The organism is Lentimicrobiaceae bacterium (assembly GCA_028697555.1).
Classification (GTDB): Bacteria; Bacteroidota; Bacteroidia; order Bacteroidales; family UBA4417; genus UBA4417.
Genome location: JAQVEX010000020.1, coordinates 1 through 41,900, shown reverse-complemented (window position 1 = coordinate 41,900; position 41,900 = coordinate 1). Strand labels below are relative to the sequence as shown.

General features: G+C 36.6%; 40 protein-coding genes and 1 pseudogene. 20 read left to right on the top strand and 21 right to left on the bottom strand.

What is annotated here, in order from left to right:
• The 7 genes from PHP31_04580 to PHP31_04550 form a co-directional block, all read right to left on the bottom strand.
• On the bottom strand, window positions 1–304 hold a 304-nt coding region (locus PHP31_04580), incomplete at its 3' end, for a transglycosylase domain-containing protein (GenBank protein MDD3738550.1).
• A 160-nt stretch (window positions 305–464) separates the two neighbouring features.
• The gene (locus tag PHP31_04575; protein MDD3738549.1) at window positions 465–947 is read right to left on the bottom strand and encodes a gliding motility lipoprotein GldH; all 483 of its coding nucleotides are present in this window, start codon (window positions 945–947) and stop codon (window positions 465–467) included.
• A gap of 84 nt (window positions 948–1,031) precedes the next feature.
• The gene (gene ricT / locus PHP31_04570; protein MDD3738548.1) at window positions 1,032–2,213 is read right to left on the bottom strand and encodes a regulatory iron-sulfur-containing complex subunit RicT; all 1,182 of its coding nucleotides are present in this window, start codon (window positions 2,211–2,213) and stop codon (window positions 1,032–1,034) included.
• Window positions 2,214–2,256: 43 nt separating this feature from the next.
• Window positions 2,257–3,429: a DNA polymerase III subunit delta' gene (gene holB, locus PHP31_04565; GenBank protein ID MDD3738547.1), complete on the bottom strand. Its 1,173-nt coding sequence runs from the start codon at window positions 3,427–3,429 to the stop codon at window positions 2,257–2,259.
• A gap of 155 nt (window positions 3,430–3,584) precedes the next feature.
• Entirely contained in the window at window positions 3,585–5,645 is a 2,061-nt protein-coding gene (ppk1, locus tag PHP31_04560) for a polyphosphate kinase 1 (protein MDD3738546.1), read from the bottom strand.
• Window positions 5,646–5,675: 30 nt separating this feature from the next.
• Window positions 5,676–6,164 carry a hypothetical protein gene (locus PHP31_04555; GenBank protein ID MDD3738545.1) on the bottom strand — a complete coding sequence of 163 codons (489 nt, stop codon included), beginning with the start codon at window positions 6,162–6,164 and terminating at the stop codon, window positions 5,676–5,678.
• Window positions 6,165–6,199: 35 nt separating this feature from the next.
• Entirely contained in the window at window positions 6,200–6,889 is a 690-nt protein-coding gene (locus PHP31_04550; GenBank protein ID MDD3738544.1) for a CoA transferase subunit A, read from the bottom strand.
• Window positions 6,890–7,134: 245 nt separating this feature from the next.
• On the opposite strand from PHP31_04550, the gene PHP31_04545 reads away from it, so the two are divergent.
• Together PHP31_04545 and elbB are read left to right on the top strand one after the other, a co-directional pair.
• Window positions 7,135–8,400, top strand: a complete 1,266-nt coding sequence (locus PHP31_04545; GenBank protein MDD3738543.1) for an OmpA family protein — start codon at window positions 7,135–7,137, stop codon at window positions 8,398–8,400.
• Window positions 8,401–8,419: 19 nt separating this feature from the next.
• Window positions 8,420–9,070 carry an isoprenoid biosynthesis glyoxalase ElbB gene (gene elbB / locus PHP31_04540; protein MDD3738542.1) on the top strand — a complete coding sequence of 217 codons (651 nt, stop codon included), beginning with the start codon at window positions 8,420–8,422 and terminating at the stop codon, window positions 9,068–9,070.
• 287 nt (window positions 9,071–9,357) lie between these two features.
• On the opposite strand, the gene PHP31_04535 is transcribed toward elbB, so the two are convergent.
• The 8 genes from PHP31_04535 to PHP31_04500 all read right to left on the bottom strand — a co-directional run bounded on the left by PHP31_04535 (window position 9,358) and on the right by PHP31_04500 (window position 17,373).
• A complete protein-coding gene (locus PHP31_04535) occupies window positions 9,358–10,029 on the bottom strand; it encodes a zinc metallopeptidase (protein MDD3738541.1) in 672 nt (223 codons plus the stop codon).
• An 84-nt stretch (window positions 10,030–10,113) separates the two neighbouring features.
• Window positions 10,114–10,656 carry a gamma carbonic anhydrase family protein gene (locus PHP31_04530; GenBank protein ID MDD3738540.1) on the bottom strand — a complete coding sequence of 181 codons (543 nt, stop codon included), beginning with the start codon at window positions 10,654–10,656 and terminating at the stop codon, window positions 10,114–10,116.
• 8 nt (window positions 10,657–10,664) lie between these two features.
• Window positions 10,665–12,260 carry an L-aspartate oxidase gene (nadB, locus tag PHP31_04525; protein ID MDD3738539.1) on the bottom strand — a complete coding sequence of 532 codons (1,596 nt, stop codon included), beginning with the start codon at window positions 12,258–12,260 and terminating at the stop codon, window positions 10,665–10,667.
• A gap of 224 nt (window positions 12,261–12,484) precedes the next feature.
• Window positions 12,485–13,177 (bottom strand): tRNA/rRNA methyltransferase, encoded by a 693-nt coding sequence (locus tag PHP31_04520; protein ID MDD3738538.1) that lies wholly within the window; start codon window positions 13,175–13,177, stop codon window positions 12,485–12,487.
• A gap of 50 nt (window positions 13,178–13,227) precedes the next feature.
• Window positions 13,228–13,740: a ferritin gene (locus PHP31_04515; GenBank protein ID MDD3738537.1), complete on the bottom strand. Its 513-nt coding sequence runs from the start codon at window positions 13,738–13,740 to the stop codon at window positions 13,228–13,230.
• Window positions 13,741–13,774: 34 nt separating this feature from the next.
• Window positions 13,775–14,929: a galactokinase gene (galK, locus tag PHP31_04510; GenBank protein MDD3738536.1), complete on the bottom strand. Its 1,155-nt coding sequence runs from the start codon at window positions 14,927–14,929 to the stop codon at window positions 13,775–13,777.
• Between the two features lie 40 nt (window positions 14,930–14,969).
• Window positions 14,970–16,265: an MFS transporter gene (locus PHP31_04505; protein MDD3738535.1), complete on the bottom strand. Its 1,296-nt coding sequence runs from the start codon at window positions 16,263–16,265 to the stop codon at window positions 14,970–14,972.
• A 34-nt stretch (window positions 16,266–16,299) separates the two neighbouring features.
• A complete protein-coding gene (locus PHP31_04500; protein MDD3738534.1) occupies window positions 16,300–17,373 on the bottom strand; it encodes a galactose mutarotase in 1,074 nt (357 codons plus the stop codon).
• A gap of 241 nt (window positions 17,374–17,614) precedes the next feature.
• On the opposite strand from PHP31_04500, the gene PHP31_04495 reads away from it, so the two are divergent.
• A complete protein-coding gene (locus PHP31_04495) occupies window positions 17,615–18,187 on the top strand; it encodes an acyltransferase (protein MDD3738533.1) in 573 nt (190 codons plus the stop codon).
• A 157-nt stretch (window positions 18,188–18,344) separates the two neighbouring features.
• On the opposite strand, the gene PHP31_04490 is transcribed toward PHP31_04495, so the two are convergent.
• The 5 genes from PHP31_04490 to PHP31_04470 are packed head-to-tail and all read right to left on the bottom strand — an operon-like array spanning window position 18,345 to window position 25,215.
• The gene (locus tag PHP31_04490) at window positions 18,345–19,640 is read right to left on the bottom strand and encodes a BamA/TamA family outer membrane protein (GenBank protein ID MDD3738532.1); all 1,296 of its coding nucleotides are present in this window, start codon (window positions 19,638–19,640) and stop codon (window positions 18,345–18,347) included.
• Window positions 19,637–20,941 carry a 1-acyl-sn-glycerol-3-phosphate acyltransferase gene (locus tag PHP31_04485; protein MDD3738531.1) on the bottom strand — a complete coding sequence of 435 codons (1,305 nt, stop codon included), beginning with the start codon at window positions 20,939–20,941 and terminating at the stop codon, window positions 19,637–19,639. Before PHP31_04485 ends, PHP31_04490 begins: the two co-directional genes overlap by 4 nt.
• Window positions 20,938–21,894, bottom strand: coding sequence for a bile acid:sodium symporter family protein (locus PHP31_04480; GenBank protein MDD3738530.1), 957 nt, complete (start codon window positions 21,892–21,894; stop codon window positions 20,938–20,940). The genes PHP31_04485 and PHP31_04480 overlap by 4 nt, the downstream gene beginning before the upstream one ends.
• Window positions 21,895–21,940: 46 nt before the next feature.
• Window positions 21,941–24,418 (bottom strand): primosomal protein N', encoded by a 2,478-nt coding sequence (gene priA, locus PHP31_04475; GenBank protein ID MDD3738529.1) that lies wholly within the window; start codon window positions 24,416–24,418, stop codon window positions 21,941–21,943.
• Window positions 24,415–25,215 carry a rhomboid family intramembrane serine protease gene (locus PHP31_04470; GenBank protein MDD3738528.1) on the bottom strand — a complete coding sequence of 267 codons (801 nt, stop codon included), beginning with the start codon at window positions 25,213–25,215 and terminating at the stop codon, window positions 24,415–24,417. Before PHP31_04470 ends, priA begins: the two co-directional genes overlap by 4 nt.
• 262 nt (window positions 25,216–25,477) lie before the next feature.
• Between PHP31_04470 and PHP31_04465 the strand changes: the two genes are divergently transcribed.
• From PHP31_04465 to PHP31_04400, 14 genes are all read left to right on the top strand, one after another.
• Entirely contained in the window at window positions 25,478–26,116 is a 639-nt protein-coding gene (locus tag PHP31_04465) for a hypothetical protein (protein MDD3738527.1), read from the top strand.
• A 545-nt stretch (window positions 26,117–26,661) separates the two neighbouring features.
• Window positions 26,662–27,306, top strand: a complete 645-nt coding sequence (locus PHP31_04460; GenBank protein MDD3738526.1) for a WbqC family protein — start codon at window positions 26,662–26,664, stop codon at window positions 27,304–27,306.
• A 4-nt stretch (window positions 27,307–27,310) separates the two neighbouring features.
• Window positions 27,311–28,084 carry a nucleoside triphosphate pyrophosphohydrolase gene (gene mazG / locus PHP31_04455; GenBank protein ID MDD3738525.1) on the top strand — a complete coding sequence of 258 codons (774 nt, stop codon included), beginning with the start codon at window positions 27,311–27,313 and terminating at the stop codon, window positions 28,082–28,084.
• 123 nt (window positions 28,085–28,207) lie between these two features.
• Window positions 28,208–28,555 (top strand): aspartate 1-decarboxylase, encoded by a 348-nt coding sequence (locus PHP31_04450; GenBank protein ID MDD3738524.1) that lies wholly within the window; start codon window positions 28,208–28,210, stop codon window positions 28,553–28,555.
• Window positions 28,556–29,590 carry a lysylphosphatidylglycerol synthase transmembrane domain-containing protein gene (locus tag PHP31_04445; protein ID MDD3738523.1) on the top strand — a complete coding sequence of 345 codons (1,035 nt, stop codon included), beginning with the start codon at window positions 28,556–28,558 and terminating at the stop codon, window positions 29,588–29,590.
• A complete protein-coding gene (gene rfaE2 / locus PHP31_04440) occupies window positions 29,559–30,062 on the top strand; it encodes a D-glycero-beta-D-manno-heptose 1-phosphate adenylyltransferase (protein MDD3738522.1) in 504 nt (167 codons plus the stop codon). The genes PHP31_04445 and rfaE2 overlap by 32 nt, the downstream gene beginning before the upstream one ends.
• Before the next feature lie 116 nt (window positions 30,063–30,178).
• Entirely contained in the window at window positions 30,179–31,111 is a 933-nt protein-coding gene (locus tag PHP31_04435; protein ID MDD3738521.1) for an SDR family oxidoreductase, read from the top strand.
• A 210-nt stretch (window positions 31,112–31,321) separates the two neighbouring features.
• Complete coding sequence (gene rfbD / locus PHP31_04430; GenBank protein MDD3738520.1) at window positions 31,322–32,179, top strand: dTDP-4-dehydrorhamnose reductase; 858 nt, start codon at window positions 31,322–31,324, stop codon at window positions 32,177–32,179.
• 98 nt (window positions 32,180–32,277) lie between these two features.
• Entirely contained in the window at window positions 32,278–33,327 is a 1,050-nt protein-coding gene (meaB, locus tag PHP31_04425; protein MDD3738519.1) for a methylmalonyl Co-A mutase-associated GTPase MeaB, read from the top strand.
• A 160-nt stretch (window positions 33,328–33,487) separates the two neighbouring features.
• Window positions 33,488–34,669, top strand: a complete 1,182-nt coding sequence (locus PHP31_04420; GenBank protein MDD3738518.1) for a choice-of-anchor J domain-containing protein — start codon at window positions 33,488–33,490, stop codon at window positions 34,667–34,669.
• A 4-nt stretch (window positions 34,670–34,673) separates the two neighbouring features.
• Window positions 34,674–36,575 carry an amidophosphoribosyltransferase gene (locus tag PHP31_04415; GenBank protein ID MDD3738517.1) on the top strand — a complete coding sequence of 634 codons (1,902 nt, stop codon included), beginning with the start codon at window positions 34,674–34,676 and terminating at the stop codon, window positions 36,573–36,575.
• A gap of 3 nt (window positions 36,576–36,578) precedes the next feature.
• Window positions 36,579–37,430 (top strand): histidinol-phosphatase, encoded by an 852-nt coding sequence (locus PHP31_04410; GenBank protein ID MDD3738516.1) that lies wholly within the window; start codon window positions 36,579–36,581, stop codon window positions 37,428–37,430.
• 82 nt (window positions 37,431–37,512) lie between these two features.
• Window positions 37,513–38,064, top strand: coding sequence for an RNA polymerase sigma factor (locus tag PHP31_04405; protein MDD3738515.1), 552 nt, complete (start codon window positions 37,513–37,515; stop codon window positions 38,062–38,064).
• Window positions 38,065–38,091: 27 nt separating this feature from the next.
• Entirely contained in the window at window positions 38,092–38,541 is a 450-nt protein-coding gene (locus PHP31_04400) for a hypothetical protein (protein MDD3738514.1), read from the top strand.
• 120 nt (window positions 38,542–38,661) lie between these two features.
• Here the strand turns inward: PHP31_04400 and PHP31_04395 are convergent, their stop codons facing one another.
• Window positions 38,662–39,093 (bottom strand): transposase, encoded by a 432-nt coding sequence (locus tag PHP31_04395; protein MDD3738513.1) that lies wholly within the window; start codon window positions 39,091–39,093, stop codon window positions 38,662–38,664.
• Between the two features lie 290 nt (window positions 39,094–39,383).
• Here PHP31_04395 and PHP31_04390 point away from each other — a divergent pair, with 290 nt between their 5' ends.
• The 3 genes and pseudogenes from PHP31_04390 (at window position 39,384) to rffA (ending at window position 41,662) form a co-directional block, all read left to right on the top strand.
• Window positions 39,384–39,884: a thioredoxin domain-containing protein gene (locus PHP31_04390; GenBank protein ID MDD3738512.1), complete on the top strand. Its 501-nt coding sequence runs from the start codon at window positions 39,384–39,386 to the stop codon at window positions 39,882–39,884.
• 32 nt (window positions 39,885–39,916) lie between these two features.
• Window positions 39,917–40,288 (top strand): annotated as a pseudogene (trxA, locus tag PHP31_04385) (thioredoxin).
• A 231-nt stretch (window positions 40,289–40,519) separates the two neighbouring features.
• A complete protein-coding gene (rffA, locus tag PHP31_04380; GenBank protein MDD3738511.1) occupies window positions 40,520–41,662 on the top strand; it encodes a dTDP-4-amino-4,6-dideoxygalactose transaminase in 1,143 nt (380 codons plus the stop codon).
• Window positions 41,663–41,900 lie beyond the last annotated feature (238 nt).

Genomic DNA, 41,900 nt, shown 5'->3' with positions numbered 1-41,900 from the left:
CCGAATGTTTTTCAAATCGTATATCTTCGGTAGAAATAAGGGCTTTTACCAACCAAGGCGATAGTTCGTTATAGCGAACGTTCGATCTGTTTTCGATATAAAAGGTCCCCAAAAGTTTTTGGTCGGAAGAAATTATTTCGGAAGCTAGCTTGCTTTTTGGATTTTCTAATTCTTCAAAAGATGGCATAAAACCAAGCCAGCCCATAGATAGCATAAAGAAAAACAGAAATACCAGACCCAGAAAGCTCAAAAAAGCTATTCTGTATCTTTTTATCCATTGTTTTTCGTCTACGTTTTTTTTCATATTCATAAATCAATTATCAATTAGCAATGAACAATTAGCAATTGCCTTTAGCTCTTAGCCATTAGCCACACTCAGCTAACAGCCAACAGCTAACGGCTTTGAACTTTCAACTTCGTTACAACATCACTTATTCGTTTCATGCTCTATAAGCACCTTTACATTAATTCGTACATTTTTTTATCTTAATACCTATTTCGGCAATTCCCACAATAGTATCATTCCGCATACCGTGATTTATCGCAATAACATGAGTTCCGTTGTTACGAAAACGAGCGTTTTTTGTAAACAAAACATCAAGGTTTTTATAAAAACCAATTCCTTTGCCTAACCATTCTCCATCTTTTTTAGACAAAAAAACTTCCACAGTGTCGTGGGAATACGTATATGCCGGATAAAAAGCCGTTACAAACATAAACAGGTTTTGAAATTGGTAATCGGTGGTGTTGCGTATATTAAATTCTATCTCGTAAAGAGCCAACGAATCGGTAGTTTCAAATTGAAAAAACAAGGTATCTGCAGAAGTCCATTTTGCATCATGTATTTTTATTGAGTGTTCGTAACTGTACTTATTATTGCACGAAGATGCAAATATTATTGAAAACGAAACAATAAAAATGCTAAAAATAACTTGTCTGATGTTCATATCAATTTGTTTATTACAATACAAACGAAATTAAGCCGTAAGTATTATGTTTGATTTTATGAGTTTAGAAAAAAACGCAGGTATTTATTCTTTTTTGTTTCTGTTCTTGTTTCTGTTTCTTTTTTTCTTGCTTCTATTCTGTTTTTTCTTGTCAAATCTGTCAATATCGTCAAGTAGCTCAACCTGTTTGATGTCTTTTGAATCTTTATATCTTTTCTCGTCGCTTTCAACGATTTTCCAATCGTCTAATGCTTCTATGATGATATCTTGCTTGTTTTTCTCAATTATTTCGTTAACATCTTCTAATTCTACAGGGAAAAGAGTAGGTATGTTTTCTTTATAAGCAAGCCAAACTTTGTTGTTGAGTACGTCGAATTTTTGAATGTATGCGTCGCCTAACTTAGTTTTAATAATTGTTTTAGGACTCGGAAAATCTTTAATGGCTTCGGCGTAGTTTTCAACTTCGTAGTTAAGGCAGCACTTTAGTTTAGAACACTGACCGGCAAGTTTTTGCGGATTGGTAGTAAGCTGCTGTACTTTTGCCGAATTGGTCGAAACGGTTCTGAAAGTATTCATCCACGAGCAGCAGCAAAGTTCTCTGCCGCAAGGACCTATTCCGCCAATATGAGCAGCTTCTTGACGTATGCCTATTTGTTTCATCTCAATTCTGATTTTGAGATGTTCGGCTAATATTTTTATAAGTTCCCTAAAGTCAATTCTTTCGTCGGCAGTGTAGTAAAATATAGCTTTACAGCCGTCGCCCTGAAATTCAACATCGTTGACTTTCATTTCGAGTCCTAATTTTTCGGCAGTTTTGCGAGTAAAAATCAAAGCATCTTTTTCTCTACTAATGGCTTGCAACCATTTATCTATATCCTTTTGAGTAGCTTTTCGGTATATTTTTTTGAATTCGCTAGTTTTAGCGTTTTTTTTAAGAATTTGAAGTTTAGCAGTATGTTTTGTTAAAGTAACTATACCTATATCGTGACCGTAGTTGGCTTCAACGGCGACAATATCGCCCTGATATACATTCAGATTATCGGGAATTATAAAAAAATCTTTATGGTCGTTTTTAAATCTTATCTCAGCATAATTTTCGGTATCCGTTTCGGAAGTCGGGATATTATCCAACCAATTTCTTGCCGACAACTTACTGCACGCCGATTCGTTTATTTTGTTTCTAATAAGCGGATTTTTCTGAGTGTTCCATCCCCTTTTAGTCGATTCCTTGCTATCAGAAAATTTTATTTGCAGTTGTTCATCCATAATTAGTCAAAAAAATTTTTACAAAGTTACGCTTTTTTTGATATTATTTATCGGTGATGTGGATGATTTGCGAAAAGCTTAAGGATAAATCGGTAATTACTATCAGCGGATTTGCATTGCGTTCTATATGCAAAATTGTTTTATTTATCTCGGTTTCAAACAGGTGTATGTTGTTTTTGTGAATAAATTTGCTGAAAGCTGATATAAATTCGGTTTCTTCTCCTTCAAAATGTTCAATTTTGGTATTGCCTACGTTGTAGTTAAGGCAAATGTGCATAATGTGAAGGCAATAAGTGAAGAAAGTTTTTATTTTTTCGCGATTTCCGTCGGCAACTATTATTTCTATAATACCTTGAAGCTGTTCGTAGTAGCTAAAATTTTTGCCTACTCTGTAAATCTCTCTCATCCAATCTCTGAAAACTATAAAATTTTCGGACAAAACATTGGTTTCGTCGTTTTTGTAGAGCATTGCAAGTTTGTACGCTTCCGAAAAATTGCCATTGGATAGAAGCGATATTTGTTCGCATCTCTTAATGTCATCAACCAAAGCTTTTACGGCATTGGTAATGCTATTGTCGTCTATTTTGTTAAACTGAACCGTTTGTGTTCTCGACAGAATTGTTTCCAACAAAGAGTTTTTATCTTCGGTAATGAGTATAAACAAAGTGTTTTTGGGTGGTTCTTCCAAGTTTTTAAGCAATTTGTTTGCAGCTGTAATATTCATTTTGTCAGCCATCCAAATAATAAGCACTTTGTATTTTGCCTCGTATGCCTTGTATGCCAATGTATTATTGATATTGTCGGCTTCTTCGGCATTGATAAAACCCTGTTTTTTTTCAATTTTAATGTAGTCGTACCAATCGTTTAGTGTAGGGTAGTAGCCGGTTTCTTGCAAAAAATTGCGCCATTGTTCGTAAAACAAGCTACTGTGTATTTTGGTATCGGTGATGTCTTTGGTTTTATTTACCGGAAAAATAAAGTGCAAGTCGGGGTGAGCCAATTTTTCGTACTTTTTGCACGACGAACACTCGCCGCAAGAATCGTTTTGGGTTGGGTTTTTGCAATTGATATACTGAGCGTAAGCTAAAGCCGTAGCGAGTTTGCCTGAGCCGGTAGGTCCTACAAACAACTGTGCATGACTTATTCGGTTGGTGCTAACGGTTTGTATTAATTGTTTCTTTATTGTTTCTTGTCCGACAACGTCTTTAAATTTCATATTTTAAGCAAGTACTCAATTAAATTACAAACAAAGATAGTTTATTTGCCAGAAAATCTCTGCAATTTAAGGTAAATAATATTTTAATATTCTAATTCTTTGGAACTTATAAGTCAAAGCCGTAGTGTTAAAATTAAAGTAATAGTGTTTACCGTTTATATCACTTTGTTTCTAAAATAGTTATATATCTCGGTCTGAGCATTAATTTTAATTTTCGGGTTTCCAACTACGTATTTATTAAAGTCTTTCGAACTTATTACACGTGCCTTAGTGTTATCAGCCCATTGAATATTAAGTAGGGTAAGCAGTTCGTTTTGCAGTTCGGGGTCGTAAATGGGTACAGCCACTTCAATTCTGTTGTCGAAGTTTCGCACCATCCAATCGGCGGAAGATATATAAAACAGGTTGTCGTCGTTGTTGCAAAAAGCAATAACTCTTGTGTGTTCTAAATATCTGCCAACAATTGAAATGCCTTTAATGTTTTCGCTCATGTTTTTAACGCCCGGCTCCAACACACATATTCCCCTGACTATAAGTTTAATATTTACGCCTGCATTGCTTGCTTCGTAAAGTTTATTAACTATTTCAGTGTCGACTAAGCTATTGAGTTTCAAGAAAATCCACGAGGGTTTTCCTTCTTCGGCGTTTTTTATCTCGTTATCTATAAGCTCCGTAAAGTGATTTCTCATGTAGAAAGGAGCAACAATCAGATTGTCGAATTTGGGTATTTTGTATCTGGATTCGCAGAGATAAAACACTTGGTCAACTTCTCTGCCAATATTATCGTCGGCAGTAAGCAAAATGCAGTCGGAATAAAGCCTGCCTGTAGTTTCGTTAAAGTTGCCCGTACCAATTCCTGCATAATATTTGCACCCGTTATCTTCGTTTCGTTTAACTAACAATAACTTGGAGTGAACCTTGTATCCGGGTATTCCGGGTATAATTTTAACACCTTCTTTTTGCAGAACAGATGCCCATTTAATATTGGCTTCTTCGTCGAAACGAGCTTGTACTTCGAGAAATACTGTAACAAATTTTCCGTTTCTGGCTGCGTTTATTAAGGCGTTAATAACTTTTGATTGGTTAGCAACGCGGTACAGCGTCATTTTTATTTCCGACACGTTTGGGTCGATAGATGCTTCACGCAAAAGGTCTATAATGTACTCAAACGACTGATAAGGGAAGTGTATGATAAAATCTTTTTCTCTTATCGATTTAAACAAGCTTCTTTCGTGTTTTAGCCATGGGTGCGGCAAAGGCGGCTGTGGCGGATATTCAAGCGATGCATCTCCCGTATTCGGAAATTTCATCAGGTCTTTAAGGTTGTGATATCTGCCTCCGGGCGAAATTGTATCGTTTTGGTTGATATTTAGTTTTGCAAAAAGCTTTTTAAGCAATTGTTTAGGGATTTTTTTATCGTAAACAATGCGTATAGGCAGTGCGACTTGGCGTTGTTTTAAGCTTTTCGACATTTGTTCGATAAAACTCTTAGAAACGTCGTTATCGAAGTCAAGTTCGGCATCGCGAGTAAACTTAACGGTGTAGGCTTCAAATTGCGTATATCCCAACACCGAAAAAACTTGGTCTAAGCAATAACGAATAATATCGTCGATAAACATGACGTATTTATTGTCGTTATCGGAAGGTAGCAGCACAAAGCGGCTCAAATCATCGACGGGGACTTCTATAACAGCTGCTTCGTCTTTTATGTCCGGATTATCGGATTTAAGTGTAATGAGCAAGTACAGAGCATGGTCGTGCAGGTCGTCTGAGTCGAGAGTATCGAGCATTAGCGGAAAAAGCGAAGGTCGTATATTATTTCTGAAATAATCTTTAATAAACTCACTTTGAGCGGTAGAGACTTGTTTTTCGTTTATAATAAAGATTTTGTTTTTCTTCAGTTCCTTAACAAGATCGTTGTATATGTTAGTGAACTCAAGTTGTAGTTGCTTGTCAATTTCTTTAATGCTTTTAAGAGTTTCGGTAGGTTTGAATGACATTTCAGCATTTTTTTGCTCTTTTGAGTCAATCATACGTGTAACCGTAGCTACTCTAACGCGGAAAAATTCGTCTAAGTTGTTTGAGTATATCCCCAAAAATCTCATTCTATTGATAAGGGGATTTGATTTATCGGCAGCTTCTTGAAGCCCTCTTTGGTTAAACTGCAACCAACTTACTTCTCTGTTTATTATTATTCTTTTTTTTAGTCGGCTCATTTTTCAATACGTTTATCGGGAAAGTATTGTTTATAGCATACCGGGCCATATTTTAAATTTAAGTTCGGCATTGCTTTTGTCAATATTTTCCCATTCGTCAGTGTCAAAATTAATAACAACAACACCCGAAGTCGGCAAATTGTCGACAACATCGTTTACAAAATAGTTGGCAATTTCTGTAAATTGCGGATTATGTCCAACTATCATCAGATTGTCGATATTATTATCGTAAGACTTTATTTCGTCGCAAATCTGTTCAGCACTACCCAAATAAAAATGCTTGTTGGTTTCTATATTTTTTTGTTCAACCGAAAGTTGGTCGGCGAATACCAACGATGTTGTATATGCTCTTTCGGCATCTGAGCTAATTATACGTTGAGGTATTGCGTTATTGCTTTTTAGAATGTTTCCTATTTTTTTTGTTCGTTCAACCCCAACGTCGGTAATTAGTCTTTCTTCATCGGGTTTGTCAAATGTACGCTCGGATTTAGCATGACGAGCTATATATAATATTTTCATGCGCAATAATCAGTTTTTAAGGGTATTTTTGGCTGTTATTTAGTTGTGAGTCTTTCAATTCTCTTTTCGTAATTAGTACCCTCAAAAATACGATGTACAAAAATTCCCGGTATGTGAATAAAGTTAGGGTCAAGTTCGCCTGGTTGAACAAGTTCTTCAACTTCCACAACTGTAATTTTGCCAGCCATAGCCATAGGTTGGTTAAAATTATTGGCTGTTTTTCTGAAAACCAAGTTTCCGTGAGTATCGCCTTTCCACGCTTTAATAAGAGCAAAATCAGATTGAATGGCATGTTCCAACAAATGGGGTTTATTGTTAAAGTATCTGATTTCTTTACCTTTGGCAACTTCGGTTCCTGCACCTGCAGGTACGAAAAAAGCGGGGATTCCGGCACCGGCAGCTCTACAACGTTCAGCCAATGTGCCTTGTGGTACTAGGTCAACTTCTATTTCGCCGCTTAGCACTTGCCTTTCAAATTCGGCATTTTCGCCAACGTAAGATGCTATCATCTTTTTTACCAATTTATTTTGATACAAGATACCTAAGCCAAAATCATCAACACCGGCATTGCTCGATACACAAGTTAAATCTTTTATGCCCATTTCGGCGATAGCGCTTATCATGTTTTCGGGAACGCCACATAAGCCAAAACCGCCTACTAAAATTGTCATTCCATTCTTTAAATCGTGCAATGCTTCTTTTGCATTTGAAAAAACCTTATTCATACTGTATAATATTTTTATTAACGTTAATTTATTATTGTATTTATGTGCTAAATAATTTACAAATATAGACAATTTGAATTAACGGACATATTATTATTTCATAATTTTTTTTAAAACCCTACGGTTGAGTTAAGCGTGTGTTGTAATATGTTTTTATTTTCTGGAATTTGTTTATCTTTGTAATTAATATGGCAAAAAGGCGATTATTGTTTTTAGAAAGATAAACAAATTAAAATTTAAGAAAAATGTCGTACAATATTATAAACAATGCTCAGCAACTAATTACTGATGAAATGATTTCAAATTCGGCTATTCTGCTTGCCGAAGAAGAGAAAAACGTACGTTTGGCAACAAATATCATTATTCCTGCTGTTTTGTACATATATTCCGACAATACGGAGGACGAAGATTCGGTTCAATCAATATATTCAATTACTGCAGATAGTTACAAAACCGGGATATTGAATAAGTTGGCATCGCTTTTCAACAAGGATAGCGAACTTACTACAAAAGGTAGCGAGTTGTTTAAAACACTTTTGCCCGAAAACAAGTTTGAAGTACTTTCTACGCTTGTCTCTAAGCATTCGGAAATAAAGCAATCGTCGGCTCAGTCACTTATAATGATGATTGTTCCGTTGGTAAACGGTTTGCTTGGCAAGTTTGCATCCAACAACAACATGAGCCCTATGAGTTTGGCTTCGTGGTTGTCGTCTCAAAAGTTGGTTTACAACGACAGTTTGCCTAACAATTTTAATATAATTGATGTTGTTCAAGCTAAGAGTAATGTTGATAAGAAAAAGAAAATTTCGAAAGTCGAAAAAACACAAATAAATTGGTTATGGCCCATTGTTGTATTTTTATTGCTATCGGTAGCGTTGTGGCTTTTGATAGGTAAAAGTTGTAGCAGAAAATCGGAAAGAAGTACTACAACAATAAATACTTTTGTGTTTAGCGATTCGACTACCAACCTTGAAGATTTGTTTGGATATTACGATACCGTAAATCATAAATTTGTTTACAATATAGGCGAAGTTGGGTATTTGTTTTTACAAGGCAAAGTTGATCCGCTTATTGTAGGAGATTTATCAACCGAAAGTCGGATAATTGATTTTATAACTATTTCTGACACGTTGAGGCAGCAAGGACAATTAGTTGACACTTCCGATTGGATTATTTTTACAGGCGTTGAATTTAATCATGGCGGAATAGAATTGACCGTAGAGTCGGAAGAGCAACTTCAAAACTTGATTCACATTGCCGAGGCTTATCCCGATATTAACTATCAAATTGCTTGCTACACATTTAATAGCGGCGATTCTATATACGATTATCAGCTTACCAATAACAGAGCAATAGTAGTTAAAGAGGTGATGATATTGATGGGATTGCCCGCAGAAAGAATTAGCGATGTACTTAGCTGCGGTTCAAATAATCCTATTTTGGACGATGAAACTGAAATTGGAAAGGCTGTAAATCAGAGGATGGAAATAAGAATTATAAAAAGATACTAACTTATAAAAATTTATTGTTATGAAGAAGTTTGCAATTATATTGTCAGGCTGTGGTGTATACGACGGCACAGAAATTCACGAGTGTGTTACTCTTATGTTGGCTATAGATAAGGCAGGAGCATCGTACAGCATGTTTGCTCCCGATATAAAACAGCGCGATACTGTTAATCATGTTGCCGGTAAAACTGTTTCGCAAGAGCGTAATGTTTTGGAAGAAAGTGCCAGAATAGCCAGAGGCAATATTAAACCAATTGAGCAATTAGATGTTCGCAATTTTGATGCTATAGTTTTTCCGGGAGGTTTCGGTGTTGCTAAAAATTTGAGTGATTTTGCCGTCAACCCCGACAATGTTACAGTTATTCCTTCTGTTGAAAAAGTAATAAAACAAGCTGTAAGTCTTAAAAAACCTATAGGAGCCATGTGTATTGCTCCGATTTTATTGTCGAGAGTGATAAAAAACTCGAATGTTACTATTGGCAACGATGAAGGAACAATATCGAAAATTGAAAATATGCAGAGCAAGCACTCGGTAGCAAAATTAGGAGAGGTTGTGGTAGACGAAAATTATAAATTATTTACTACCCCTTGCTATATGTACGGCGATGCAAGAATAAGTCAGGTTGCGGCTTCAGCCGAAAAATTGGTTGAGGATATTTTGGGAGTGCTGTAGTGTTGCGGGTTGCGTGTTGCGGGTTGCGTGGTACGTGTTGTGTGGTGCGTGTTTCGGGGTAATGAGCAATTAGCAATGAGCAATTAGCAATGAGTTTTTGGCGATAGACTATATTAGCTAATGGCTAATAGCCAACAGCTACTCATAACTTATAACTCAGAACTAACCTTAACACCCATCACCGACCTCTATCCACAACTTACCAGCTAATGGCTAACAGCCAACAGCCAATGGCTAATAACCAACAGCTACTCAGAACTCAAAACTCCTGACTCAGAACTATAACCCTAGTCTCTTCTACCTAAGAAAATAGCCAAATAATAAAGCAGTGTAGCCAACGATGATATTGCGGCTATTACGTAAGTCATGGCAGCTGTGTTTAAAGCGTCTTTAGCTTTGGAGTAGTCGCTTGCAATTGTAATATTGGTTTCTTTTAACCAGGCTAGAGCTCTTTTGCTTGCGTTAAACTCGACGGGTAGCGTAACAAAGCTGAATAGCGTAGTAGCGGCAAATAATATAATTCCGGCAAGTAAAAGATTGGGAAAAACATTTATAAGTAATATTCCGGCAAGCAAAATCCATTGTACCCATTTGGAAGCAAAGCTAACAACGGGAACCATTGCACTTCTGAACTCCAAAAAGGCATAAGAAGTAGCGTGCTGAATAGCATGACCGCATTCGTGTGCTGCGACAGCAGCAGCGGCTACATTTCGTTGGTTATATACTCCTTCGCTCAAATTCACCGTTTTACTTTTCGGATTATAATGGTCGGTGAGCATACCAGGCGTAGAAATCACTTGTACATCGTAAATACCGTTGTCGTGCAGCATTTTTTCGGCAATTTCTTTTCCGCTCATCTGAAGTGGCAACCTTGAGTATTTTTTAAATTTCGATTTCAGCCATTGACTAACTATCAAGCTAAGTACAAATAAAAGACCAAAAACTAAGTAATATATCATGTCAGTTTATTTTTTTAGTTAATAATTTGTAGATATTTCCAATTTTCCTGCCAAATGCGCAAGAAACCATTGTTTTAACATAAATTATGAGTCGCTGTAATTTGAATAAATGTTTTCGTCGTGCCAACTAGCGTACATTGTGTAGCTGTCGGTTATTCGGTTGATTGTGTTTTTTAGCAAATCATCATCAATTTTTTTTATAGGTTTGGCAGGAATTCCTGCATATATGTAACCTTCTTTTACAACAGTTTTTTCCAAAACCACAGCACCTGCGGCAATAATAGTATTGCTTTCGATAACGGCATCGTCTAAAATAATAGCACCAATACCGACAAGTACATTCGAATGAATTGTACATCCGTGCACGACAGCATTATGAGCAATTGAAACGCGATCGTGTATGGTTACCGGCGATTTTTTGTATGTGCAGTGAATTATAGCTCCGTCTTGAATATTGACATTATTTCCGATTTTAATAAAATGCACATCGCCACGAAGTACGGTATTAAACCAAATACTGCAATCGTCGCCTATTGTTACATCGCCCACAATAGTGGCATTGGGCGCAATAAACGTGTTTTTCCCTATTACAGGTTTTTTATCTTTTATAGGATAAATTATAGGCATAGTGCTATTTAATTTATATCGTAATCGATTTTATAATCAGTGCCAGTTTTTGGGTAGTCGATAGAGTAGTGTAAGCCACGACTTTCCTTACGTTGCATTGCCATTTTAATAATAAGTTTGGCAACTTTAATAAGATTTCTGACTTCGCAAATATGTTCGTTAAGCACCGATTTTTTGAAAAGGTCTTCCGTTTCTGTTTCAAGAATCATAAGTCGGTTGGCAGCCCTTTGCAATCTCAAATTTGAACGCACAATACCCACGTAGTTAGTCATAATGCTTTGTAGCTCTTTTACTGTTTGGGTTATCAAAATCATTTCTTCGTTCATAACCGTACCTTCTGCATTCCATTCGGGTATAAGTGTGTTGAACTCAATATCTTTAAGTCTTTCGGTTGCATGCACGTAGGCTCTGTGTGAAAATACCAGGGATTCCAACAGCGAATTACTTGCAAGTCTGTTAGCTCCGTGCAATCCCGTTGAGGCACATTCGCCAGAGGCGTAGCAGTTGACAATAGAGCTTCTTCCCCATTCGTCGACTTTAATACCACCGCAGGTGTAGTGTGCAGCAGGTACAATGGGAATCATTTCTTTTGTGATATCAATATTGATGCTGAGACACTTGGCATATATTGCGGGGAAATGGTTAATAAGTTCGTTTTTATCCAAGTGAGTACAATCCAAGTAAAGATGGTCGGCTCCTGAGGTTTTAAGTTCGTTGTCTATAGCTCGTGCAACAATATCGCGAGGAGCCAACGACAAGCGACTGTCGTAACGATGCATAAATTCTTTGCCGTTGTGGTCTTTGAGTATACCGCCAAAACCCCTAAGAGCTTCGGATATTAGGAATGAAGGTTTTTCGGTAGGATTGTACAAGGAAGTTGGGTGAAATTGGATAAACTCCATTTTTTCGACAGCACCCTTGGCTCTGTAAATCATTGCTATGCCGTCGCCTGTGGCGATAGGAGGGTTTGTAGTTGTAGCATAAACATTGCCGGCTCCACCGGTTGCAACAAGCGTAACCTTTGATATGATTGTGTTTATTTCGTTGGTTTTTTTATTCAATACGTAAGCTCCATAACAAGTAATATCGGGGGTGTATCTGTTTACATATATTCCCAAGTGGTGTTGTGTAATAATTTCTATTACAAAATGTTCTTCCAAGAGTTCTATGTTTTTGTTTTCTTTAACTCTTTTCAGCAAGATGTTTTCAATTTCTTTACCTGTTTGGTCTTTGTGATGCAGAACTCTGTACTCGGAGTGCCCACCTTCGCGTGCTAGGTCGTATTTTCCACTTTCGGTTTTGTCGAAGTTAACGCCGTATTCAATAAGCTCTTTTATTCGGTCGGGAGCTTCATAAATGGTCATACGTACAACGTTCTCGTCGTTTAGTTCATCGCCGGCTATAAGAGTGTCTTCTATGTGTTTTTCGTACGAGTCGGGAGTATACATTACAGCAGCAATGCCACCCTGAGCGTATTTAGTAGCACTTTCGTCGGCTGAAGCTTTTGTTGCTATTATAACTTTTCCGTGTTTTGCTGCTTTTAAAGCGAAGCTAAGTCCGGCAATACCCGAGTCTATTACTAAGAAATCAGTATGTTTTTTCATCGCAATTAATTAATATGCTTGAATATATATGGTTGAAGTTTGCAAAATTAATAAAACTGTGAAAAAAACGGAGTTTTTTTTGGTGATTAGTGTTTCGTGTTACGTGGTTCGAGTTGCGTGGTGCGGGGTCTATTAGCAATTAAATATTTTTAGTCAATAGCTAACGGCTAAAGGCTAATAGCCAAGATTAATCAGAACTCAGAACTCGTAACTAACACCACTCATCACTCATCACTCAATTTTTTATTAATAGCTGCAATTACCGAGTGAAGTAAATTAATATCTGTATCGCCGAGTAAGGCAACTCTTTCCATTATGCGAGTGTATATTAAGTCAGATGGATTAATGTCTACTTCTATAAGCAATTGACTTATATTTTTTTGAAGCACCTTCCAACTGTCAGCATTTTTCGTATCTTTTTGTTTTGGCGATTTCTTATCGATAAACTTGCTAAATGCGTAGGCGTATATCATAACGGCTTGAGACAAATTCAGCGATGGATACGGTTTTTTTAGAGAAATTGTACTTAGCATATCGCATAATTGTATGTCGGCGTTGGATAAGCCACTTTCTTCGCTTCCAAAAACAATACCCACCGACTTAATACTTTTTCGTTTCTTCTCCACTATTTCAACGGTATCTTCAATTGTGTGATAATCGGTTAGTCGTGTCCTTTTGCGAGCAGTAGCAGCGATAATAAAATCTATGTCGGAAATGGCTTCTTCAAGAGAATTGAAATGCTTTATATTATCGACAATATCAGTCGAGCCATGAGCCAATATCTTAGTCTTAGGGTCAAGATGTTTTTCCGAATCAACGATTCGCAAATCATCAAAGCCCATAGTTTTAATGGCTCTGGCACTAGCCCCGATGTTTTCGGGGATAGCAGGTTTTACCAATATGAAAATAAAATTCAAAAACTATTATTTATAAAAGTTACTGAACGGCATTGAGCTATTCGGTGCGTTTACGCAGGTTCAATAACTTTGTTGTTAGCTATTTCGGCAAGTTCTTTATCAATGTGGAACAAACCGCTTTTCATTTCGCCAGCCAAATTCATTTGATCTAAAATGTCGCGAATAGATTTTTCTTCTTCGATTTGTTCGGTGATGAACCACTGCAAAAATGTAGCGGTTGTGTAGTCTTTGTGTTTTACCGATAATTCGTAAAGTTTGTTGATAGTTTGAGTAACAAATTTTTCGTGTTCTAAAACTTTTTCAAACAAGTGTTTAAGCGAATTATATTCTGCCGTGGGATTAGGCAATTCGGCAAAAGTGCTGTGTCCATCTTTATCGTTGAGGTAATTTACAATTTTAATCATGTGCATACGCTCTTCGTCCGATTGTTTATAAAGGAAACTTGCAGCACCCGGATAACCTTGTGTGTCGCACCATGAAGCCATAGCCATGTATAGTCTGGATGCGTGTTCTTCGTGTTTAATTTGCTCTATTAATGCTTTTTCTATTTCTTTGTTCATCATAGTTAAAAAGTTTTTTAAGGTTTAATTTAGTTTATTAAGATAGTTTTCTGGCTCCGTCGCTAATAACGACGTCGTATATTTTAGGTTCTATATTGAATTTGCTTTTGTATTGTTTTTTAGCTTCTTCAATAAAGTGATTGTAAAGTTCGGTTTTAACTAAGTTTATAGTACATCCGCCAAATCCGCCACCCATCACGCGTGAGCCGGTAACGCCGCATTTGCGAGCAACATCGTTAAGGAAGTCTAATTCTTCGCAGCTAACTTCGTAAAGTTTGCTCATGCCGTGATGTGTTTTATACATTCTGTCGCCAACGGTTTCGTAATCGCCTTTTTCCAAAGCTTCCGAAACGTCGTAAACACGCTGTGTTTCTTCAATCACGTATTTGGCACGCATATAATCTTCTGCCGAAATTTTATCTTTTACAGCATTAAGTTGCTCCATTGATGCATCTCGCAAAAATTTAACGTCGGGGTTTCCATTATCATGAATGGCTTTTGCTGCATGTTCGCAGGATTCTCTTCTTTTATTGTATGCCGATGATGCCAACTCGTGTTTTACGAGAGTATCGACCAAAACAAGCTTATAACCTTCGGGTTTAAAAGGAAAGTATTCGTACTCCATAGATTTGGTATCTAAGCGAATAAGGTTGTCTTTTTTGCCGAACAAAGAGATAAATTGATCCATAATTCCGCATTTAACGCCAACGTAGTTGTGTTCGGTAGCTTGACCAATTTTAGCAAGTTCAAATTTATCTATTCCCAAGTTTAGCATATCGTTAAGAGCGAAACCAAAGGTGCTTTCCAAAGCTGCCGATGACGACATTCCCGCACCAAGGGGTACATCGCCTGCAAAGGCGGTATCAAAACCTTGCAGTTTGCCGCCACGCTTAATAATTTCGCGACAAACGCCGAAAATGTACTTTGCCCAACCTTCTTTTGGTAAATCTTCTTCGTTAAAACCGAACTCCGAAAACTCATTCAAATCGGCTGCGTAAGCACGAACTTTGCCTGTTCCGTTAAGAGTAATGGCTGCAATTATTCCTTTGTCAATCGCTCCCGGAAAGACAAAACTCCCGTTATAATCGGTGTGTTCGCCTATCAGATTTACGCGACCCGGCGAAGTATAAACTTCAGGCGATTCGGCACCAAATTTTTGATTATATATTTTTATTATTTCTTCTTTCTTCATTTTCTAACTATTTAAAAATAAGTTTTGGCTTTAAATACTATTATTCGTCGGTTACAGGAATATCTTTATTTACATTCTTTGAGCCGATAAGTGCGTAGTAAAGTATAAATGCTAATCCAACAATAATTACCCAATAACTGTTGATGTATCCGACTTTATCGGCAAACGCACCTTGGATTGCAGGAACAATTCCACCACCCATTACCATTACCATAAAGAAGCCCGAAGCTGCTTCTGTGTATTTGCCCAATCCTTCAACAGCCAAATTGAATATTCCGCCCCACATTACCGATGTGCATAATCCGCACAATACTAAAAAGATAATACTTACAGGAATTTTAACTATTCCAAAAGATATATCCGACTGAAATACAGGCATGCTCGCCATTTTGGTTACAGGTGTGAAGATTGCTATTAAAACGAATATTATGCCTACGGTTGAAACAATTGTGAGCATGGTTTTGCTCGATACTTTACCACCGGTAGCTGCTCCAAGGAGTCGTCCAATAAGCATTAAAAACCAATAAGTTCCCACAACCGAACCTGCTACGGTTGGGTCGTAACCCAATCCGCCTTCGGCGGGAGAGCCCGTCATATACGGGTTTATAAACATTTGAATACCGACTTCAATTCCTACATACAAGAAACTTGCTACCGCACCCAAAACGAAGTGGCGGAATGCAAACGGACTATGTTCGTATTTTACGTTTGCTTTTTTAGAAGATAAACTCGGTTCGGGAATTGAAACAAAAAACAAAACTATAAATGCAAGAGCAAAAATACCCATTGCAAGGAATAGAGCAGGATATGCGTCTGTTATGTTAGCTTTGGCAACGTTGCTACCTATTAAGTATCCAACCAATACCGGAACGATAGTAGCCATTAATGAATTGAACGAGCCTCCAACTTGTATCAATTGATTTCCTCTATTGCCGCCGCCGCCGAGTGTGTTAAGCATCGGGTTTACTACGGTATTAAGCATACACATTGAGAAGCCCGCAACGAAAGCTCCAATTAAATAGACGACAAAGCTGCTAAATTCACCAGACAAAACCATGATGCCGACACCGACAAAGCCGATAAATATAGCCCAAAGTGCTGTTTTTTTGTATCCTATTCTTTGCAACATTTGTCCGGCGGGATAGCCCATAAATGCATAAGCAATGAAATTGGCAAAATAGCCGAGCGTGGACAAAAAGTTTGATGTGGAGAATTGATTTTTAACAATTACTCCCATTGGGTTTGCCAATCCGGTAACGAACGAAATCATTCCGAACAAGGCAATCATCATAATTATCGGTAACAGATAACTCTTTTTTCGTGTTGTTGTATTCATAATCTATATTCTTTATTGAGGTTTTTATTAAATATTACTTACTAAATATAAATGTTGTTCTAGATTTAAAAACATCATTAGGTTTCAAGACTATTGACGGGAAGTTTGGTTGGTTTATGCTATCGGGAAAATGTTGTGTTTCGAAGCAGACAGCCGAACGCATTGGATAGCGATGTCCGTTTTTGGCAACAAAATTGCCGGTCATCCAATTGCCTGTATATAATTGAACTCCGGGTTGAGTTGTGTACATTTCCATTTTTATTCCCGTTTTTGGCGACTTGCAAACACCGACGTACGAATATTCGTCTACTAAGTTTTTGTTCAACACAAATGTGTGGTCGTAGCCTTTTCCTATGTGTAGTTGTTCGAAATCATCGTTAATTCTTTCGCCTATAGTGTGTGGTTGCGTAAAATCCATAGGTGTTCCTTGTACTGGTGCGGGTTCGCCGTATGGAATGGCATTAGTATCAGTTGGCAAATACTTATCGGCATTAAGCATAAGTATATGGTCGCCTATGTACGGGTCTCCTTCGCCCGAAAGGTTAAAGTACGAGTGATTGGTAAGATTTAAAATAGTATCTTTATCGGTGGTAGCTTTGTAATTAATATCCAAAGCGTTTTCGTCGGTTAGCATGTAAGTAGTCGTTACCGACAGGTTACCCGGATAACCTTCTTCTCCGTCGTGCGATAAATAATGCAGTTCTATACTGTTATCAGAAACTTTTTTTACATCCCATACAACAGCATTAAAGCCTTTTATACCGCCATGAAGCGAGCATGTACCATTATTTGTGGCGAGTTGGTATTCTTTTCCGTTTAGCGTAAACCTGCCATTGGCTATTCTGTTGCACGTTCTACCGCAAATAGCGCCGAAATAGGGCTCTTCCGAATTAACGTATTCGTCTATAGTTGAATGTCCTGTTACTACATCAACAAAATTGTCGTCTTTGTCGGGAACCATCAACGATACGATTATGCCGCCGTAGTTTGTAACGGCAATTTCGCAACCGTTATTATTTTTCAAAAAGTATAAACCTACAGGTTTATTGTCAATTGTTTTGTTGAAATCTGTGCTATTCAATCCGGATTTGTTGTTAGTACTACTCATATCATCACATTTTTTATCAAGATGTTTCAAAAACTTATCAGTAAGTTTATTTAAAACTATTTAAATTTTAACCAAAGATAATATTTTGTAGAAAATTAGATTAAAAAGTTAAAATCTTTTGAAAAAATCATAGATGATAATGTTATCAAATATTATAGGCTTATAAAATTTTTAAATGCATATTTGCAAAATTGGAAATAAAGTCAGAAAAATTGTAAATTTGCTTTTTAAACTTAAAACGATGGATTATTTTTCGCACGAAACAGCAGTAATAGACGAAAACTGTCAGATAGGTTCGGGTACGAAAATATGGCATTTTTCGCACATAATGAGCAATTGCGTAATTGGCAATAATTGCAATATTGGTCAGAATGTTGTTATATCTCCGCAGGTGGTTTTAGGCAATAATGTAAAGGTTCAGAACAATGTTTCGGTTTATACCGGAGTGATTTGCGAAGACGATGTTTTCCTTGGACCTTCTATGGTTTTTACCAATGTTATAAATCCGCGAAGCAGTGTAAATAGAAAAAACGAATATAAAAGTACTTTTGTACGCAAGGGAGCGACCATAGGAGCTAATGCAACCATAGTTTGCGGTATTGAGATTGGCGAATACGCTTTTATAGGAGCCGGTGCCGTTGTTACCAAGTCGGTGAAACCATTTTCGTTAGTCGTAGGAAATCCGGCGAGACATATTGGCTGGGTCAGCAAAAACGGTCATAAACTGACTTTCGACAAAGACGGCATTGCTGTTTGTCCTGAAACGAAGGAAAAGTACGAGCTTGTTGGGAACAATGTGCGACTTAGCCATTAGCTGTTAGCCATTAGCCGTTGGCTGGTGCGTGGTGCGTGGTGCGTGGTGCGTGGTGCGTGGTGCGTGGTGCGTGGTGCGTGGTTTCACAGCCATTAGCCATTAGTCCCGAAACTTTGGGACTATTAGCTAAACTCTGCCAACGGCTAACAGCCAACAGCTAGAATAAAAACCCCGAATTAATATAAATCGCTCCTTTACTATTATCTTGCGAGTTGAATGCTTTGCCGTATTCAAAGGCGACTATAAAATTTCGGTTCATAATAATTCTAAAGCCTGCACCTGCTGCTAGGTGGAATTTTTCGGAGTTATCCGAAAGCAAGTGCGGATAAGTTGTTTCTAAAGCTGAGAGGTTAATATGTTTAAAACTTCTGGCTCCATCAAGAAATCCACTTAAATTGAGTGCTATGTTCTGATTAAACAGTCTGAAATCGACAAAGCGCCACCTTAATTCCGTGTTAAAAAATCCAAATTGCAGCGATTGTACTCTGTTTCTCATCAATCCTCTTGTTGTTCGGTATCCGCCAATGCCGTCGTAGTCGCTAAAAGGACCTACAATTGAATGAAAAGGTAGAACGTAGAAAGGAGCATTGCCGATAAATCCCTGATAGTTGAGACGGTATGCAAAAACCAATTTATCGGTAGCTATGGGTACATACTGATGAAAGATGAAATTAAATTTAAAGTAGTTTTTGGAAGAACCCAAAAATTTTGGAGCTGCAATAGCGTGTGCTTCAGACCATATTCCTTTTGTAGGGCTAGCTTCAACGTCTCTGGTGTCGTACATTAGTCCGAAACGCAGGCTTGAAGAAATTCCGCCGTCGGCATCGTCTTTATCTATTATATTGTTTGAGATGTAAATATCGTATAGTGATGGCTCTGTAAGGTTTTCGCTTTCGAAGCGTTTTGTTTTAAAATAGCTAAAATTATAACCAGCTTTCCACGAAAAGTTTGGAGTTATTTTTCCAATAAAATCGGCTTTAAAAGTAGCAACAGCTCTGCCGTGTCTATAGAAAGCCGTCGGCAAATCCTTGTCGTAAAAAGATTGATAGCCGTTAAATCCGTAAAAATCCAAAGCCTTTTCATTCGAAAACCTACCTGCTATGCACATACGAGTGTTTTTTATCAGAGCTTTGTTGTCGTATATGATTTCAAATTTGTACGAACCTTTGGTATACGCCGATGCTTCAAAGTACCACTGCGATTTTGGGTTGGGATACCACGAGCCGTCGCCAAAATTATAAATGTTGAGCAAAGCTCCGTACTGGAAACCTTTATCTTGGTCGAATGCCACTACAGGCAAAGGACCTAACGATAACCCCTTTTTAATTATTTCCTTTTTGTTGTTAGTCACAGAATCGGGATTATTATTTGCCGATAATTGTTTGTAATTATCGCCTATGGTTATTGTTGATATTAGCAGAAAGCCAATAAGTAGCAGAGTTAACTTTTTCATTTTGTGTGATTTATTACTAAGGTTCTAAGGTTATTGTAATTATCGATTAATTGCTTATTCAGAACACATCTAATATCAGAGAATAGCAATCGAGAAAATTCGAAATATGTGTGATAAAATTTCGGCAAAGCAAAATTAAACAGCATTAAAACAACGGCTAAATACCATTTAAAGAAAATAAAAAACAGTGCAGTCCAAACCATAAACAAAATTGAGTTAAGAACAAGCGAATTAGCGAAACGAGCCGTATTCCAAAAGGTTTTGTCTTTTATTTTAGATGTGATAAATTTTTCAGAAATTGGAATGTTTGGATAAGATATAGCCGATATTAAAAATATTGGTAAGCCTATTATAAATAACAGGAAGTTGAAAAGTATAGCCAATTTTGTTTTAGGACGAGCTATTGATTTGATACTTATTTTTGCTTTAATCCTTTCGGCAAGTAGTTTGTCGGCTTGTCTGAAAATTCTATCAGCAGTTTCGGGATTATCTTGTTTAAGATTTGAGATATCGCTTATAATTTCCTTGTTTTTATTGAATCGTTTTAGTGTTTTACGTTCGGGTATGTTCCCGGATAGGAGTTTAGCAATTTCCCAAACGGCTTCGTAGTCTTCAGTTTCATCGATGTAAATAATTTTATCGGCAATTTTGCTTCGTATTACTTCTCTAAGTCCTGTGTTTACTTCATATTGTAATTTGTCGGCATTTTCGTTTACATATTTTGTAACATTAATAATATCTCCTACTTGTATAAGCAACGAAGTGTTATATCTGAAATAGTCGCTGTATTCAAGACCAATAGGCAATATGTATACATCGTTGTTTTCTGCTAAATCGTTAGCAGTAAGAGCAATGCGGATTATACCTTTTCCTATCGGCAAAAGGTTGCGTTTGCTTCTGTGAGCTCCTTCCGGAAAAATATGAACTTTTTTGCCAGCTGCGAGTACGTTTGCGGCAACTTTTATAGTTTCTTCCGATTTGGTTACGCTTTTTATACCGTCGCGTATGCGGAAAATAGGTAAAATTTTAGCAAAGCGTAAAAATTTATTTACGGTTTTGTTTATAAATACATCTCCGCGAGCAATAAAAACCTTAGGTTCCTTGTTGAGAGCAAGCACATTAAGAGCATCCATAAGTGAATTACAGTGATTGGAGGCAAGAATTACGGAACCTTTTTCGGGTATTTTATCCAATCCTACGACAATTATTCTTTTGTATACATTTTTAACCTTGTAATCTACAAGAAAACGAGCTATTTTGTAACCTACGGTATTGTCGTATATGTTGCGGATTTTACTCATGCAGCTTCAACATTTTTTTTGCGTAAGAAAATTGCGGCTACCGTTAGTCCGGCAATTATATGCCATATTCCCCACCACGCAGTAATAAAGAGCATGCCGCCATTCATCAGGTCGGGTGGAAATATTTTTGGGTTGAACAGTAATACCAAGCCTAAACCCGAGTTTTGTATTCCGGTTTCGATTGTAATTGTTCGGCGGTTTTTCTCAGAAAGCCTAAACGCTGAGGCAGTGCCATAGCCTACCAAAAAAGCACTGGCGTTGTGTACAAGGACAATAAAAAACACATACCAAATGTATTTTATAATGAGAGATAAATTATTACCGAAGGCGAGTACTACCATTAGTATAAAAAATGCAATTGAAAAATATTGCATGGGTTTTTTGAGCTTGTTGGCAAATTTTGGGAAGTATTTTGAGGTCAGCAGTCCGACAATTAATGGTATTCCGAGCAGAATGAATACTATATAGAACATATCCAAAAAGTTGATTTCCAATATTTGCAATGCCGACTGAGCTTGTTTGTTCAGGTACTTGACGTACAACCCACCCCAAAAAGCGAAATTAAACGGAGTCATAATAGGAGCAAATGTTGTGCTAAACGCCGTTAGAGTTATTGATAGTTCGGTGTTAGCCTTCGATAACTGAGACATAAAATTCGATATATTTCCACCAGGACATGCTGCTACCAATATCATTCCCATTGCTACCATAGGGGTTATGTAGTCGTTTAGTATTACAACAAGAACATAAGTAAGTGCCGGTAACAAAAACCACTGGCAAATTAATCCTATTACTACAGGCTTAGGCTTTTTGAGCAAATCTTTAAAAACTGAAGTCTTTATACCCAAAGCAACACCGAACATAACAAACGCCAATACAATGTTTATCGCATCTTGTCCGGCTTTAGAAAAGTTTATTGTAATGGAATCTAGGTTTAGTAATTGTTCGTACATAAATTTATATTTTAAATAAAAAACAAAGGTAAGTAAAGTTTATAACTTACATAGGATCAACGTCTATTATAACTCTAACGCCTGTGAAACCCGAGAGTTTTTGCATTCTGCCCACGGCGTCAAAAATCGCTTGTTTTGATTTACTTAATGGTATGGTTTTTTCTAATTTTATGATGATATTTTTTATATAAAAATTTCGGATTTTCGAAACGTTAGGATATTCAGGACCAAGTACCCTATTGGCAAAAACTTTTTTCAGCATTATTGTCAATTCTTTTGCTGCGTTGTCGGTTACCATTTGGTTTGAATGCCTTACCGATATTGAAATTATTTTTACAAAAGGTGGATAAAAGTATTCTTGTCTTTCGCTGATTATAGCATCGTAGAAACCGTGATAATCGTTGTTTTTAACCATATTGATAATATTGTGCGAAGGATTGTAAGTTTGAATAATAACTTTTCCTTCAACATCTCTTCTGCCGGCTCTGCCGGCGATTTGAACCATCATTTGGTAACCCCTTTCAAATGCTCTAAAATCGGGGTACGACAGCAGGTTATCGGCGTTTAATATTGCAACTAACATTACCTTGCCAAAATCAAAACCTTTTGTAACCATTTGAGTTCCAATTAGTATTTTGGTTTTTCCACTTTCAAACGATTGTATTATTTTTTGATGAGCCATTTTTTGTCGCGTGCTGTCCAAATCCATTCTTAGCGTGGGCACATCGGGGAAAATTTGTTTAATATCTTCTTCAACTTTTTCGGTTCCGTATCCTTTCATAATAATAGCCGTGTTGCCGCATTCGGGACAGCGGTCGGGGACAGGAACGCCGTAACCGCAATAGTGGCATCGCATTTTATTATCTTTTTTATGATAAACTAAACTTACATCGCAGTGAAGGCAATACGGTATCCAACCGCAGGTTTGACAATGTATATGCAAGGAGAATCCGCGTCGGTTTTGGAAAAGTATGACCTGATAGCCATTGTCTAAGGTTTTTTGTATTTCGTTAATCAATTCCTGACTAAAAACAGATTTTATGCTTCGGTTTTTATGAGCTTTTTTAAGGTCAACTACTTCAATATTAGGCGGTTTAACTCCACCGTATCTGTTTTTAAGTTCAACCAATCCAAACTTGTTTATCTGAGTGTTGTAATAACTCTCAATGCTTGGAGTAGCCGAACCCAACAAAACATCGGCTTTGTGCAACATAGCCATATATATAGCCGTGTCTCTGGCGTTGTATCTGGGAGCCGGGTCGTATTGTTTGTACGAAGTATCGTGTTCTTCGTCAACAATAATAAGTCCTAAGTTATTGTACGGCAAAAACATAGCCGACCTTGCACCTAATACAAGTTTTATATTTTCGTCGTTGTTATGATTTTTTACTTTGCTCCAAAGTTCAACGCGTTCGTTTTCGTTGTACTTTGAATGATAAACACCCATCATGTCGCCAAAGTGCCGTTTTACGCGGTTTACCATTTGGGTTGTAAGTGCTATTTCAGGCAAAAGGTACAGGACTTGTTTTCCGGCAGCAATTGTTTCGTTTATAAGTCTGATATACAGTTCGGTTTTGCCGCTGGATGTAACTCCGTGTAGCAGAACAGGCTTATTTTCGGCAAAATATTTTTTTATTTCGGAGAATGCAGTTTCTTGCTCGTCACTAAGCTTTGGCAGTCTTGAATACTTGTCTTTTTCAAAAGGCTTTAGTCTATCAACAACGACAGTATCTTCAGTAAAAACTTCCTTTTTAATCAAGGCATTGAGAGCTGCGTTTGTTGAAGAAGCCGTTTTTAAGAGTTCGGTTTTTTCTACAGGAAGTGGATTTTCGGAGAAAAATTTAGACAATTGCAAATAAGCCATGAGCAACGCCAACTGCTTGGGAGCTTTCTTCTCCAACTTATCAAAAAGCGATTTCAGATTTTCTTCCGAATTATATTTTTTAGTTATTTCGATAATGGTTACGGTTTTTGGCTGAAAACGTTCTTTAATGAGTTCTTCCGTCTGGATAAAACCTTTTTCCACCAAAGTATTTAGCAAAGGAATTATTTTTTGCTGTTCGGTTATCTTGATAGCTTCGTTTATAGTAAGCGAACCGTAAGTTTTGAGCGAATTAAGTAAGGCAAATTCTCTTTCGTTCAGGATAGATTTATCGAAATTTACTTCGGTGTTGAGATAAATTTTAGTCTCGCTGGCTAATTTCAATCCCGAAGGCAAAGCCACATTCATGGTTTCGCCAATTGTACACATGTAGTATTCCGAAATCCATTTCCAAAGCTTAAGCTGCAAATCGTTTACAACTGGCACTTCGTCGATAATGTCTAAAATGTATTTAGCTTGTTGCTTAGGTGGAGTTTCAATCACTTCTTCTATGAGAGCTGTGTACAATTTTTTTCTTCCGAATTGCACAATTACTCTTTTTCCAACTTCAACCTTATCATTCCATTCGAAAGGCACTCTGTAGGTAAAAACGCCTTCTACAGGTAATGGAATAATAACATTTACAAAAAGAGTAGTTCTCATATGTTTTTATCGGTTTTTGAAGATTTATTTACGTATTTGTAGTTGATTGTCAACTTTTTTTGCGGGTCTGTATTGTTTTCGGATTTGTTATTCTCATTGTAATTATCAGGATTTTCTTTGTTGGAATCGCTATTGGCTTCATCTTTTGAGTGATCTTGCCAATCGAAGTCAACTTCTTCGTCATCGTCCCAATTGTACGGCTCGGCTTGCACTCCTTCTTTTTTGTATGCAAAAGCTAAAACAATTCCGGCAATCAGTCCTAAAAGGTGCGATTCCCACGAGATATTTTTTTTAATCGCAAAATCGGGTATAATTCCCCAAACAAGTCCGCCGTACAAGAAAACCACGACCAAGGCAATAGCCATATGCTTAGGGTCTCGACGCAGTATGCCGCCTACAAAATGAAATCCTGCCAAAGCGTATATCACACCCGATGCACCTATGTGTATGCCTTCTTTTGCAAAAGCCCAAACCCAAAATCCGGTTATTACCCAGCATAGCGATAATATTGTTACTGCTTTTTTAGGATAAAAATAAAACAGCATCCACGATAAAAATAAAAAAGGAATAGAATTAGCCGACAAATGAGCAAAATCAACATGCAGTAGCGGTGCAGTAATTATGCCTATTAAGCCCCTAAATGTTTGTGGCAATATTCCGTACCTGGATAAGGAAATACCTGTCGAGACTTCAAATATCTTTATAAGCCATAAAAGAGCCGTAATCAGCAGCGGAACCAATGCCGACGATAACAATTTTCTTTTTTCTACGCTTGTTTCAGATACGTTATTTTCCAAGAATATTTTCGATTAAGGTAAATTTCAAAAAAACTCATTAGCAGGTAAAAGTACAATTTTTTTGTTAATAGTTAATTTGGTGATTGGTGATTGGTGAATGGTGTTTGGTGATTAGTGGTCGGTGGTTGTTTGTCCCAAGAATTAGGGAGTGGTTGGTGTGTCTTTATCAATTGCCGTGTCTTTAAAGGCACGGCAATTAAATCTAATAATCAGCCAATAGCCATTTTTTTGTACATTTGTGATTCAAAGTTTTGGAAACGAAATGCAAACAAAAAATACTTTTTTAAATCTGAATAAATGGATATGCATAATTGTTTGTGCTTTTATTTTTGAGTCGTGCACTGTTGCCAGTTTTGTTCGTTATATGGGAACAACAGAACCGATTCAAAAAAACGAAGATGAAATTTACAATTATTTGAAAGAAGAAGATTTCTTGTTTTACGATTATTCTTTTATTTTGCCAAAACACAAAAGAGATACATTTTCTCTAACACCCCATCATTTAGATGTATGGAAATATGAGAGAAAATTAGAACAATCGCCGATACAACTCCGCATTTACGATTCAGTTGGCAATTTCGTAAATGGCTATTGCCAATGTTACGGGGAAATGAAAATTGTAAATATACTTTCTAAAAAAGACTTCAAATTTTTTCCACAATTCCCTAACAACTACGATTTAAAATTTTCAGACGAACTGGTACTTTGGGACGTCCCATCGAACGAACAATTGTTATTTGAAAACAGTAACAAGAAATACACTTTTGTGATATACTGGAATATTTGGTCTAATTATTATTCGAAAATAATTTTCAAGAAATTAAAAAAATACTTGAAAAAGTACGATATGCAAGACGATGCTCTGATTATTATCGTCAATACAGACAATATCTCCTTTTGATATGATGGAGTTTCGAGTTCCGAGTTATGTAACTCCCGACTTGGAACTCCTAACTCAGAACTAACCAAAGGCTAACTGCCAAAAGCTAATTAAACAATGTTATTTTGTAAAAAACCGTATCTTTATCAAAACTTTTGATTTTTGAAAGTTTTGATAAAGCAAAGTTTAATTAATTGAAAAAACAGTAGTATACGAGTAAATTAATTAGTCGCGAAAAGTATATTCAGCAATTAGAAAAGCTGAGAGACGAACATATTATCAAAGTTATCACAGGGTAAGTCTTTGCTGTTTGATAAAGAAAAAATCCAAACCGTAATAAACCAACAGCGAACCAATCTCGCTGACGTGGAGTATCTTGATTTGGATTTAATTACAAATGTAGTACAAAATTTTAAAAATCCTCCACTACCCGACGAGGATTTAACAAACATTAACAAAAATGGGGATAATATCCGTTTCCACTCCGACCCATCACCCATCACCCACCACTATTCACCATTCACCACTTTTTTATACCTTTGTAGTTCTAAATTCAGAAACACGCAATGCGAACAAAAATTATAATGCCTACGGCTTACTTTCCGCCAATAGAATGGTGGGTTTATATTTTGTCGTACGATAGTTTTGAAATAGAAATTTTTGAGACATACAGCAAGCAAACAATCAGGAATCACTGTGTTATTGCGTCTTCGCAAGGTAAGCAAAAACTAATTGTGCCAATAAATAAAACGAGCGGCAATCACACTATTACAAAAGATATAACTATAGATTATTCTCAAAACTGGATAAGGCAACATCTGCGTAGCATTGATACAGCTTACAACAAATCCGTTTATTACGAATATTTTAAAGATGATATTTCGCTGTGCCTGAACAATAAATACAAATACTTGATTGACCTAAATTACGATTTGTTGCAAATGTTTTTCAAGTGGTTGCAGATAAAACAAAACATAGACTACACAACACAGTTTGTAAGTGCCGATTTATTGCAAGATTTGAATAAAACAGAAATCGTACATTTGTGGGAAAATAGAAACGAAATTTCAGAATACAATTCTTATTGTCAGGTTTTCGACGACAAAATGGAGTTTATTCCTAACCTGAGCATTATGGATTTGTTTTTCAATCTAGGATTAGATTCTTACTTTTACCTACAATCGTTAACAAAGAATATCAAAAAAAAATAATAAAATGGACGAACGCCTAACATCTTTTAAAAAGCTTTTAGATATAATGGACGAGCTGCGCTCGAAATGCCCTTGGGACAAGGAACAAACCAATGCTTCGCTGCGCCATCTGACCATTGAAGAAACCTACGAGCTTGCCGATGCCATTATTGAAGAAGATGACAAGGAGATAGCCAAAGAACTTGGCGATTTGCTTTTGCATATAGTGTTTTATGCAAAAATAGGAAGCGAAAATAACGCTTTCGATATTACCGATGTAATAAACGGAATAAATGAAAAACTTATCAGGCGACATCCACACATTTTTGGTGATGTTAGTGTAGCCAATGCCGACGATGTTAAAAACAACTGGGAAAAAATAAAAATGCGTGAAGGAAGAAAATCGGTTTTGGAAGGTGTGCCAAAGTCGTTGCCGGCAATGGTTAAAGCATATCGAATACAAGACAAAGCGAGAGGCATTGGCTTCGATTGGGATAACAAAGAACAAGTATGGCAAAAAGTCCTTGAAGAAAAAAACGAATTGTTTGCCGAAATTGAAAACAATAATGCAAACAGTACGGAAGAGGAATTTGGTGACCTTTTGTTCGCACTTATCAATTACGCCAGATTTATTAATGTTAATCCCGAAACGGCTCTAGAAAAATCTAACAAAAAATTTATAAGCAGATTTCAAGAAGTAGAAAAATTAGTTTCTGCCGACAATAAAAACTTAAACGATATGAACCTTGACGAGTTAAATGAATACTGGGATAAAGCCAAAATTAAACTTAACAAGTAGTATCTTGAAAACAGTAGGATTAGAGAGTGTTAAAGTTTTGTGTTTCAGTTTATAAATTAGGTAAAAACAACAAGTTTCATATATTTTTATACTTTTGCAAGATTAAAATATTTTTTATAGAAAATGAATATAGAAATATTAAAATCCAAAATTCATAGGGCTACCATTACGCAAGCCGATTTAAACTACGTTGGCAGTGTAACGATAGATGAGGATCTGATGGACGCAGCTAATCTAATAGAATTTGAAAAAGTTCAGGTATTAAATATAAACAACGGCGAACGTATTGAAACCTATGTAATAAAAGGCGAAAGAGGTTCGGGAATAATTTCTCTTAACGGTGCAGCAGCCAGAAAAGGACACGTCGGTGATTTGGTGATAATCGTTTCGTATGCGTCTGTTAATTTTGAAAAAGCAAAGAATTATAAACCTGCCATAGTCCACACTGACAACAAAAATAAAATTGTATAATTGAAAGCAACTTTTAAAGATATTGCCAAGTTAGTCTTTTTCCTAGGAATAGGATTTTTGTTTATATGGCTTTTTGTCAGACGCCTAAATTCAGGCGAAAAACAAGAAATTCTTCTATCTATGAAAAATGCAAACTATCTTTGGTTGGGTGCTGCTGTGGTGTTAGGTGTTTTATCTCACGTGCTGCGTGCCTTACGCTGGAAAATGCTGCTAAAACCTATGGGGTACAAACCTAAAAACTTAAATATCATTTCGGCAGTTTTTTTAGGATACTTTGCAAACCTTGCATTCCCAAGGTTGGGAGAAATTATCAGATGTACGATTCTGACCAAATACGAAAAAATTCCTTTCACCAAATCTTTCGGAACAGTTATTACCGAAAGGACTGTCGATGTGTTTATGTTTTTATTCGTATTCTTGCTTACTTTCGTTCTTCAGGGTAAATTGCTCTCCGATTACATGCAAGAAAGATTTTACCAACCGCTTACCGAAAAAATAAATTTGAGTATAGGTTTTTTTCAACTAATATTTATTGTAGCCATTGCTACTGTTGTTATCGCAGTCATTATTTGGTTTTTGTTTAAAAACAAAATAAAAAACCACAGATTTTACCATAAAGTTGTCAAGTTGCTGAAAGGCTTTGCCGAAGGTATTATTTCCTTGCTTAAAATTAAACGCATTTGGTCGTTTATATTCTTGACGTTTGCAATATGGAGCTTGTACTTTTTTATGGCATACATAGTGTTCTTTAGTCTGCCTTCGTGTTCGCACCTAACACTTGTTACCGGATTGGCAACACTAACATTCGGAACAATTGGAATAATATTAGTTCCAGGCGGAATAGGAATATATCCTGTTATTGTTTCGGAGGTTTTGTATATTTACGGAGTTGCCGCAACACAAGGCTACGCAATGGGTTGGCTTATATGGATTAGTCAGAATTTGGCAATATTGGTAGTAGGAATTTTCGCAATTGTTTTACTTCCTATAATTAATAAAAAGCATGAAAGACAACTTAACGCAAATAATAGATAAGATATGGCATTATAGCGATTATCAGCGTGTACAAGATGTAATATCGCAGGCGAGAAGTCGCAACGAAAAGATAATATTTACAAATGGCTGTTTCGATATTGTGCATCGCGGGCATGTTGAATACCTATGCAAAGCCAAGGATATTGGCGGTTTCTTAGTTGTAGGTCTTAATACCGATGCTTCCGTAAGAAAAATTAAAGGACCTAATCGACCTTTGCAAGATGAGGTTTCAAGAGCTAAAGTATTGGCTTCGCTATTTTTTGTCGATTTGGTTATACTTTTCGATGAAGAAACGCCTATAAAGCTGATTGACCTTATTATTCCTGACATTTTGGTTAAAGGCAACGACTACAAACCCGAAGAAATTGTAGGTTACGACACAGTTGTGAACAACGGCGGCGTGGTAAAAACCATACCATTGGTAGAAGGATATTCTACAACATCAATAGTAAATAAAATGAATAAAATTTAATAAATGAAAAGAATATGGTAAAGTTGTGTTTCGTGTTTCGTGTTTCGGGATAACCCGCACCATTCACCGACCACCAATCACCAATCACTATATACCAACCACAAAATGATATAATTATGAAAAAAATACTAGTAACCGGAGGAGCCGGATTTGTCGGGTCGCATTTATGCGAAAGACTCTTAAATGAAGGCAATGAAGTTATTTGTCTGGATAATTATTTTACCGGACAAAAACAAAACATAGTGCATCTTCTTAAAAATCCGTATTTCGAACTTGTACGACGCGATGTTACCATGCCATTTTTTATTGAAGTTGACGAAATATACAATCTTGCGTGTCCTGCGTCGCCTATTCACTACCAGCATAATCCTATCAAAACCGTTAAAACATCGGTAATGGGAGCTATCAACATGTTAGGATTGGCAAAACGTATCAATGCCAAGGTGCTGCAAGGCTCAACAAGCGAAGTTTACGGCGATCCTGCGCAACATCCGCAAGAAGAAAGCTATTGGGGTAATGTTAATCCCATAGGAAAAAGAGCTTGTTACGACGAAGGTAAGAGAGTCGCCGAAACACTATTTGTCAGCTATAATCGACAAAATGATACGCGAATAAAAATTGCCAGAATATTTAACACTTACGGACCAAAAATGCATCCCAACGACGGAAGAGTTGTTTCCAATTTTGTGATGCAAGCTCTTCAGAATAAAGATATTACAATTTTCGGCGACGGACAACAAACGCGCAGTTTTCAGTACATCGACGATTTAGTTGAAGGTTTAATAAGACTTATGAACACTCCCGACGATGTTACAGGACCTGTTAATATTGGGAATCCAAGTGAGTTTACAATTTTGGAACTTGCCGAAAAAATCATCGAACTAACAGGTTCGTCTTCAAAATTATGTTATAAAGAACTACCCGAAGACGATCCTTTGCAACGAAAACCCGATATTTCTTTAGCTAAAAAATTATTAAATTGGGAACCAAAAGTTCAACTAGAAGAAGGACTTATTAAAACCATTGAATATTTTAAAAATTATGTGTAGATTAGAATTGGGTTGCGTGTTGTCCCGAAGTTTCGGGATGTTGCGGGATAATTCTGCGGTCACTGAGCCTGTCGAAGTGCCGCAGTTTAAACTACTCTCCATTTTCGGGTCTTCGGGCTTCGACGGGCTCAGCCACCACAGACACCGAAAATGTCGCATCACTCATCACTCATCACTCATCACTAACCACCAACCACCAATCACTAAATTATGAAAGACATTATATTAATTACCGGAGCAAACGGACAACTTGGTAGCGAACTGAAAGATGTTTTGTCGGATAAATTGTACGATTTAGTTTTCACCGATGTTGAAGAGCTAGATATTACCGACCCAAAATCGGTTAACGAATTTGTTGAAAGACAAAAGCCAAACATTATTATAAATTGTGCCGCATATACCAATGTCGATAAATGCGAAACCGATGCTGAAAATGCTCGTTTGCTTAACGCAGAAGCGCCTAAGTATCTCGCTTTGGCGGCAAACAATGTAAATGCTAAGCTAATTCACATTTCCACCGACTATGTTTTTAGTGGCAATCACTACAAACCGCTTTGCGAGACCGACACTTGCAATCCTAATACGGTTTACGGCAAAACCAAACTTGAAGGAGAAAAAAACGTATTATCTCTTGCAAAGCAAGCCGTTATTATTCGTACGTCGTGGTTGTATTCATCTTACGGAAATAATTTTGTTAAAACTATGCTCAATCTGTCGGAGAAAACCGACATTGTAAAAGTCGTCTTCGACCAAATAGGAACTCCAACCTACGCCTACGATTTGGCTTCGGCAATAGCTGAAATTATCAAACAAAAAGAAAAAATAATTGATACTCAAATATTTCATTATTCAAACGAAGGCGTTGCTTCGTGGTACGACTTTACCGCCAATATCTACCGCTTAAGAAATAAAAAAACAAATCTTATTCCTGTTCTTTCTGTCGAGTTTCCCCGTCCGGCTCAGCGCCCTTTTTACTCGGTATTGGACAAATCGAAAATAAAACAGTTTTTTAACATAGAAATCCCCTATTGGTCAGTAAGTTTGGAAAATTGTTTAAAAAAGTTTTGATAAATATTTTCCTGTAGGGTTGTTTAGTTAGTTTTATTATCTAATTTTGAAACGTGAAACAAAAAGATAATATAGAAAACAAGTCGGCATTAAATGTTATGGAAGCCGTTGATAAACCGCCATCCATAAACGATACTGCTGTAAAAAAGCATTTAAAAAACGCAGCAGGAGCTCTTACCGTCAACGATTATTATCAGGGAATAATAAATGGCGATAGAACTGTACTAAGTCGAGCCATTACTTTAGTTGAAAGTTCCAAACTTGAACATCACAAATTGGCTCAAGAGCTGATAAGTCTTTGTTTGCCACATTCCGGTAGTTCCGTAAGGATAGGTGTTACAGGCGTTCCCGGAGCGGGCAAGAGTACTTTTATTGAAGCTTTCGGCAAACATGTTACATCTTTAGGAAACAAAGTCGCCGTTTTGGCAATAGACCCAAGTAGCACTCGCTCAAAAGGAAGTATTTTAGGCGACAAAACACGTATGGAAGAATTATCGACAGATAAAAACGCTTTTATACGTCCGTCTCCTTCTGCCGGTTCGTTAGGCGGTGTTGCACGCAAAACACGCGAGACAATTATTTTATGCGAAGCAGCCGGATATAATTATATTTTTGTAGAAACCGTTGGCGTTGGACAAAACGAAATAACCGTCCATTCTATGGTTGACTTCTTTTTGCTTGTGCTTATAAGCGGTGCAGGCGACGAACTGCAAGGAATAAAAAGAGGTGTTATGGAAATGGCTGATGCAGTACTGATAAACAAAGCCGATGGCGACAATATCAACAAGGTTAACATCGCAGTAGTCGAAATAAAAAATGCTTTGCATTATTTCCCGCCAACATTTTCGGGATGGCAGCCACAATGCTTACCCTGTTCAGCCATTACCAAAAAGGGAATTCCCGAAGCATTTGAAATGATAAACGATTACGTTGAGTTTACAAAGAAAAATAAATACTTCTACCAAAAAAGAGCCGAACAAGCCAAGCAGACAATGATAGATGTTATAAACAACAGCCTGTTCGACCATTTTTACAACATTGAATCGGTTAAAAATAAAATTAAAGAAACCGAAACTCAACTTCTTAAAGGCGAACTTAGTCCTTACATTGCAGCTCAACAAGTATTGGATATTTACTTTAAAAAATAAATTTACAACTCAATTACGCGCAGCGAAAGTTCCTTCGATAAACCAAATTATCGAATATTATATTTTTGTAAAAATGCATAATTAAAATAAATATTACCCAAAACTAAAATCAAAATTGTACTTTTGTACTTTATTAAGATGACTAAAAATATCTGGCAACATGAATAAGTATTTTTTGTTTATTATACTTTGCGTATTTAGTTCTTACCAATTAATGTCGCAGACTACTACTTTATTTTCCGAAAATTTTGAAACCAAATCAAAAATCAGTGGTTTTAAATTAGAAAACATCGACAGAGCCGTACCTGCTGATACAAATTACAAAGCCTTGAAAGACAGTGCGTGGATAGTTAGAAATGTAGGCAACAACTTAGGCAACGCAGCCATAGCTACTTCTAACTACAATCCGAGCAGACAAGCCGACGACTGGCTTATAAGTCCGCCAATCAGATTGGGCGATGCAAGCACTTTATTCTTCGATTTTTTGTCTGTTACAAGCAACACTTCCGATACAATCGAAATCAGAATTTCCAACACCGAACCCACAATTGCCGGTTGTCTTTTCAATCAGCCGCTTACAACGATTATTACAAACAGCAATAACGCAGGCGTTAATAATTACGAATTACCTTTAAATGAATACGCCAATCAAACCGTATATATTGGATTTAGATTGCACTCCAAAGGTGGAGGTATTGTGGCTGTTGATAATATTTCGGTAGTCGAAAACATAACGCAATTTATTTCTCTCAATTTTTTGGTTGATATGAAAAATTACATTCTTTCGGACGCTTTCGATACCAAAACCGATTTTGTTGATATTGTTGGAAACTTTAATGCTTGGGACGGTTCCCGACATATTCTTAACGCTGGAAACGGCAACGATTCGTCGATATATTCAATAACAATATCAGGATTTAAACTAAATGATGTGTTGGAATTCAAATTCAGAATTAACGGCTCGTGGAACGATAGCACAGTCGAGTTCCCTCACGGAAAACCAAACAGAACATGGACAGTTTCGGATAGTATGTTCTCGTATCAGTGCTTGTACAACAACGAGGGTCAACCTTTTTATAAACCCGTAAGCGGGCGAAATGTAAACATAAGCGTATATCCGAATCCTTTTGTAAATAATATCAGAATAAAAAGTTCAGAAGCGTACAACAACATTAAAATACACTCACAATCGGGAAGACTTGTTTACGAAAAACCTGTAACAAATACTATCGAAACTATCGACCTTAGCTTGTTAACGCAAGGAACGTACATTGTTAGCTTGTACAACCGAAATCAACTTATAGGAAGCAAAATTGTTATAAAATCAAACCACATCAAATAGTAAAATGAGCGACCAAATAAAACACGAATGCGGAATTGCCCTTATTCGTCTGTTACAACCGTTAGAATATTACTACTCTAATTACGGAACCAATACTTACGCCATAAACAAACTTCACTTGCTAATCGAAAAGCAACACAATCGCGGACAAGACGGAGCCGGTGTTGCGTCTATCAAATTCAACCAAAAGCAAGGCAGCCGTTACATCGATTGTGTTAAATCTAACAGCAGTTCGCCTATAAACGATGTTTTTAAGCAGATATATAGCCCTTTTCAGGACTTACAAAAGAACAATCCGAGTCGTTTGAGAGATGTTGGCTATCTGAAAGAAAATGTTCCGTTTTTCGCCGAACTATATCTCGGACACTTACGTTATGGCACTTTTGGCAAAAATAATTTAGAAAACATACATCCGGTAATTAGGTCTAATAATTGGAAAACACGAAATTTGGCTCTCGCCGGAAATTTCAACCTAACCAATGTTGACGAGCTTTTTAATCAGTTGGTTGAATTAGGACAATATCCGATAGCTACTTCCGATACGGTTACAATTTTAGAAAAAATCGGTCATTTTTTAGACGAAGAAAACGAAAGACAATACCGCGAACTAAAAGAGAAGGGGTATTCTAAAAAAGAAGCAACCGAACATATAGCACAAAACATGGATATACGGCAGTTGTTAACGCGCTCGGCACAACATTGGGACGGCGGTTACGCTATTGCCGGAATTATAGGACACGGCGATGCCTTTGTTATGAGAGACCCAAACGGAATAAGACCTGCGTATTGGTACGCCGATAACGAAGTTGTTGTCGCCACTTCGGAACGACCCGCAATTCAAACCACTTTCAACGTTCATGTCGATAAGATAAAGGAAATAGAGCCCGGAACTGCTCTCATCATCAAGCGTAACGGTGAGCATTTTACAGTACCTTTTATAGAACCGCAAAAAAGATTGGCTTGCTCTTTCGAACGTATTTATTTTAGTCGTGGTACGGATAAAGACATTTATTTGGAAAGAAAAAAATTAGGGAAACTGCTTGCTAAAAAAGTCTTGGAAAAAGTTAATTACGATATTGAAAACACCGTATTTAGCTACATTCCCAACACAGCTGCTTCGGCTTTTTACGGAATGAGAGAAGAACTTTTTAATATTTACGACGATATTAAAGTTGACCAAATCGTGAACCTTAAAGACGAGATTTCTCCCGAAAAGGTTAAGCAAATTTTGGCAAAAAAAATCCGTTCCGAAAAAGTTGCTGTTAAAGATATCAAGTTACGCACTTTTATAGCTCAGGAATCGCAGCGCAACGACTTGGTTGCACACGTTTACGATGTTACTTACGGAATTATTAATACGCACAAAGACAATTTGGTGGTCGTCGATGATTCCATTGTTAGAGGTACAACACTCAAAAACAGTATTATCAGGATATTAGACCGACTTGGTCCGAAACATATAGTTATTGCAAGCTCGGCACCGCAAGTCAGATACCCCGATTGCTACGGCATTGATATGGCTGTTATTACCGATTTCATAGCTTTTAAAGCATGCATTGAACTTATTAAAGAAACCAAGCAAGAAAACATCATAAACATTGTTTACAAAAAATGTAAGGAACAAGAATTTGCTCCAAAAGAGCAAATAGTAAACTACGTGAAAGACCTTTACGACTTGTTTACCGAAGAACAAATTTCCGATAAAATTGCTCAAATGATAACTCCATCAGATTGCAAGGCTAAAATATCGGTTGTGTATCAAAGTGTTGAAAATCTTCACAAAGCAACGCCAAACAACTTAGGCGACTGGTATTTTACAGGAAATTATCCAACACCCGGAGGTAATAAAGTTGTAAACAAATCATTTATAAATTTTATTGAAGGAAAAAACGAAAGGGCTTATTAAACAATGATTGCAAGTTATCACACACATACTTTATACTCCGACGGCAAAGGCACAATGCAAGAAATGCTTGAAAAAGCAATTGAGCTTAAACTCAACTCAATTGCTTTTTCCGACCACTCGCCACTACCTTTTGAAACAATTTTTTCGTTTAAACTAGAAAATAAGGAAGAATATTTAGAAACCTATAATCAATTGAAAGACAAGTATAAAGACCAAATAAATCTTTATATGAGTATGGAAGTTGATTATATTCCTGGCATTTCCAGAGATTTCAGTTTTAATAAAAACGAAATGTGTACTGATTTCCTTATAGGAGGTGTGCACATGGTAAAAGCGAGTAATGGCGAATTATGGTTTACCGACGGTCCCGACTATAAAGTTTACGATCAAGGTTTGAAAGATTTGTTTGATAACGATATCAAAAAAGCCGTCAGAACATTTTATTATCAAACCAATGAAATGATTGAAAATCAAGAGTTTGAAATAATTGCTCATTTCGACAAGATAAAAATGCACAACCGAAACAGATTTTTTTCGGAAGACGAAAAATGGTACAAACATCTTGTAGCCGAAACCATAGAACTGATAAAACAAAAAAACTTAATTGTCGAAATAAACACAAGAGGTTTGTACCAAAAGCGTTCGGACACAACATTTCCAAGTCCCGAAATAATTAAAACACTACACGAAATGAATATCCCAATGATTGTAAGCTCCGATGCACATCTGCCCGAAGAGCTTGTTTTGGGTTTCGATTATGCCGAAAAATTGTTGAAACAATTCGGAATAAAGGAGCTTGCCCACTTCGACGGGAACAAATGGAATCTCAGAGAGATACAATTCATAGATAGATAATTTGCCGTTAGTCTGACAAAAAATTCGATTTTTTTGTAACCTTTTATGCTAAGTGTTGTCAAACAGAATATATAAACAAAATATGCCACAACAGCACAGCGATTATTACTACATCGACAGCGTTTTGAGCGGAAACCGCAACGATTATAGGTATTTAGTCGAGAGGCATAGCAGTATGTCGTACAGTGTAGCTTTAAAAATTGTAAAAAACGAAACCGAAGCCGAGGAAATAGTTCAGGAAGCGTTTATTAAAGCTTACAATGTTCTGCATACTTTTAAAAAGAAATCGAAATTTAGTACTTGGTTGTACCGAATTGTATATAACATGGCTATTAATCACAGTAACAGTAAGGTGTATAGGAATTTGTACGACGACAATTCTGAGATTAAAGACAACTCGCTTTACGAAGAAACCGAACTGATGGAAATTGATGAAAACGAGCAAACTGCAGAAAAGTTGAATTGGGCTGTAAAGCAATTGCCCGAAGACGAACAGGTTATTATTACGCTGTTCTATAACGATGATATAAGCATTGCCGATATTGCAAAAATCACCGATCTTTCGGAAGCTAACGTTAAAGTTAAGTTGCATCGCATGAGGAAAAAATTATATCAATTAATGACAACCGAATAATTTTAAGTGTTGGATAAAATGAAGACAATGAAAAAAACAGACAAAAATACATATAGTGATTTTCGCAAAATTGCGAAATTGGTAGATATTGAAAAAGTCGGCAATAGGCTTAACAACAATATTATGGACAGCATAAACAAACTGCCGGCGTACAATTACAGTCCACGGCATAATTTATTGTTAGCCAAAAAGTTACTTCTATCTGCTGCTATTGTCTTTGCTATTGCCGTTATAGTGTTAACATTTGTATTCGTAAGAGTAGATTTACAAAGCATTTTATACCTTGCCAACAAACTATTGACTACTCTAAGCAATTATGCCTACAACATCTTTTACAATATTATATATCCGTTTTTGGTAATTGTAAAAAAATTCTCTTTCGAACTTCAGTTTTTCTATGCGGTTTTAATTTTGTCACTATCGTCGGTTTTGCTTTTCCCCGAAAAAGTAAGGCAGTTTATACATAGTATCAAATAGGTGCGTGTTCCGGGTTGCGTGTTGCGTGGTTCGTGTATCGTGTTTCGGGATAACTCGCACCCCGTCCCGAAACTTCGGGATAACTCGCAACAACACCAGCCAACGGCTAACAGCCAATAACTAATCATCATTAACAACCCCCTGCTTACAATCCAAAACCTTTTTTTTAAAATTCAGGCAAGTCATGTGCCTTTTATCAAGCAAATCCGAGATATGTTTAGCTGAAATATTCGGGTCGCAGCAAACCATAAAAGCAATTTTAAAAGCTTCGGGCAAATTAATTTTACACGAATGAAAAACCGTATGTGCAGTAGCCGATTCCTGTCGCTTGCAGCGAGTGCATCGTCTTGAATAGTCATCGGAGCCGGAACAAAAATTCGTATGACCGCAATGCCTGCACACAAATCCGTCCTTCCATTTTATATCAGCCAAAGTGCGTTTGCAATCCAAATCAGTTTTGTAAATATCATCAAAATTGTCGATAGTAACGTCTTCAAATAAGTCGCTGAAGTTGACACTTGTGTTATTATTTTTTTTGATGTTTTTTAGCATGATAATTGTTAAAGAATTTTAATATTTAGCAAAAGTACAAAAAAATGGTGATATTTTTGTGCTACATTTGTAAATAATATTAATTTTGCAAACCAATAAATGACAATAAAAATAATTAACGAAATCTAATAACTATATGGAACAACCAAACTATGAGTCGGAATATAGAGTATATTAGGTAAGTAGCCATTAGCCCTTAGCTAAACTGACAGCCAATAACTAACAGGCAACGGCTAAGAGCTAAAAGCCAACAGCAAGTTAACATATATTCAAATCAAAATAAATAACGTATGAAACAGAACAGATTAATAATAACAACCCTTGTAATTTTAATGCTTGGTATAGCAAGTTGCGGCAATTCGCAAAGTCCGAGCAAAGAACCTGAACAACAGGAAACCCCCAAAAGCCAAGCTGTTGCAGTTGAAGGAAAAGTGATTAATATGGACAAACAAATGTTCATAGATAAAGTATTCGACTACACTACAAACGGCAACGAGTGGGTTTATAAAGGCGACAAGCCTTGTATCATCGATTTCTACGCCGATTGGTGTCGTCCTTGCAAAATGATAGCACCAATTATGGAAGAACTTGCCGAAACTTACAAAGGTCAAATTGTCATTTACAAAGTTGATACCGACGTACAACGCGAACTTGCAGGAAGTTTAGGAATACGAAATCTTCCAAGCGTTTTGTACTGCCCAATGCAAGGCAATCCGCAAATGTCGCAGGGAGCATTACCCAAAGAACAATTTGAAGCTATTGTAAAAGATTTTCTACTAAATAACAACTAATATAATACTAAAATACTAATAATACTAATAACACTAACGATACTATGGAACATTTAACTAAACAAACTTTTTTGGAAAAAGTTTTTAATTACGAACAAAACGAAGAATGGAAATTTGAAGGCAAATTACCTTGTTTAATTGATTTTTACGCCGATTGGTGTGGTCCTTGCAAAATGATAGCACCTGTTTTGGAAGAACTTTCCAAAGAATACGAAGGAAAAATCAACATTTATAAAGTAAATACCGAAGTAGAGCAGGAGCTAGCGGCAGCTTTTGGAATTAGAAGTATTCCATCTTTGTTGTTTTGTCCAGCCGAAGGACATCCCCAAATGGCAATGGGAGCTTTACCAAAGCCACAACTTGTCGAAGCTATTGATAAGGTATTGCTTAATCCCGAAAAATAATACTTAATACATATCATATACTTTTATTTTTTATAGTTTCTGAAACCGTTTCGTTTTTTAATGAAGCGGTTTTTTTGTTGTTAATTTTGGCTCTTAGCCTTTAGCCCCGAAACTTCGGGGCTATTAGCTAAACTTAGCCAACAGCCAAAAGCCAACAGCCAAAGGCTAAAAAACTAATCAAACCATTTAATTTTAATAATTTAGCTTACCTTTGCAAAATATAACAAAGCAATGCATATTCCGTTTAACAAGCCATACGTTAGTGGCAACGAGGCAATACATATAGCCAAGGTCATTTCAAAAGGGCATTTGTCAGGCAATGGCGAATACACCCAAAGATGCCAAAAATACTTTGAAGACCGCTACGGTTTTGGAAAAGTACTGCTTACAAATTCCTGTACAGCCGCATTGGAAATGTCTGCAATTCTTGCCGATATTAAATCGGGCGATGAGGTAATTGTTCCTTCATACACTTACGTTTCAACAGCCAATGCCTTCGCTCTTAGAGGTGCAAAAATAGTTTTTGCCGACAGCTTGCCAAACAATCCCAACATTGACTCTGACAAAATCGAAAGCTTAATTACCGATAAGACAAAGGCGTTGGTTATCGTTCACTACGCAGGTTTTGCATGCAATATGGACAAAATTGTTGCTATAGCAAAAAAGCACAATTTAATTTTAATAGAAGATGCCGCTCATGCAATAGAATCGAAGTATAAGGACAAATACTTAGGTACATTCGGCGATATGGCTACATTTTCGTTTCACGAAACCAAAATTATTATAACCGGCGAAGGCGGAATGTTGGCTATAAACAACAAAAAGTTTTACGAGCGTGCCGAAATAATTTGGGAAAAAGGAACAAACCGAGCATCATTTAACCGTGGGGAAGTGCCTTGTTATCAATGGATTGATGTTGGCTCATCGTTTCTACCTTCGGATTTAACAGCTGCTTTTTTGTTCGGACAATTGGAAATCATCGACAGAATACAGCAAAAACGCATAAAATTATTCAACTATTACTACGATAGTTTAATTGATATTGCCAGCAAGTATTCGTTTAAACTGCCCGATATTCCTGAATTTTCGACAAAAAACGGACATATATTTTATATTATTCTGCCTTCCAACGAAATACGTGCCAAATTAGCCGATTATTTGAAGTCGAAAAATATATATGCGCTATTTCATTATTTAAGTTTACACCAAAGTCCTTATTATAAGGCTGTAAATCCCAGTGCTACACAACTTAAAAACAGCCAAATGTTTACTTCTTGCTTGCTGCGTTTACCAATGTATTATTCTTTAACGTACGACGAAATCGATTATGTTGTAGAAAACATACATGCTTTTTTCTCCGACATTAACAAGTAACGTGTAGCAATAGCAACCACAATTAGGCTTTTTCTGTAATTAATAAACTTTTAGGTTTCAATTTTGTTTCTTTCATTTTCTTTGCTTGTCCAAAGAAAACGAAACAAAAGAAAAGACACTTTTTACAAGGAATTTTTTATTGCCTTTAGGCAATAAAAACCGTATAAAAGAAACTAAATTTCTTACAGGGATTCAGAAATTTTTAACGTTTCTTTTATACATATTCTGCGTAAAAAGG

Coding starts and splice junctions, on each gene's coding strand:
- PHP31_04545 (MDD3738543.1), top strand. CDS start 7,135: ATGTCGTACAATATTATAAACAATGCTCAGCAACTAATTACTGATGAA.
- rfbD (MDD3738520.1), top strand. CDS start 31,322: ATGAAAGACATTATATTAATTACCGGAGCAAACGGACAACTTGGTAGC.
- meaB (MDD3738519.1), top strand. CDS start 32,278: ATGGAAGCCGTTGATAAACCGCCATCCATAAACGATACTGCTGTAAAA.
- PHP31_04550 (MDD3738544.1), bottom strand. CDS start 6,889: ATGAATAAGGTTTTTTCAAATGCAAAAGAAGCATTGCACGATTTAAAG.
- priA (MDD3738529.1), bottom strand. CDS start 24,418: ATGAGAACTACTCTTTTTGTAAATGTTATTATTCCATTACCTGTAGAA.
- PHP31_04400 (MDD3738514.1), top strand. CDS start 38,092: ATGAAAAAAACAGACAAAAATACATATAGTGATTTTCGCAAAATTGCG.
- ppk1 (MDD3738546.1), bottom strand. CDS start 5,645: ATGAGCCGACTAAAAAAAAGAATAATAATAAACAGAGAAGTAAGTTGG.
- rfaE2 (MDD3738522.1), top strand. CDS start 29,559: ATGAAAGACAACTTAACGCAAATAATAGATAAGATATGGCATTATAGC.
- PHP31_04480 (MDD3738530.1), bottom strand. CDS start 21,894: ATGTACGAACAATTACTAAACCTAGATTCCATTACAATAAACTTTTCT.
- elbB (MDD3738542.1), top strand. CDS start 8,420: ATGAAGAAGTTTGCAATTATATTGTCAGGCTGTGGTGTATACGACGGC.
- rffA (MDD3738511.1), top strand. CDS start 40,520: ATGCATATTCCGTTTAACAAGCCATACGTTAGTGGCAACGAGGCAATA.
- PHP31_04460 (MDD3738526.1), top strand. CDS start 26,662: ATGCGAACAAAAATTATAATGCCTACGGCTTACTTTCCGCCAATAGAA.
- holB (MDD3738547.1), bottom strand. CDS start 3,429: ATGAAATTTAAAGACGTTGTCGGACAAGAAACAATAAAGAAACAATTA.
- PHP31_04435 (MDD3738521.1), top strand. CDS start 30,179: ATGAAAAAAATACTAGTAACCGGAGGAGCCGGATTTGTCGGGTCGCAT.
- PHP31_04490 (MDD3738532.1), bottom strand. CDS start 19,640: ATGAAAAAGTTAACTCTGCTACTTATTGGCTTTCTGCTAATATCAACA.
- PHP31_04390 (MDD3738512.1), top strand. CDS start 39,384: ATGAAACAGAACAGATTAATAATAACAACCCTTGTAATTTTAATGCTT.
- PHP31_04500 (MDD3738534.1), bottom strand. CDS start 17,373: ATGAGTAGTACTAACAACAAATCCGGATTGAATAGCACAGATTTCAAC.
- galK (MDD3738536.1), bottom strand. CDS start 14,929: ATGAAGAAAGAAGAAATAATAAAAATATATAATCAAAAATTTGGTGCC.
- PHP31_04450 (MDD3738524.1), top strand. CDS start 28,208: ATGAATATAGAAATATTAAAATCCAAAATTCATAGGGCTACCATTACG.
- PHP31_04575 (MDD3738549.1), bottom strand. CDS start 947: ATGAACATCAGACAAGTTATTTTTAGCATTTTTATTGTTTCGTTTTCA.
- PHP31_04415 (MDD3738517.1), top strand. CDS start 34,674: ATGAGCGACCAAATAAAACACGAATGCGGAATTGCCCTTATTCGTCTG.
- PHP31_04405 (MDD3738515.1), top strand. CDS start 37,513: ATGCCACAACAGCACAGCGATTATTACTACATCGACAGCGTTTTGAGC.
- ricT (MDD3738548.1), bottom strand. CDS start 2,213: ATGGATGAACAACTGCAAATAAAATTTTCTGATAGCAAGGAATCGACT.
- PHP31_04535 (MDD3738541.1), bottom strand. CDS start 10,029: ATGATATATTACTTAGTTTTTGGTCTTTTATTTGTACTTAGCTTGATA.
- PHP31_04485 (MDD3738531.1), bottom strand. CDS start 20,941: ATGAGTAAAATCCGCAACATATACGACAATACCGTAGGTTACAAAATA.
- PHP31_04530 (MDD3738540.1), bottom strand. CDS start 10,656: ATGCCTATAATTTATCCTATAAAAGATAAAAAACCTGTAATAGGGAAA.
- PHP31_04420 (MDD3738518.1), top strand. CDS start 33,488: ATGAATAAGTATTTTTTGTTTATTATACTTTGCGTATTTAGTTCTTAC.
- PHP31_04465 (MDD3738527.1), top strand. CDS start 25,478: ATGCAAACAAAAAATACTTTTTTAAATCTGAATAAATGGATATGCATA.
- PHP31_04410 (MDD3738516.1), top strand. CDS start 36,579: ATGATTGCAAGTTATCACACACATACTTTATACTCCGACGGCAAAGGC.
- PHP31_04395 (MDD3738513.1), bottom strand. CDS start 39,093: ATGCTAAAAAACATCAAAAAAAATAATAACACAAGTGTCAACTTCAGC.
- mazG (MDD3738525.1), top strand. CDS start 27,311: ATGGACGAACGCCTAACATCTTTTAAAAAGCTTTTAGATATAATGGAC.
- PHP31_04495 (MDD3738533.1), top strand. CDS start 17,615: ATGGATTATTTTTCGCACGAAACAGCAGTAATAGACGAAAACTGTCAG.
- PHP31_04505 (MDD3738535.1), bottom strand. CDS start 16,265: ATGAATACAACAACACGAAAAAAGAGTTATCTGTTACCGATAATTATG.
- nadB (MDD3738539.1), bottom strand. CDS start 12,260: ATGAAAAAACATACTGATTTCTTAGTAATAGACTCGGGTATTGCCGGA.
- PHP31_04515 (MDD3738537.1), bottom strand. CDS start 13,740: ATGATGAACAAAGAAATAGAAAAAGCATTAATAGAGCAAATTAAACAC.
- PHP31_04555 (MDD3738545.1), bottom strand. CDS start 6,164: ATGAAAATATTATATATAGCTCGTCATGCTAAATCCGAGCGTACATTT.